The sequence below is a fragment of the Nocardiopsis sp. LOL_012 genome, assembly GCF_048060475.1.
Classification (GTDB): domain Bacteria; phylum Actinomycetota; class Actinomycetes; order Streptosporangiales; family Streptosporangiaceae; genus Nocardiopsis.
Genome location: NZ_JBHMIV010000044.1, coordinates 1 through 40,811 on the forward strand (window position 1 = coordinate 1; position 40,811 = coordinate 40,811).

General features: G+C 70.9%; 32 protein-coding genes and 1 pseudogene. 18 read left to right on the forward strand and 15 right to left on the reverse strand.

Annotation, left to right across the window (positions count from 1 at the left end; translation table 11 throughout):
- Positions 1-88: 88 nt before the first annotated feature.
- A complete protein-coding gene (locus tag ACFHWE_RS21405; RefSeq protein ID WP_416603587.1) occupies positions 89-1,369 on the reverse strand; it encodes an aspartate aminotransferase family protein in 1,281 nt (426 codons plus the stop codon).
- Positions 1,370-1,502: 133 nt separating this feature from the next.
- Here ACFHWE_RS21405 and ACFHWE_RS21410 point away from each other — a divergent pair, with 133 nt between their 5' ends.
- On the forward strand, positions 1,503-3,107 hold the full coding sequence (locus tag ACFHWE_RS21410) for a PucR family transcriptional regulator (protein WP_416603589.1): 1,605 nt from the start codon (positions 1,503-1,505) through the stop codon (positions 3,105-3,107).
- Between the two features lie 7 nt (positions 3,108-3,114).
- Here the strand turns inward: ACFHWE_RS21410 and ACFHWE_RS21415 are convergent, their stop codons facing one another.
- Entirely contained in the window at positions 3,115-4,029 is a 915-nt protein-coding gene (locus ACFHWE_RS21415; protein ID WP_416603590.1) for a LysR family transcriptional regulator, read from the reverse strand.
- A 72-nt stretch (positions 4,030-4,101) separates the two neighbouring features.
- Between ACFHWE_RS21415 and ACFHWE_RS21420 the strand changes: the two genes are divergently transcribed.
- From ACFHWE_RS21420 to ACFHWE_RS21470, 11 genes are all read left to right on the forward strand, one after another.
- On the forward strand, positions 4,102-5,037 hold the full coding sequence (locus tag ACFHWE_RS21420) for an EamA family transporter (RefSeq protein ID WP_416603592.1): 936 nt from the start codon (positions 4,102-4,104) through the stop codon (positions 5,035-5,037).
- A gap of 120 nt (positions 5,038-5,157) precedes the next feature.
- Positions 5,158-8,199 (forward strand): DNA helicase, encoded by a 3,042-nt coding sequence (locus ACFHWE_RS21425; protein WP_416603593.1) that lies wholly within the window; start codon positions 5,158-5,160, stop codon positions 8,197-8,199.
- Positions 8,200-8,528: 329 nt separating this feature from the next.
- Positions 8,529-9,407: an Fpg/Nei family DNA glycosylase gene (locus ACFHWE_RS21430; RefSeq protein ID WP_416603594.1), complete on the forward strand. Its 879-nt coding sequence runs from the start codon at positions 8,529-8,531 to the stop codon at positions 9,405-9,407.
- A gap of 99 nt (positions 9,408-9,506) precedes the next feature.
- Positions 9,507-10,526: a LacI family DNA-binding transcriptional regulator gene (locus ACFHWE_RS21435; protein WP_416603595.1), complete on the forward strand. Its 1,020-nt coding sequence runs from the start codon at positions 9,507-9,509 to the stop codon at positions 10,524-10,526.
- 217 nt (positions 10,527-10,743) lie between these two features.
- Entirely contained in the window at positions 10,744-12,459 is a 1,716-nt protein-coding gene (locus tag ACFHWE_RS21440) for an ABC transporter substrate-binding protein (RefSeq protein WP_416603596.1), read from the forward strand.
- A gap of 128 nt (positions 12,460-12,587) precedes the next feature.
- A complete protein-coding gene (locus ACFHWE_RS21445) occupies positions 12,588-13,583 on the forward strand; it encodes an ABC transporter permease (RefSeq protein ID WP_416603597.1) in 996 nt (331 codons plus the stop codon).
- On the forward strand, positions 13,580-14,485 hold the full coding sequence (locus ACFHWE_RS21450; RefSeq protein WP_416603599.1) for an ABC transporter permease: 906 nt from the start codon (positions 13,580-13,582) through the stop codon (positions 14,483-14,485). Before ACFHWE_RS21445 ends, ACFHWE_RS21450 begins: the two co-directional genes overlap by 4 nt.
- On the forward strand, positions 14,485-15,438 hold the full coding sequence (locus ACFHWE_RS21455) for an ABC transporter ATP-binding protein (RefSeq protein WP_416603600.1): 954 nt from the start codon (positions 14,485-14,487) through the stop codon (positions 15,436-15,438). Before ACFHWE_RS21450 ends, ACFHWE_RS21455 begins: the two co-directional genes overlap by 1 nt.
- A 14-nt stretch (positions 15,439-15,452) precedes the next feature.
- Positions 15,453-16,364, forward strand: a complete 912-nt coding sequence (locus ACFHWE_RS21460) for an ABC transporter ATP-binding protein (protein ID WP_028648389.1) — start codon at positions 15,453-15,455, stop codon at positions 16,362-16,364.
- Positions 16,361-18,853: a glycoside hydrolase family 2 protein gene (locus tag ACFHWE_RS21465; protein ID WP_416603602.1), complete on the forward strand. Its 2,493-nt coding sequence runs from the start codon at positions 16,361-16,363 to the stop codon at positions 18,851-18,853. The genes ACFHWE_RS21460 and ACFHWE_RS21465 overlap by 4 nt, the downstream gene beginning before the upstream one ends.
- Before the next feature lie 283 nt (positions 18,854-19,136).
- Positions 19,137-19,340 carry a cold-shock protein gene (locus tag ACFHWE_RS21470; RefSeq protein WP_028648387.1) on the forward strand — a complete coding sequence of 68 codons (204 nt, stop codon included), beginning with the start codon at positions 19,137-19,139 and terminating at the stop codon, positions 19,338-19,340.
- 71 nt (positions 19,341-19,411) lie between these two features.
- Here the strand turns inward: ACFHWE_RS21470 and glpK are convergent, their stop codons facing one another.
- The 3 genes from glpK to ACFHWE_RS21485 form a co-directional block, all read right to left on the reverse strand.
- On the reverse strand, positions 19,412-20,905 hold the full coding sequence (gene glpK / locus ACFHWE_RS21475) for a glycerol kinase GlpK (protein ID WP_416603603.1): 1,494 nt from the start codon (positions 20,903-20,905) through the stop codon (positions 19,412-19,414).
- Between the two features lie 92 nt (positions 20,906-20,997).
- Positions 20,998-21,447, reverse strand: a complete 450-nt coding sequence (locus ACFHWE_RS21480; protein ID WP_416603604.1) for a MarR family winged helix-turn-helix transcriptional regulator — start codon at positions 21,445-21,447, stop codon at positions 20,998-21,000.
- Positions 21,444-22,082, reverse strand: coding sequence for a type 1 glutamine amidotransferase family protein (locus tag ACFHWE_RS21485; RefSeq protein WP_416603605.1), 639 nt, complete (start codon positions 22,080-22,082; stop codon positions 21,444-21,446). The genes ACFHWE_RS21480 and ACFHWE_RS21485 overlap by 4 nt, the downstream gene beginning before the upstream one ends.
- A 156-nt stretch (positions 22,083-22,238) precedes the next feature.
- On the opposite strand from ACFHWE_RS21485, the gene ACFHWE_RS21490 reads away from it, so the two are divergent.
- Together ACFHWE_RS21490 and ACFHWE_RS21495 are read left to right on the forward strand one after the other, a co-directional pair.
- Positions 22,239-22,754: a gluconokinase gene (locus tag ACFHWE_RS21490; RefSeq protein WP_416603607.1), complete on the forward strand. Its 516-nt coding sequence runs from the start codon at positions 22,239-22,241 to the stop codon at positions 22,752-22,754.
- Between the two features lie 55 nt (positions 22,755-22,809).
- Positions 22,810-23,529: a hypothetical protein gene (locus tag ACFHWE_RS21495; RefSeq protein ID WP_416603608.1), complete on the forward strand. Its 720-nt coding sequence runs from the start codon at positions 22,810-22,812 to the stop codon at positions 23,527-23,529.
- A gap of 105 nt (positions 23,530-23,634) precedes the next feature.
- On the opposite strand, the gene ACFHWE_RS21500 is transcribed toward ACFHWE_RS21495, so the two are convergent.
- A complete protein-coding gene (locus ACFHWE_RS21500) occupies positions 23,635-24,030 on the reverse strand; it encodes a hypothetical protein (RefSeq protein ID WP_416603609.1) in 396 nt (131 codons plus the stop codon).
- A 198-nt stretch (positions 24,031-24,228) separates the two neighbouring features.
- Here ACFHWE_RS21500 and ACFHWE_RS21505 point away from each other — a divergent pair, with 198 nt between their 5' ends.
- On the forward strand, positions 24,229-24,999 hold the full coding sequence (locus ACFHWE_RS21505) for a hypothetical protein (RefSeq protein ID WP_416603610.1): 771 nt from the start codon (positions 24,229-24,231) through the stop codon (positions 24,997-24,999).
- A 77-nt stretch (positions 25,000-25,076) separates the two neighbouring features.
- On the opposite strand, the gene ACFHWE_RS21510 is transcribed toward ACFHWE_RS21505, so the two are convergent.
- The 3 genes from ACFHWE_RS21510 to ACFHWE_RS21520 form a co-directional block, all read right to left on the reverse strand.
- On the reverse strand, positions 25,077-25,958 hold the full coding sequence (locus ACFHWE_RS21510; protein WP_416603611.1) for a 3-methyladenine DNA glycosylase: 882 nt from the start codon (positions 25,956-25,958) through the stop codon (positions 25,077-25,079).
- A gap of 31 nt (positions 25,959-25,989) precedes the next feature.
- Positions 25,990-27,777 (reverse strand): hypothetical protein, encoded by a 1,788-nt coding sequence (locus tag ACFHWE_RS21515; RefSeq protein WP_416603612.1) that lies wholly within the window; start codon positions 27,775-27,777, stop codon positions 25,990-25,992.
- A 220-nt stretch (positions 27,778-27,997) separates the two neighbouring features.
- A complete protein-coding gene (locus tag ACFHWE_RS21520) occupies positions 27,998-29,035 on the reverse strand; it encodes a trypsin-like serine peptidase (protein ID WP_416603614.1) in 1,038 nt (345 codons plus the stop codon).
- A 636-nt stretch (positions 29,036-29,671) separates the two neighbouring features.
- On the opposite strand from ACFHWE_RS21520, the gene ACFHWE_RS21525 reads away from it, so the two are divergent.
- Positions 29,672-30,085, forward strand: a complete 414-nt coding sequence (locus ACFHWE_RS21525) for a hypothetical protein (protein WP_416603616.1) — start codon at positions 29,672-29,674, stop codon at positions 30,083-30,085.
- A gap of 162 nt (positions 30,086-30,247) precedes the next feature.
- Here ACFHWE_RS21525 and ACFHWE_RS21530 read toward each other — a convergent pair whose 3' ends face one another.
- The 4 genes from ACFHWE_RS21530 to ACFHWE_RS21545 form a co-directional block, all read right to left on the reverse strand.
- Positions 30,248-33,520: a type I restriction endonuclease subunit R gene (locus tag ACFHWE_RS21530; RefSeq protein ID WP_416603617.1), complete on the reverse strand. Its 3,273-nt coding sequence runs from the start codon at positions 33,518-33,520 to the stop codon at positions 30,248-30,250.
- Positions 33,517-34,716 carry a restriction endonuclease subunit S gene (locus ACFHWE_RS21535; RefSeq protein WP_416603618.1) on the reverse strand — a complete coding sequence of 400 codons (1,200 nt, stop codon included), beginning with the start codon at positions 34,714-34,716 and terminating at the stop codon, positions 33,517-33,519. The genes ACFHWE_RS21530 and ACFHWE_RS21535 overlap by 4 nt, the downstream gene beginning before the upstream one ends.
- A complete protein-coding gene (locus ACFHWE_RS21540) occupies positions 34,713-36,344 on the reverse strand; it encodes a type I restriction-modification system subunit M (RefSeq protein WP_416603619.1) in 1,632 nt (543 codons plus the stop codon). The genes ACFHWE_RS21535 and ACFHWE_RS21540 overlap by 4 nt, the downstream gene beginning before the upstream one ends.
- Positions 36,345-36,431: 87 nt before the next feature.
- Entirely contained in the window at positions 36,432-38,498 is a 2,067-nt protein-coding gene (locus ACFHWE_RS21545; protein ID WP_416603621.1) for a hypothetical protein, read from the reverse strand.
- A 234-nt stretch (positions 38,499-38,732) separates the two neighbouring features.
- Between ACFHWE_RS21545 and ACFHWE_RS21550 the strand changes: the two genes are divergently transcribed.
- On the forward strand, positions 38,733-39,257 hold the full coding sequence (locus ACFHWE_RS21550; RefSeq protein ID WP_416603623.1) for a hypothetical protein: 525 nt from the start codon (positions 38,733-38,735) through the stop codon (positions 39,255-39,257).
- A gap of 107 nt (positions 39,258-39,364) precedes the next feature.
- Here ACFHWE_RS21550 and ACFHWE_RS21555 read toward each other — a convergent pair whose 3' ends face one another.
- Both ACFHWE_RS21555 and ACFHWE_RS21560 read right to left on the reverse strand, forming a co-directional pair.
- Entirely contained in the window at positions 39,365-39,607 is a 243-nt protein-coding gene (locus ACFHWE_RS21555) for a DUF397 domain-containing protein (RefSeq protein ID WP_416603625.1), read from the reverse strand.
- Between the two features lie 3 nt (positions 39,608-39,610).
- On the reverse strand, positions 39,611-40,471 hold the full coding sequence (locus tag ACFHWE_RS21560) for a helix-turn-helix domain-containing protein (protein ID WP_416603626.1): 861 nt from the start codon (positions 40,469-40,471) through the stop codon (positions 39,611-39,613).
- A gap of 225 nt (positions 40,472-40,696) precedes the next feature.
- Here ACFHWE_RS21560 and ACFHWE_RS21565 point away from each other — a divergent pair.
- Positions 40,697-40,811, forward strand: a pseudogene (locus ACFHWE_RS21565) (ATP-binding protein); the annotation flags it as partial.

Below are 40,811 nucleotides of genomic sequence, written 5' to 3' on the forward strand. Positions count from 1 at the left end.
CCACCCTCAACGGACGCCTGGCGGCGTGGTCCTTCCCTGCCCGTCGCCCGCCACCACCCTCGGTCGTCCGTCGGCCGGACGGGTGCGATCAGGCGGCGACGGCGTGCACGGCCTCCAGCAGGAGGTCGCGGCCCTCGGCGGCGTCCTCGGTCGACAGCGTCAGCGGCGGCGCCATGCGCAGGACGTTGCCGTGCACACCGCCCTTGCCCACGAGCAGCCCGCGTTCCCGGGCCTCCTCCAGGGCCCGTCCGGCCAGGGCGGCCGAGGGCGCCCCGGTCACCGGGTCGGCCATCTCCACCGCGAACATCAAGCCACGGCCGCGCACGTCCTTCACGCTCGGCAGCGCGGTCAGCGCCCGCAGGCCGCTCATGATCAGCGAACCCTGGCGCAGCGCGTTGCCCTGGAGGTCGTGCTCCAGCACGTAGTCCAGGGCCGCCCCGGCCGCCGCCATCGACACCGGGTTTCCGCCGAAGGTGGCCACACCCAGCGCGGGCAGGCGGTCCATGAGGTCGCCGCGCGCCACCACGCCCCCCACCGCGAAACCGTTGCCCAGGCCCTTGGCGAAGGTCATGGCGTCCGGCGTGACCCCGTGGGCGCCGATCCCGAAGAAACTCGACCCCGTGCGGCCCCACCCGGTCTGGACCTCGTCGGAGACGAACAGGATCCCGTGCTCGTCCAGGACCTCCTTGTAGGCGGCGTACAGGCCGTCCGGGGGCATCTGGAAGCCGCCCACCCCCTGCACAGGCTCGGCGATCAGGCACGCCACGTCGGGGGCCGCCGTGTCCAGGACGTCGCGCAGGTCGGCGACACAGGCCTCGACGTACTCCTGGTCCGTCATACCGCGGAACGCCGGCGCCGCGTGGTCGGTGCCGTGCAGGTAGTGCACGTTCAGCGGCGACAGGGAGGAGTTCTTCCAGACCCGGTTCCCGGTCACCGCGACCGTGCCGAACGAGCGGCCGTGGTAGCTGCCGCGCAGGGCCAGGACCTCATCGCTGCCGCGCGCGTGGGTGGCCAGCAGCAGGGCGGTCTCGTTGGCCTCGGTCCCGGAGTTGGTGAAGAACACCTTGGCGTCCGGTATGCCCGACAGCCGGGCGATCCGCTCGGCCAGCTCGACCTGGCCGCGGATGAGATAGAGGGTGGAGGTGTGCACCACGCCCCTGGCGATCTGGCGCTCAACGGCCTCACGGACCTCGGCCACGTCGTAGCCGAGCATGTTGGTGGCGATGCCGGTGAAGAAGTCCAGGTACGTGCGGCCCTCGGCGTCGGTGACACGGGAGCCCGACCCGCTGACGATCTCCAGCGGGGACTCGTAGTACAGCGGCATCCACGAGGGCATGACCGCGCGGTGGCGTGTGAGAAGTTCCGACATGTCCTCAGTGTCCCTGTGCTCCGGCGGGATGGCCAGGACCGGCCGGACGGCTTCGGGACGAGCGGGTTCGGACCGTATGCGGGATGTAACGCACGGCGCCGCCCGGCGTCACACCCCGTCCTAGAATGAGGGGATGCTTCCGACCCTCGCCGAGGTCCTCCGGCTGCCGCCCCTCCAACGCGCCCGGCCCAGGGTCGTCGCGGGGGCCGACCGCCTGGACGTGCCCGTCCGGTGGGTCCACATCGCCGACGTCACCGACCTCGCCCACCTGCTGTACGGCGGCGAACTGGTGCTCAGCACCGGCATCGCGATGCCCGACGACCCCGAGGCCCTGCGTCGCTACATGGACGACCTCGCCGAGGCCGGGGTGAGCGGCGTCGCCGTCGAACTCGGGCGCAAGTACCACACCGAACTCCCGCCCGCCTTCCTCGACGCCGCCCGCGCCGCCGGGGTGCCCCTCGTCCAGCTCGACCACGGGGCCCGGTTCGTCGAGATCACCGAGGCGGTGCACGTCCGGGTGGTCAACGAGCAACTGGAGGAGCTGCGCGAGTCCGAACAACTGCACTCGGTGTTCACCCGCCTGTCGGTGGAGGGCGCCGGCGCCGCCCAGGTCCTGCGCGAGGTCGCCCGCATGTCCGGCCGCCCGGTCGTGCTGGAGAACCTCACCCACCAGGTCCTGGCCTGCGACCTCAACGGCGCGGACCCCGCGGCGGTCCTCTCCTCGTGGGAGAACCGCTCGCGCGCGGTCCGCTCCGGCAGCCGCACCGTCTACGACCCCGACACCGGATGGCTGGCCACCGGTGTCGGAGCGCCCGGCCAGGACTGGGGCCGCCTCGTCCTCGTCGCGGGCGCGGACCCCGCGCCCCGCCAGCGGATGCTCGTCGAACGCGCCGCCACCACCCTGGCCCTGGGACGGCTGATCGAGCACCAGCAGGAGAGCCTGGAGCGCCAGACGCACCGGACGATCATCTCCGGGATCATCGACCGCTCCTACACCGACCCCGAGGAGGCGCTGGTCCGGGCGCGGGCCGTCGGGGTACCCCTCCAGGGCCGCCCGCTCCTGGGCCTGGTGCTGCGCCTGAGGGAGAGCGGCGGCGGCCTGGCCGGGCAGGCCCTGCTCTCCGACACAGCCGAGGCCGCCGCGCGGGCCTGCCGCGAACTGCGCCTGCCCGCGCTCGTGGGATCGCTGGACGACCTCAGGGTGGGCGTCCTGCTCCCCGTGCCGGAGCAGCGGAGCGCGGACCCGGCGCTGCGCGGGCTCGCCGACCGGGTCGCCGCCACGGTCGGGGACGCCGCGGTCCTGGCCGTGGGGTCGTCGGCCGAGGGCGTCCGGGAGGTGCGCCGCTCGTTCCTGGAAGCCCGCCAGGTGGGGGACGCGGCCGTCCGCCAGAGCGAGCGCCGGCCGTTCTACCGGCTGACCGACCTGCACCTGCGCGGGCTGCTGCACCTGCTGCGCGACGACGAGCGGTTGCAGACCTACGTGGAGCGCGAACTGGGCGCCCTGCTCGACCACGACGCGCGCCACGGCGGCGACCTCACCGAGATGCTCCGCCACTACCTGGAGGCCGGGCGCAACAAGGCGCTGGCGGCCGGCCGCGCGCACCTGTCCCGCCCGGCGTTCTACGATCGGCTGCGCCGGATCTCGCGCATCCTCGACGCCGACCTCGACTCGGTGGAGGCGTGCCTGTCGCTGCACGTGGCCCTGCTCTCCCTCGACTCGGTGCGCGACGACCGCTGACCGCCGCTCACCCGCCGTTGCGGTGGAGCTCCTCCACCTCCGCCCCCACCCGCTCGAAGGAGCACAGGACCCGCCGCACGGCCAGCCGCTCGGCCCGGTCGGGCCGCAGGACGGCGGAGACGTGCCGCGTGGACGCCGTGCCCGTGAGCTCGCGCAGGACCAGCCCCGCGCCGGTCGGCGTGGTGAAGCGCGGCAGGACGGCGATCCGGCCGCTGGAGGCCACCAGCGACTCCACCAGCCGGTTGTCCCGGAGCCGCTGGGCGACCGCCAGCGGCCGTCCCACCGCCTGCTCGACCGACCACAGCACCGTGTCGAAGGGATAGCCCTCCGGTACGCCGATCCACTCCTGGCCCTCCAGGTCGGCGGGGGACACCCGGGGCAGTGCGGCCAGCGGGTGGTCGGCGGCCATCGCGATGTCCAGCGGCTCACGCGCCAGCGGGACGACGGTCAGCCCCTCGGTCCCGGCAGGGCGGGCGCCGGTGAGGCTGTGGGCGATGACCACGTCGTTGTCCGTGGCCAGGTGCGCGAACTCCGCCTCGGCGAGGTCGAAGTCGCCGCACCGCAGCGTGATCGCGGTGCCGGAGATCTCGCGCAGCACCCCGGGGAACAGGAACGCCGCCGCGCTCGGCAGGGCGGCGACGGAGACCGTGCCCGTCGGCTCGCCGTGGAAGGCGTCCCAGCGCGCCCGTACCCGCTCGACGGCGGTCGCCACGGCCGTGCCGCCGTCGGCGAGCAGGCGGCCCGCCTCGGTCAGGCGCAGGCCGCGCCCCGACGGCTCCACCAGCGCGGCCCCGAACTCTCGCTGCGCCGTCTTGAGCTGCTGCGACACCGCCGAGGGCGTCCGGTACGTCGCCCGCGCCACGGCGGTGACACTGCCGTACTCGGCGAGTTCGCGCAGGAGTTCCAGATGCCGGACGTTCATGCAGCCATTCTAAAGAGTCGATGTAGCAATTATTGATTGTGCTTAATAGAGAACTCTGCTGACCTGGGACGTATGCCGCTCAGACACCGCCTGCTCGCCCTCTCCGTCGCCCTCATGTGGGGGCTCAACTTCATCGCCATCGACGCCTCCCTCACACACTTCCCCCCGTTCTTCCTGGTGGCCCTGCGCTTCACGCTCATCGCCCTGCCGACGGTGCTGCTCGTCCCCCGGCCGGGGGTGCCGGTGCGCTGGCTGGTCGGCTACGGGATCGGCTTCGGAACCCTCCAGTTCCTCTTCCTGTACTGGGGCATGGCCGCCGGGATGCCCGCGGGCCTGGCCTCGCTGGTCCTCCAGGCCTCCGCGCCGTTCACCGTCCTGCTCGGCGCGGTGCTCCTGCGCGAACGCCTCAGCGCGCGCCAGGCGGTCGGCATCGCGGTGGCCGTGTGCGGGATGGCGATGGTGGGCTGGCAGCGCGCCGAGCACGCCGCCGTCCTCCCGTTCCTGCTCACCCTGGCGGGCGCGTTCGGATGGGCGATCGGCAACACCTGCAACCGGCTCGCCAGGCCCGCGAACCCGCTGCACCTGACCCTGTGGATGTCCGTGGTCCCGCCGCTGCCGATGCTCGCCCTGGCGCTCGCGGTCGAGGGACCCGGACCCATCGCGGCGTCCCTGGCCTCCGTCGGCACCGCCGCCGCGCTCCCAGCCGTGGCCGGACTCGCCTACACCGTGGTGATCGGCACCGTGCTCGGCTCCGGCGTGTGGACCTGGCTCATGGCACGCCACCCGGCGGGCGTCGTCGCCCCGTTCTCCATGCTGGTCCCGGTGGTGGGGATGGCGGCCGCCTGGGCGGTCCTGCGCGAGACCGCGACCCCCGGCGAACTGGTCGGCGGCGCCCTGGTCGTCGGCGGGGTCCTGCTGGGCTCCTCCCGGCCCCGCGCCCGGCCGACGCCGCACCCGGAGCCGCTGCCACGGGACCCCGGCCCGGAGGAGACCGCGGCCGCGCGGTGACCGGCCGCGGGGATCGCGACGGTTTCCCGCGTTCGGGGGGTCCGGTCCGGGTTCATCCACCACAATGGGCGTCGATGTCTTTGGGTAGCCGGTCGGTAACACTACGGGGGGCGGGGTGGCATGAGGTCACTGCACGAGGAGGAGCATGAGGTCGCGGGACCGGTCGGCCCCGTGACGGTGGCGGGTTCGCCCTCCACCGCGGCGGACCGGTCGGCGAAGGCCCCGCCGCACCGCGAACCCTCCCACGACCGCGACGGCGCCCGCTCCCTCCTGGCCTACCTGCGCGCCTGCCTGAGCCGGGAGGCCGTGCACACCCACGTCGTGCCCGCCGCGCGGGTCGGCACCGACACCTGCGCCTGTCTGCCCACCGGCCCCGAGATCCTGCTCAGCGGGGCCGGCGACACCCTCCGCCTGGACCCCGGAGCCGCCCGGGTCGTGCGCGTGTCCCGCCTCGGCGGCCAGGCCCTGCGCTACGGGTACCCGCTGGTCGTCCTCGGGGAGGGCGACGACCGTGCCGCCCTCCCCCTGCTGACCGTCGACGTCCGCGCCGCCGACGAGCCCGACGCCCTCACCGCGCGCCCCGGGTGCCCGGCCGTCCGCGCCGTCGGACCGCCCGACGTCAACCCCGCCCTCCTCACCCGGCTCGGCGTCACCGACGCCGACGACCTCTTCGAACTCCGCGCCCGCCTGCGCGCCGGCACCCCCGCCGGGGTCCACCGCCCGGCGGCCGTCGCCGACCTCGCGGCCAAGGTGCGCGCCCTGCTCAACCGGTTGGAGATCGAACGCGTCGACGACATCGACCCGCGTGCCGCCCGCGGCCGCCCGGCCGCACTCACCGCCGGAGCCCACAACACCGCCGTGCTCTTTCGGGCCGGACCCGAGGACCGCCCCGACACCGACGGCCCCGCCCCCGGCACCGTCGCCGCCGTCCTCGCCGACCTCGACCCCTCCGGCCGGGACGGACTGGACCCCGACCGCGTCGCCGGCACCGCCCTGGAACCCCTCCTGGACCGCTCCGCCCCGGGCCCCCGTACCGACACCCCCCGGAGCCCGGCCCGCCCGCGGAAACCGACACAGGCGCCGCCACCGACCGCCGTCCCCGTCTCCGCCACGGCACTCGACCAGTCCCAGTACGCCGTCCTCGACTCCGCCATGCGCGAGCGGCTCACCGTGGCCGCCACCCCTCCCGGAACCGGTGCGTTCGACCTCGTCGACGCCCTCGTCCGCACCGCCACCGCCCACGGACAGCGCACCCTCGTCTGCGCCCACGGCGAGGACGACCTCGCCGAGATCACCCGCCGCGCGGGAACCGCCCCCGAACACCACCCCGTGCGCGTCGGCGGCCCCGAGCACCGCGAAACGGAGATGCGCCGACTCGACGCCCTGCTCACCGAGCACACCGCCGACCGGCCCCGGCTCGCGGACGACGGTCCCGACACGCACTGGGCCGACCTGGCACGGGACTGGGAACGCGTCCGCGACGCCTGGCGGGCCATGGACACCATGGCCTCCGGCGGAGCCGCCCTCGCCTACCTGGCCGCCGAACGCGCCCGCAGCATCGCCCACGGCTGGGACCCCGACGCCCTCTTCACCCCGGAGCGGGGCGGGCCCGAGTACTGGCTGCGCCGGGCCGAGGCCGCCGGCGGCGGCGGCCTCTCCGGGCTCCGCCACCGCGGGGCCGTCCGCCGCGAACTGGGCGTGAGCACCGACCCGGAGAACCTGGCCCGGCTGTGCGCCGTGGCCTCGATGGAACGCGACTGGCGCCGCGCCGTCGACCAGCGCACCCGCTGCGCCCCGCTCGACGCACTGGTCCGCGACCTCGCCGACGCACTCGCCCGCCACCGCCGCTCCGGCGCCGCCTGCCTCACCGCGGCCACCGAACCCCGCCTGCGCCGGGGACGGGCGGCCATCGCCCACCGGCTGGAGGCCCTCAACTGGCACGACGGCCCCGGCTGGCCCGGGATGCCCGACCTGCTCGACACCCTTCCCACCTGGATGTGCCGCACCGGCCAGGTCCGGGCCCTGCCCCCGCAGCCCGGGTTCTTCGACCTGGTGGTCGTGGTGGGCGCCGAACGCACCCGGGCCGCCGAACTGCTGCCCGCCCTCTACCGCGCGACCAGGGCCGTCGTGCTCGGCGATCCCGCCCACCCGGGGCCCGCGAGCGTACTCGAACCCTCCGAGGAGCGCCGCGCCGTCGCCGCCGCCGGGGTGAGCGCCGACCGACTCGACGAACAGGGGCTGCGGTACGGCTCGGGTTCGGCGCTGTGGGCCGCGCGCCGGGCCGCACCCGAACTGCTCTGGCTGGACGAGCACACCGGCGGCGCCCCGCGGCTCGCCGAGGCCGCCGCGCGGCACTGCTACGGCGGGCGCGTCTCGGTGCGCACCGTCCCCGACCCCGACGGCGGGCCGGTCCTGCGGTGGTACGACGTCGCCGGGGCCTGCGAGGCGGCCCCCGGAGCCTCCTACGTCAACAGGGACGAGGCCTACCGCGCCGCCATCGCCGCAGTCGAGGCCGACGCCGAGGCCGAGGAGGGCGCGGTCATCGCGGTCGTGGCGCCCACCCAGCCCCAGATCGCGCTGATCCGCAGGCAGTTGCGCACCCGGCACCTCGACCACGAGGTGCGCGTCGGCGGCCCCGAGGTGCTCTCCTCGGACGCGCGCACGGCCGACGTCACCGTGCTGTCCCCGATGCTCGGGGCCGGGGCCCCGGCCATCGCCGAACGCAGGATCCGGCGCATGGACCACCTGTGGTCGGCCGTGCTCACCCGGACCCGCCGCAGACTCGTCGTGGTGGGCGACCGCGGGTACTGGTCCGGCGGCGACGGGCCGCTGGCCGACCTGGACACCACTGCGCGGGGCCGTGTCCCCGCAGAGACGGCCGACCCGCTCCGGGACGCCCTGGCCGACCGGTTGCGCGAGACCGGCGCGACGGTCGAGGCCGGACGGACCGTGCGCGGCTGGACGGCCGACCTGATCGTGGGCCGCGCGGACCGGCACCTGGTCGTCCTCCTCGACCGGGGCCCCGACGGCCGCGCCCTGCGCCACCTGGTGCGCCGCGGCGAGGCCCTCGGCCGGGCCACCGGGGACCCCGTGGTCCTGGTCCCCGCCTGGCGCTGCCTGGCCGACACCCGGGCCCTGGTCCAGGAGATCCTCGTGTTCTGATGGTCCCTCGCTGTGTTCATGCGTCCTCGTGGGCTCGGACGGTGCTCGGGTGCCAAGGAGGCCGCGTCTTCGTCGCCCGCCACCGCCCTCAACTGACGCCTGCGGCGCGGTCCCGCCCGGCTCGTTCCTCGCTGCGGTGGAGACTCCTCCTGCAGACATCCTGTAGACACCGGCGGCGCCCTCGCCCTGCTTCCGGCCGCGGCCTGTGGCCGGACGGGTGGGGGAGTGGGCTTTGGGCTGTTCGGAGACCACTACCCTGAGTCGAGCACGATGTCCGGGGTGCGGTGGTCCGTCCGCCCTCCCGGACGGACCGGGGAGAGGAGGCGCGCGTGCCCGAGGGCCACACGCTGCACCGGCTGGCGGCGCACTTCGCCACGGCCTTCGGCGGGGCCGCGGTGCGCGCCTCCAGCCCGCAGGGCCGCTTCTCCGAGGGTGCGGCCCGGGTGGACGGACACGTGCTCACGGAGAGCGAGGCGCACGGAAAGCACCTGTTCCTGGGCTTCGACTCAGGGGAGTGGCTGCGCGTGCACCTGGGGCTCTACGGCGCGTGGACCTTCGGCGGGGCCGACGGCGAGCGGCACCTGGGGGCACCCAGGGCCGAGGGCGCGCGGCGTCTGGACCTGGACCGCGACGGCGCGGGCTTCGTGGTGCCGCCCGCACCGGCGGGCGCCGTCCGCGTGCGGCTGGTCACCGCCTCTGGCTGGGCGGACCTGCGCGGCGCCTCGGCGTGCGAACTGGTCACCGGGGAGGGCAAGCGGGCCGTCCAGGAACGCCTGGGCCCCGACCCGCTGCGCCCCGACGCCGACCCCGAGGCGGCCTGGCGCAAGGTCTCCCGGACCCGTACCAGCGTGGCTGCGCTGCTCATGCGCCAGGACGTCATCGCGGGTGTGGGCAACATCTACCGCGCCGAGTCGCTGTTCCGGGCCAGGATCGACCCCCTGACGCCCGGGCGCGACCTCACCCGAGGCCGGTGGGAGGCGCTCTGGACCGACCTGGGCGGTCTGCTCAGCGACGGCGTGCGCGACGGCTCCATCATCACCACCCGCCCCGAGCACCGCCCCGACCCCGGAGCGCGCCCGGTGCCCCGTGAGGACGCGCTCTACGTCTGCTACCGGACGGGTGAGCCCTGCCGCGTGTGCGGCGTCCCCGTCGCCTCGCGGGAGCTGGCCGGGCGCACCCTCTACTGGTGTCCCGGCTGTCAGGGTTAGGCTCCCCTAAGCACTCTGCGACTGATCGAGTACAATCCCATCCCACTTGCTTAACCGGTTCAGCACCATCGACTCTGGAGAGACGCATTGGGAGCACTGATGCGGCGACCGACCATCGTGGACATCGCCAAGGCGGCAGGCGTGTCCAAGGGTTCGGTCTCCTACGCGCTCAACGGACGCCCAGGGGTCTCGGACGAGACCCGCAAGCGCATCCTGGCCATCGCCCACGACCTGGGGTGGGCCCCCAGCAGCCCGGCCCGGGCCCTGTCCTCGGGGGGGAGGGTGGGCGCGATCGGCCTGGTGATAGACCGCCCGGCGCACGTCCTGGGCGTGGAGCCCTTCTTCATGCAGCTCGTGTCGGGCATCGAGGCGGAGTTGACCGGCTCGGGGGTCGACCTGCTGCTCCAGGTCACAGAGGAGCATCAAGCCGAGGTGGCCGCCTACCGCCGGTGGGCGGCCGAGCAGCGCGTGGACGGGGTGATCATCGTCGACGTGCGCACCGAGGACCCCAGGTTCGAGGCGGTGCAGAAGACGTTCCTGCCCACCGTCGTCCTCGGCGGGCCGGAGGGGATCGGGTCCCTGCCCTGCCTGTACACCGACGAGAGCGCCCCGGTGCGCGAGGTGGTGCACTACCTGGGGGCACTGGGTCACCAGAGGATCGCCCGGATCGCCGGCCCGGAGTACTTCGTGCACACCGGAAAGCGCACACGCGCGTTCCTGGAGGCCGCCGAGGAGGCCGGGATTGCTGAAGTGTACACCGAACACGCCGACTACACGGGCGAGGCGGGGACGCGCATCACGCGCAGGTTACTGACCCGCACGGACCGGCCCACCGCCCTGGTCTACGACAACGACCTCATGGCGGTCGCCGGCCTGGGGGTGGCCCGGGAACTGGGGGTGGACGTGCCCTCGCAACTGTCCATCGTCGCGTGGGACGACTCGACGCTGTGCGGCCTGGTGCGTCCGGCGCTCACCGCGGTGGTGCGCGATGTCGTCTCCTACGGCCGCGAGGCCGCTCGCATGCTGGTCAAGGTGGTGTCGGGTGAACGGGTTCAGAACAAGGAGATCTCCGCGGGGGAGCTCCAGCCGCGTGCGAGCACGGGCCTCCTGCTGTCCTAGGCAGGCATCTGTGAGCTGTCTGACCTGTTACAAGCGGATAACGGGGTCATGTCGGGGATTGACGCACTTCCTGTGGACGTGTTGTTGTTGGGATCACTTACCCGGTTCAGCAACGGTCTTCTGCGCCCCTGATTGGGAGCGCTCCCACCTTCTAGCATCACGGATTCACGGAAGGCACCCCCATCCGAAGGCCGACCGGGACAGAGGAGGAGTCGAGATGAGAGCTCTGCGGATTCCAGCCGCTCTCGCAGCGGTGGCCCTGGTGGCCACTGCCTGTTCAAGCGGTGGCGAAGGCGGCGACGGCGGTAGTGGCGGTGGCGCCTACCCCCGCAACGAAACCCTGTACACTTCCGGAACGGCGTGGGGGCCGCCCGTCAGCTGGAACCCGTTCATGCGGGGCCAGTACGCGGTCGGCACGATCGGTCTCGTCTACGAGCCGCTCTTCCTGTTCGACTACGCCGAGAACGAGTACGTGCACTGGCTCGCCGAGAGCGACGAGTGGACCGCCGACAACGTCCACGAGATCACCCTCCGCGAGGGCATCCAGTGGACAGACGGAGAGACCCTGGACGCCCAGGACGTCGCCACCACGCTGGAGCTGGGACAGGTCGAGGCCTCCCCGTACAGCAACGTGTGGAACTACGTCGAGGGCGTCGAGGCCACCGACGACCTCACCGTGACCGTCACCTTCTCCGAGTCCCGTCCTCAGGAGTGGATGAACTGGCTCTACACCAACCCGATCGTCCCGGACCACCTCTGGGCCGACGCCGGTGAGACCGACCTGGTCGACAACCCCAACGAGGACCCGGTCGGCACCGGTCCCTACGTCTACGAGGACCACGCCGACGACCGGATGATCTGGGAGCGCAACGACGGCTGGTGGGCCATCGAGCAGCTCGACCTCGACATGGACGCCAAGTACATCGTCGACGTCGTCAACGCCTCCAACGAGGTGACGATGGGCATGCTCTCCCAGAACGAGCTCGACCTGTCGAACAACTTCCTGCCCGGCATCGACCAGACGCTGAACAGCGACGAGACGCTGACCAGCTTCTACGACGGCCCGCCCTACATGCAGAGCGCCAACACCGCGTGGCTGGTGCTCAACCACGACCGCGCGCCGATGAACGACGTGGACTTCCGCCAGGCGCTGGCCCGGGCCATCAACACGACCCAGATCGTCGAGGGCCCCTACGCCAACCTGGTCGAGGCGGCCAACCCGACCGGCCTGCTTCCGGCCTGGGAGGACTACGTCGACCACCAGTTGGTCAGCGAGGCCAACGTCACCTACAGCCAGGAAGAGGCCATCGCCTACCTGGAGGACGCCGGCTACCAGGACGAGGACGGCGACGGCTTCATCGAGACGCCCGACGGCGACCCGATCGAGCTCACCCTCATGGTGCCCTCCGGCTGGACCGACTGGATGGAGGCCGCGCGCCTCATCGCCGAGGACGCCCAGGCGATCGGCATCAACGTCACCGCCGAGTTCCCCGAGTTCGACCTGCTGGTCGACCAGCGCAACTCCGGTGAGTACGACCTGCTGATCAACAACGAGCGCCAGCAGAGCAACACCCCCTGGACCTACTACGACTACCTCTTCCAGCTCCCCGTCCAGGAGCAGCAGACCACCGTGAACTTCGGTCGGTACGAGAACGAGGAAGCGTGGGAGCTGGTCGAGGAGCTCGCCGCCGTGCCCGCCGACGACGTCGAGGGCGCTGCCGAGGTCACCTCGCAGATCCAGGAGATCCAGCTCGCGGAGATGCCCGCCATCCCGCTCTGGTACAACGGCCTCTGGGCGCAGCACAGCACCACCCACTGGACCAACTGGCCGAGCGAGGCCGGGGACACTCCGAACACCCCCGCGGCCCTGTGGAACGGTTGGCTGGAGCTGGGCGGCGTGCGGACGCTGGCCGAGATCGAGCCGGTCGAGTAGACCCGACACCCAGAGGGCGCGGGAGGCGCCACCACGCCTCCCGCGCCCTTTCCACACCCTCACCCGGTCGGCTCGGATGAACCCGGGCCGACCGGACCTACGTCCGACGCCGACACCCGGAGGAAAGTGTGTGGCGCTACATCGGCCGCAAGTCCGTCATCTACATGCTGACGTTCGTCATCGCGGTCACCATCAACTGGATGATCCCCCGCTTCATGCCGGGGGACCCCGTCCGCAGCATGCTCTCCAGAGCCTCGGTCAGCGACCCCGCCGCGCTGGAGCGGATGAACAACTACTACAACGAGGTCTTCGGCCTCGACACCCCGCTGTATGAGCAGTACCTCAGCTTCTGGGCCGGCCTGGTCCGGGGCGACCTGGGCGTCAGCATCATGCTGTACCCCAAGCCCGTCACCGACGTCATCATGGGGGCGATCCCCTACACCCTGGCCCTGCTGCTCCCCGCCATCCTGCTGAGCTGGATCGTCGGCAACCGCTTCGGCGCCTTCGCCGCGCGCAGCAAGGTCCTGGACAACACCATCCTGCCGGTGGGCTACATCCTCACCGCCACCCCGTACATGTGGCTGGCCCTGCTGCTGGCCTGGTCGATCGGGATCGTCGCCGACGTCCTGCCCGCCTCCGGCGGCTACAGTTTCTCGCTGCGCCCCGACTTCTCCTGGGTGTTCATCTCCGACCTGATCCTCCACTGGATCCTGCCGTTCCTGTCCATGTTCCTGGTGGCCCTGGGCGGCTGGGCGATCGGCATGCGCAACATGATCATCTACGAGCTGGAGGCGGACTACTCCAACTACCTCCAGGCCCTCGGCGCACCGCGCAAGCTCATCCGCCGCTACGCCTTCCGCAACGCGATGCTCCCGCAGATCACCGGCCTGGCGGTCCAGCTCGGCACGATCATCGCGGGCTCCCTGCTCACCGAGATCGTGTTCAACTACCCCGGCCTGGGCAGCCTCATCCTGGACTCCATCAACAACAACGACTTCTTCCTCCTGCAGGGCATCTTCCTGTTCGTGGTCGTCGGGGTCCTCATCGCCAACTTCATCATCGACATCGTCTACGTCCTGATCGACCCGCGCACCCGGGTCCAGATGACGGGAGGTGCGGCATGACCAACGTCGCTGGAGCCCCGGGCGCCGACAAGGCGGAGCCCACGGTCGGCGGCGAACGCAGGTTCGCCGAGACCCTGCACTTCGCCCGCCGCAACCCCAAGCTGCTCATCGGCCTCGGCATCGTCCTGGGCTTCTTCCTGCTCGGCCTCATCGGCCCGCTCTTCGTCGACCACGACCCCAACGAGTACGTCGGCCCGCAGAGCCAGCCGCCCAACGGCGAGTTCTGGCTGGGCACCACGAGCTTCGGCCAGGACATCTGGGCGCAGTTCGTCTACGGCGTGCGCTCGACCTTCCTCATCGGCTTCTTCGGCGGCGGCGTCGCCTTCCTCGTCGGCACCGCAGTCGGCTTCTTCGCCGGGTACAAGGGCGGATGGATCGACGACGTCCTCAACATGCTCACGAACGTGGTGCTGGTCCTGCCCGCCATGGTCGTCCTCATCGTCGCCATCGCCTACCTGGACGCCCGCGGCGTGCTCATCCAGGGCATCTTCATCGGCCTCACCACCTGGCCCTGGGCGGCGCGCGCGGTGCGCTCCCAGACCCTGTCCCTGGCCACCCGCGACTACGTGGACCTGGCCCGGCTCAGCGGACGGCGCACCTGGCGGATCATCACCTCGGAACTGGCGCCCAACATGAGCTCCTACCTGGTGATGACGTCCATCCTGCTCTTCGGCGGCGCCGTGCTCACAGCGGCCGGCCTGGACTTCATCGGCCTCGGCCCGACCAACGGCGTCTCCCTCGGCCTGATGCTGGAGAACGCGGTCCAGTGGAGCGCCCTCCAACTGGGGCTGTGGTGGTGGTTCATCCCGCCCGGCCTCGGAATCACCGTGATCGTGAGTTCGCTGTACATCCTCAACGTCGGGTTGGACGAAGTGTTCAACCCCAAGCTGCGGGAGCTGTGATGACTCTTCGCGTCAAGGACCTCAAGGTCTACTACCAGACCCTGCGCGGGGACGTCCACGCCCTCGACGGGGTGACGTTCGACCTCGAAGACGGGGAGATCATGGGCCTGGCCGGCGAGTCCGGCTGCGGCAAGAGCACCCTGGGCAAGAGCCTCATCAGGCTCGACTCCCGGATGCGCCACGTCGGGGGCTCGATCGAGCTGGACGGCAAGGACGTGCCCATCGCCGACGACGACGCGATGGTCCCCCTGCGCTACCACGAGATCTCGCTCATCCCGCAGTACGCGATGAGCGCGCTCAACCCCACCCGCAAGATCGGGCGGCTGGTCACCGAACTGCTGCGCGCCCGCGGCGTCCGCCCCGGGGACATCGAGGACGAGCTCAAGCGCCGCCTGGAACTGGTGGGCCTCTCCACCGACGTGCTCAACCGGTTCCCCATCGAGCTGTCGGGCGGCATGAAGCAGCGCGTGGTCATGGTGATCTCCACGCTGCTCAACCCGTCCCTGCTCATCGCCGACGAGGTCACCTCGGCGCTGGACGTGTCCACCCAGCGCTCGGTCGCCGAGTCGCTCGTGGAGTTCCGCGACCGCGAGTACGTGCGCAGCATGGTGTTCGTGACCCACGACATCTCGCTCGTGTACCAGATGGCCGACACCATCATGGTGATGTACGCGGGCCGCATCGCCGAGAAGGCGCCGGTCAAGACCATCATCGACGCCCCGAGGCACCCCTACACGCAGATGCTCATCTCGGCCCTGCCCGAGGTAGGCTCCACCTCCACGGAGGAACGCCTGGAGGGCATCCCGGGCAAGCCGCCCGGCCTGCTCAACCCCCCCACGGGGTGCCGTTTCAGGGACCGCTGCCCCATGGCGTTCGACAAGTGCGCCGAGCAGCCTCCCCTGCTGGAGATCGAACCCGGCCACTGGGCCGCGTGCTGGAAGACGGGTGAGTGACGGTGAGTGAGACCCTGCTCGAACTCGACCACGTGCACAAGGTGTACCGGACCGGAGCGTTCGGCGGTGGACGCAAGCGCGCGGTGCGCGACGTCAACCTGACCGTACGCGCGGGCGAGGTCGTGTCCCTCATCGGTGAGAGCGGCAGCGGCAAGAGCACGATCGGCAAGATGGTGCTCGGGCTGACGTCGGTCTCCGAGGGGCAGATCCGCTACGAGGGCACCGACGTCTCGACGATCAAGGGCTTCAAGGCCCGCAAGGAGTACTACCGCCACGTGCAGGGGGTCTTCCAGGACCCCTTCAGTTGCTTCAACCCCATCTTCAAGGCCGACCGAGTCTTCGAGATGGTGCGCCAGTCCTACGCGCCCGACACCTCCCAGGAGGAGTGGCGCGAGAAGGTCCTGTCGTCGCTGGACACGGTCCGCCTCGACCCGGGCAACGTGCTGAACAAGTACCCCCACCAGCTCAGCGGCGGGCAGTTGCAGCGCATGCTCATCGCCCGCGCCCTGCTGCTGGACATCAAGGTGCTGGTGGCCGACGAGATCATCAGCATGCTCGACGCCTCCACCCGGATCGACGTGCTCAACCTGCTCGTCGACCTCAAGGAGCGCGGCCTGGGCATCCTGTTCGTCACGCACGACCTGTCCCTGGGCAACTACGTCAGCGACACCTCGGTGATCCTGCACAAGGGCGCCGTCGCCGAGATGGGGCCCACCCAGCGCGTGTTCGAGAACCCGCTGCACCCCTACAGCCGCCACCTGCTCTCCTGTGTGCCGCAGTTGCACCAGACCTGGGCCGAGGTCGACGCCGAACTGGCGGCCAACCCGCCCGAGGACGTCACGCTGCCGACGGTGCCCGAGGGCGAGTACACGGCGCCGCTGCTGGAGGCCGAGGCCGGACACTTCGTCGGTATCGACCAGACATGAGCAAGGAAGACCACGTGAACACCCTGATCGATCTGACAAGCGGCTGGGCCCTGGAGCCTCGCGGGGACCGCCTCCAGGGCCCGGCCGCCGGGGTCGGGACGGTGTCGGCCCAGGTGCCGGGCTGTGTCCACACGGACCTGCTCCGGCACGGGCTGATCGACGAGCCCTATACCGACGACAACGAGACGCGTCTGGGGTGGATCGGCCGCACTGACTGGCGCTACTCCCGCTCCCTGGCGGAGGAGGCGGCCGCGCTGTCGTCCCACGACCGGGTGGACCTGGTGTGCGAGGGGCTGGACACGGTCTCCTCCATCCGGGTGGCCGGGCGCGAGGCGGGCCGGTCGGAGAACATGCACCGCACCCACCGGTTCGATGTCACCGAGGCCCTGGCCTCGGCCGGCGGCGACCCGGAGCTCGTCGTGGACTTCGCCTCCCCCTACGGGTACGCCGAGGCCCACCGGGAGCGAATGGGAGCGCTCCCGGCCGCCTACGACGAGCCCTACCAGTACATCCGCAAGATGGCGTGCAACTTCGGCTGGGACTGGGGCCCGACCCTGGTCACCTCCGGCATCTGGCGCCCCATCCGCCTGCACGCCTGGTCCACCGCGCGCATCGCCGCCGTCCGGCCCCTGGTCTCCGTCGAGGGCACCACCGGCCGGGTCGCGGTCCACGTCGGCCTGGAGCGCACCGACGCGGGCCGACAGAGGGAACTGACCCTCACCGCGACCGTCGGCGGTGCCGAGGCCAAGGCCACCGTCGCCCCCGGCGATGAGCGCGCCGTCCTGGAGTTGGAGGTGCCCCAGGCGGAACTGTGGTGGCCGCGCGGCCACGGCGGCCAGCCGCTGTACGACCTGGAGGTGGAACTGGCCGCCGACGGCGCCGCCCTGGAGGGGTGGTCCCGGCGGATCGGCTTCCGCGAGGTGGGCATCGCCAGCGAGCCCGACGCCGAGGGAGCCGCCTTCGCGGTCACCGTGAACGGACGCCGCATCCTGGTCAAGGGCGCCAACTGGATCCCCGACGACACCTTCCCCACCCGAGTGGGGGAGGCCCGCTACCGCGAGCGCGTCACGCAGGCCTGCGAAGCCGGCATGAACCTGCTGCGCGTGTGGGGCGGCGGGATCTACGAGTCCGACGACTTCTACGAGGTCTGCTCCGAACTGGGCGTGCTCGTGTGGCAGGACTTCCTGTTCGCGTGCGCCGCCTACCCCGAGGACGACCCGATCGCCGCCGAGGTGGAGGCCGAGGCACGGGAGGCGGTCGTCCGACTGTCCCCGCACGCCTCTCTCGCGGTGTGGTGCGGCAACAACGAGAACATCTGGGGCCACGAGGACTGGGGGTGGAAGGAGGAGCTCGACGGCCGCCCCTGGGGCGCCGGGTACTACCTGGACCTGCTGCCCCGCGTGGTCGCCGAACTCGACCCCACCCGGCCCTACTGGCCGGGCAGCCCCTACTCCGAGGGCGAGGGGGTGCACCCCAACGACGCCGCCCACGGCACCATGCACGTGTGGGACGTGTGGAACGACCTGGAGTACACGCACTACCGCGACCACCGGCCCCGGTTCGCGGCGGAGTTCGGCTACCAGGCACCGCCCAACCACGCCACCCTGCGCTCCGCGGTGTCCGATGACCCGCTGACCCCGTCCTCGCCCGGCGTGGCCCACCACCAGAAGGCCGAGGACGGCGACGCCAAGCTCGCCCGCGGCCTGCGGGAGCACTTCGGCGACCGCGCGTGGGACTACGACGCCTGGCACTACCTGACCCAGGTGGCGCAGGCGCGGGCGCTGGAGGTGGGGATCGGCTACTACCGCTCCCTGTGGCCGTACTGCACGGGCACGGTGGTGTGGCAGATCAACGACTGCTGGCCGGTGACCTCGTGGGCGCTGGTCGACGGCGCGGCGCGGCTCAAGCCCGCGTGGTACGCGGTGCGCTCGGTCTACGCCGACCGCGTCGCCACGGTGCAGCCCGCCGACGGCGGCCGCCTGTGCGTCGTCCTGGGCAACGACACCGACCAGGAGTGGACCACCGAGCTCACCCTGGCACGCCGCAGCGCCGGGGGAGAGGTGCTGGCCTCCTCGGTCCACCCGGTCCGGGTGGCGCCGCGCGGTGCGCTGCGGGTCTCCGTGGCCGCCGAGTTGGCCCGTCCGGAGCGCGCCGAGAGCGAGGTGCTCACCGTCGACGGTGCGGGGGAGCGGGCGTGGTGGTTCTTCGCACGTGACCGCGATTTCGCCTACGGGGCCCCGGAATTCGACACGGAAACCCGGGTCGAGGGCGCTGATCTGCTCGTGAGCGTGCGGGCCCGGGTGCTGTTGCGGGACCTGGTGCTCAACGCCGACCGGCTCGACCCGCAGGCGTCCGCGGACAGCGCCCTGGTGACGCTGCTCCCGGGCGAGGAGCACACGTTCCGGGTGCGGGGCGGCGCCGGGCTCGACCCGGAGGCCGTCGTGGCGGCGCCGGTGCTGACCTGCGTGAACGAAGTTCTGGCAAAGTGAGGGTGATCGCTTGGTAACGCTGGGGCGTCGGATGTCCGGTGTGCGGGGGATTGCCGCTGCCAGCAGCGAATATTCCCTCGCCGACGGTGCGTGTCCCCACACCGGAACCCTCCCCCGGGCGCTCCGGCTGTGATAAGTTCGTAGTGATTGTTAGTCGTTGAATTTCGCAGTTGGTGTTTTGCCCGCGGAGTTTGTGACCGGCGGGCGGTTTCTCAAAGATCGGCTCGCGGCAATTTGCGGATGTGAGTCTGCATCCGTGTACACCGAGCTGAAGGAGAGAAACATGGCTCAGGGAACTGTGAAGTGGTTCAACGGCGAGAAGGGCTTCGGCTTCATCTCCCCCGACGACGGCGGCCCGGACGCCTTCGTCCACTACAGCGCGATCCAGGGTTCCGGCTTCCGTAACCTGGAGGAGAACCAGCGCGTGGAGTTCGAGATCACGCAGGGCAACCGCGGCCCGCAGGCCGACAACGTCAAGGCCCTCTAAGGTCCTGATCGTTTGAGCCACGGCCCCGGCGAGGCACCGCCTCGCCGGGGCCGCCGGCGTTCCCGGGCCGTTCAGTCCCCGTCCTCGACCCAGTCGAGGGTGCGTCTCACGGCCTTGCGCCAGTTGCGGTACTCGCGCTCGCGCGCCTGCGGCGCCATCTTCGGCGTCCACGCGGTGTCCTCGCGCCAGTTGGCGCGCAGCGTCTCCAGGTCCGGCCAGTAACCCACCGCCAGCCCCGCCGCGTAGGCCGCGCCCAGGCACGTGGTCTCGGCGACCTCCGGCCGCACCACACCGGTGTCGAGCACGTCCGCGAGGATCTGCATGAGCAGGTCGTCCCCGGTCATGCCGCCGTCCACCTTCAGGGTGGTGAGCGTGTTGCCGGCGTCGGCGTTCATCGCGTCCACCACCTCGCGGGTCTGCCAGGCCGAGGCCTCCAGGGCGGCCCGCGCGATGTGGCCCCGGTTCACGTAGCCGGTCAGTCCGGCGATGACCCCGCGCGCGTCGCCGCGCCAGTGCGGGGCGAAGAGGCCGGAGAAGGCGGGGACGATGTAGCACCCGCCGTTGTCGTCCACGGTCCGGGCGAGCTCCTCCACCTCCGGCGCGGTGGAGATGAGCCCCAGGTTGTCGCGCAGCCACTGCACCAGGGAGCCGGTGACGGCGATCGACCCCTCTAGCGCGTACACCGCCCGCTCCTCGCCCAGCTTGTAGCCGAGCGTGGTGAGCAGGCCGTTCTCCGAGGTGACAGGCTCGGTTCCGGTGTTCATCACCAGGAAGGCCCCGGTGCCGTAGGTGCCCTTGACGTCGCCGGGGTCGAAGCAGGTCTGTCCGAAGAGCGCGGCGTGCTGGTCGCCGAGCGAGGCCGCCACCGGTACCCCTTCCAGGGGGCCGCTCGCGGTGCCGTAGACCTCGGAGGAGGAGCGGATCTCGGGGAGCAGGGCGGCGGGGACGCCCATCGCGTCCAGGACCTCCCGGTCCCATTCCAGGGTGTGGATGTTCATCAGCATGGTGCGGCTGGCGTTGGTCACGTCCGTGACGTGGCGTCCGGTCAGCTTCCAGATCAGCCAGGTGTCCATGGTGCCGAACAGGAGTTCGCCGCGCTCGGCGCGCTCGCGCAGCCCGTCCACGTGGTCGAGCAGCCACCGGATCTTGGGGCCGGAGAAGTAGGTGGCCAGGGGCAGCCCGCACCGGTCGCGGAAGCGGTCCTGGCCGGTGTCGCCGCCGAGTGCGCGGACCAGGGAGTCGGTGCGGGTGTCCTGCCAGACGATCGCGTTGTGCACGGGTTGGCCGGTCGCGCGGTCCCACAGCAGGGTGGTCTCGCGCTGGTTGGTGATGCCCACGGCGGCCACCTGTCCGGGGGCGGCGCCGGCCTCGTCGAGGGCCTGTGCGACGACCGCCTCCACGTTGGTCCAGATCTCCGCCGCGTCGTGCTCCACCCAGCCGGGCCGGGGGAAGATCTGCCGGTGCTCGCGCTGCCCGGTGGCGGCGGCGCGGCCGTCCCGGTCGAAGAGGATGCAGCGGCTGGACGTGGTGCCCTGGTCGATCGCGGCGACGTACTGCTGGCTCAACGGTGCCTCCTGCTTGTGGCCAAGACTGGGTGAGCCAATTGTGTCGCACGGGTCACACCCCCGTCGGGGCGGTGTGCCGGTGCGGTGGGGCCTCAGGTGTCGTCGATGCGGTCGAGGGCCTGCGCGAGCAGGCGTAACGACGCCACGGCGCGTTCGGTCTCCTCCTCGCCCAGGGCATCGACCAGTTTGCGGGCGAGCCGAGCGTGGGCGGGGCCGATACTGTGCAGGGCGTCCCGTCCCCGCACGGTGGGGGCGAGGAGTTTGGCGCGCCGGTGCGCGGGGTTGGGCCGGTACTCGGCCAGTTCCCGGCTCACCAGCAGGTCGGCGATGCGCTGTACGCTCTGGCGGCTGGTGCCCAAGCGCCGGGCGATCTCCGAGACCGTGCGCGGCTGGTCGGCGATGTCGCCGAGCACCTGCCAGCGGGCGGCGGTGAGCCCCGCGGGCCGGGCGAGTTCCTCGGCGGCGGCCAGGAGTCGTGCGTTGAGCCGGAACACCGTCGTCGCGGTCGCTGAGAGCAGTGCGGCGGGGTGTCGCGGTCTCACGGGCGGGACGCCTCCGCCAGCACGGTGTAGGCGTCGCGGTCGTGTCGGCCGAAGAGCCGGTACCAGGCGTCGAGCACGCGCGGGGAGTAGACGTCGAGGAGGCGGAAGATCTCGCGGGCGAACTCCACGGGGGCGATGGGGTTGGCGGTGATGAGGTCGCCGTCGGTGACGGCGAGGTCGTCCCTGTAGTGGCGGAATCCGGCGTAGCCGGTGGCCAGCAGGTACTCCGGGGCGGCGCTGGTGTGGGCGCGGTCGTCGAGCAGGCCCTCGCGGGCGAGTCCGGCGGTGGCGCCGCAGATCGCGGCGACCGGCACGCCGGTGTCGAGGAAGATCCCGGCGGCGGAGGAGAAGGGGGACATGGCCTCGGGGGCGCAGTCCCAGGTGTCGGCTCCGGGGAGGATGAGCATCGAGCTCTCGGAGGGCTTGAGCTGGGGGAGTGCGATGTCGGGCAGGACGGTGAGGCCGCCCATGGTGGTCACGGGGGCGTCGCCCATGCCGACCGTGGCGACGCGGACGCCGCCGGGACGGCGCTGGGCCTCTCCGCTGCGCAGGTGGGCGAGGACGTGTCCGATCTCCCAGTCCGCCATGTGGTCGTAGACGGCGACGTGGACGGTGCGTGTGCGCGATGAGCTCATGACAGAATCCTGTCATTTTGACAACATGATGTCAACGATTGAGGGGTGTCCCGACCCTGGTCAAGGTGGGGGGCGTACGTTGCGGACTGCGCGTGGCGCGTTCGGGAATAGTAACGGTCCACCGCCGGACGGCGGGGGGTTTCGGGAGAAGAGATCATGCACGTCGTCTTCATGGGTGTTTCCGGCAGTGGCAAGAGCACGGTGGCCGAACGCGTGGCCGAGCGCCTGGACCTGCCCTTCGCCGAGGCCGATGCCTTCCACCCCGAGTCCTCCGTCGCCAAGATGGCGGCGGGCGTACCGCTGACCGACGCGGACCGGTGGCCCTGGCTGGACGACCTCGCCGGATGGATCGCCGAGCACGAGGCCCGGGGCGAGTCCACCGTCATGGCCTGTTCCGCGCTGCGGCGCGCCTACCGCGACGTCCTGCGCGGGGGCGCCCCGAACGTGGCCTTCCTCCACCTGAGCGGGTCCTCCGCACTGCTCCAAGCGCGCCTCCGGTCGCGCCGGGGCCACTTCATGCCCGCCGGGCTGCTCCAGTCGCAGTTGCGGACCCTGGAGGAACTCGACTCACGTGAGCCGGGACACGTCCTTGACGTGGGAGAAGACGTGGACGCGCTGGTAGTGCGGGCTTTGGCGTATGTCGAGAGCTTGGTCCGTTCAGAGAGCGCTTGATCCAAAATCAGCGTTTTGTTGCGCTGTGACCTCTCTACAGGCGACCCTGTGCGGTATGCACAAGACCCTTTCCTCCCCCACGACCCCTGCCCAGCGGCCCGAGGACGCCGAGGCCCCCTCGTCATCCTCGCCCCCCGAACCCTCACCCGCGCCCCGCCCCTCGCCAGTCGCCAAGGCCGTCCAGAGCGTCGACTGGGCCCGCGCCGCCGAGTCCCTCAAGAAGGGCTCCGCCCGGACGGGCGGCCTGCTCAAGGTGCTCGGAGCCCGGACCGGCGCGTTCCTCGCGGCCGTCGGCGCCCGGATCGCCCTCCACCTCAAGGAGAGCGCGGTCCGGGTGGGCCGGCTCCTCAGGGGCCACCGGCCCGGCGAGCACCCGCCGCAGGACGTGCGCCACGCCTTCGCGCTGATGCTCGCCGCGGTCCCCGCGTTCGGCTTCCTGGCCTACACCGGCTACACGCAGTTGGACCCGGGGGTGCCGGGCACGGTCCGCACCGAGATGTGGACCCTCACCGTCACGGCTGGGCTGGCCGGCCTCGCCCTGGGCGCCCTGGCCGTCCCCGTGCGCCGGGCCGTGCCCCTGCTGCACCGGGCCGCCCAGGTCTGCGCGCTGGCGGGCATGGGCGTGGCCCTCATGGGGCTGCACCGGGCCGCGCAGCTCGCCGACACCGCGATCCTGGTGGCCTCCGCCGTGGCGGCGCTCTTCGCCGTCGTCGCCAACGTCGCCCTGTGGTCCACGTCGGTCCGCACCTGGTGCCGCGCCGCACCGCAGGGCTGAGCGGCCCGTTATCGCAGGTAGGGCCCTTGCCCCGGGCCCTTGGCCGTTTCGGCCGCACCCCCGCCGCGCTTCGGTGGGCACGGAGCGGTGTTCGGGGGCAGCCCCCTAACCCTCCCCGGCGGCCTCCCTGAGCCGGTCCAGGTGCTCGCCCCCGTCGTCTCCGTGGCGTGCCAGGTAGTCGGCGAGCGCCTCGGTGGCGATCCGCGCCGCCTCGTCCTCGAAGCCGTACTCGACCAGGTCGTCGAGCAGGTCGATCGCCCTGTGCAGTTCCTCGCCCTCGGCGGGGTCCTCCTCGGCCTCTTCGGGCAGGTGGTCGGCGACCAGGTCCAGGAGCGCGGTGCGGGCCTCGTCCGCGGCGGACTCGGCTCCGGCAGCCGCGCAGAGCCGGATTCGGGTGATGGGGTCGTCGTCGGCAGCCATGATGAGCTGTTCGGCGAGCCAGGAGGTCTCCTGGCCCTCAAGGAACGCGGTCAGCGCCGCGTCGTCCAGGGGAGTGGTCATCGCACGATCATAGGACGCCCCGCCGACGAACGGCAGGGCTGTACCGGGTACCGCGGCCCGGACCGCCATGGTCTCCATTCGGTATCCGTGACAGGTGTAACGGACGGTTCAAAAGGGAAGAAAGATACATTTATCGTGTCCTGTTCTCCATCTCCTGGGCCTGCTCCCTGGGAACGGACACGATGAGGAGAGACCCCTATGACCCCCGAACCCCGTCCGGGCGTGCTCGGCGCGCGTGTGCTCGCCGGTGTCGTGCTCGCCGCGGCTACCGTCTTCAGCGGCGGCGTCGCCGCAGCCGATCCCCCCGGTGACAACGGCACCGTGAAGATCCACGACCCCGAGACACCCGCTGATGACCCCAAGAACGAGCCCAAGGTGTGCACGTTCTACATCAAGGGTGACAACTTCGACTCCGGCCAGGAGGTCTCCTGGGAGATCGTCTACCAGAGCGGCCCCGACAAGGGCGACCTGGTGCTCGACGGCGAGCTGGTCCTGGACCAGGACGGACACGGCACCAGCGAGCTGATCGAGCTCGACGAGGGCCACTACAAGCTCATCTGGACCTTCGAGGGCGAGAACGGCAAGGCCAAGCACAAGGTCTTCAAGGTGGAGTGCGAGGACGAGCCCACGGACGAGCCGACCGAGCCGACCGATGAGCCGACCGAGCCGACCGATGAGCCGACCGAGCCGACCGATGAGCCGACCGAGCCCACGGACGAGCCGACCGAGCCGACCGATGAGCCGACCGAGCCCACGGACGAGCCGACCGACGGGCCCACGGACGGCCCCAGCACGGACCCGTCCACCGGACCCTCCGACGACCCGAGCGAGCCGGCCGACGAGGGCGGTCTGCCCGTGACCGGTTCCGCGCTGGCCGGCCTGGTGGCCGCCGGTGCCGTCGCCGTCGCCGGTGGTGGCGCGGCCCTCTACCTCGGACGCCGCAAGGGCACCGGGAACACGCAGGGCTAGGTCTCACGCGAGTGAGGGTCGGCGCCCCTGACGCCTGACCGGGAGGGGCGGTGCCGAAAGGCGCCGCCCCTCCTTCCTTACGCCCCGCGCAGTGCCGCGCACACCTCCAGCAGCCGCTCGCGCAGCACCGCGCCCCGCTCGGCGAACCCCTCCTGGGCGGCCATGTACTCCGCCTTGCCCTCGGCGGTCTCGATCCGCACCGGCGCGTACCCCCACGCCGCCAGGTCGTAGGGCGAGGCCCGCATGTCCAGGACGCGGATGTCGCGGGACAGCTCGAAACAGTCCGCCACCAGCTCGGACGGCACCGCCGGGGCCAGCTTGTAGGCCCACTTGTACAGGTCCATGTTGGCGTGCAGGCAGCCCGGCTGGTCCAGGTCCACCTGGCTCTCCCGGGTGGGCCGGAGGGTGTTGAGCGGCCGGGCCGGCCCGGTGAAGAACCGGAAGGCGTCGAAGTGCGAACAGCGGATACGGTGCGAGCGCACCACCCGGTCTGTGCCCTCCGCCCCCAGCCGCAGCGGCACCTGTTCGTGGCGCACCCGGTCGGCGCGGTACACCATCGCCCACTCGTGCAGCCCGAAACAGCCCAGGTGGGCGGGGCGGGAGGCGACCGCCGACAGCAGCCGCTCGACGAAGCCCGCCACCGGCCGCGCCGCCAGGAACGCGCGCGCGTCCAGACCCACACCCTCCCCGAGTTCGGTGTGGAAGCGCTCCGCCAGGTGCTCCCGGGCGCCCTCGCCCAGCAGCACCGTCCCCACCCCCGGGTGCCAGCGGCGCAGCCGCGACGGCTTGAGGCTGTAGTAGGTGAACAGGAAGTCCTCCACCGGGTGGCGCTCGCCCCGCTCGCGCCGCCGCAGGTGGTCGATGGTCAACGCGTCCACGCGCGCCTCGTGCGCACGAGTGCGCCCGCGCCACCGCGCTTCGGTGAGGGCGGTCACCGCCCCGGTCGCTGTCGCTTCCACGCGCCCCAGGGTAGGCGGTGGCGGGCCGCGCTCAGTTCGACTGCTGCACCGGCAGGTGCCGCCCCAGGTAGCCGACGTAGACCCGGTTGGTGGTGCCCGGCCCCAGGTGGGGATAGAAGTACAGCCGCGGACAGATCCCGTACTCGGTGTCGAGCTTGATGTGCGCGTACATCGGGACCCGACCGTCCGGGCTCACCTCCTCGGGCACCCGGAACATCCGCTTCTCGTTGAGCTTGCCGCGGTTGCGCACGTAGTCCGACTCCTGTGAGGCCAGCCGCTTGACCGGGATGACCTGGTAGCCGTCCGGGGTCTCCCGCAGGTAGGAGTGGAACCCCAGGCCGCTGCCGGGGTTGTCGAACTGGTAGCGCGCGTAGTCGTTGAGGGCGAGCAGCGCCTCCCAGGCGCGGGTGACCCACAGGCCCTCCTTTCGGCTGTCGGAGAGCTCGTACACCGAGTCGTGGTCCTCGATGGTGAAGAACAGGTGCGGCAGTGCGGAACCGTCGGTGATCTGCTCCAGCAGCCCGCTCACGCAGGTGGGCGGCGGCAGTTGTGTGTCGCGCGGAGCCGGTGCCGCGGCCAGACGGAACAGCCCAGCGTCGTGGGCCTTGGACCGCAGCCACCGCGCCTCGTGCCTGGAGGCGCGCAGTTGTTCGCGGGCGCTCGCCAGCTCCTCGGAGAGGTCGGTGCTCTCGGCGAGCAGTTCCTGGCGCTCCTCGCTGAGCTCGGTGACCCGCGCGCCCAGCCGGGTGACCTCCTCGCGCAGCCGCTGGTTCTGCTGTTCCAGCTCCTCCCGCGCCTGGGCGGCGGCCACGGCCGGATCGTGGTGCGGCTGCCCGATTCGGGGGGAGGGCAGCAGACGGGGCGCCGTCAGGGGGCGGGCACGGCGGGAGCGCACCTCCCGCGCCTCCTCCTCCAGGAAGGCGTCGATGGCGCGCAGCGGTTCGGGAAGCGCCGCCTCCAGGGCGTTCTCGCGGATCTCTCGGGACAGCGTGGCCCCCACCCAGGAGCGGATCCGCTCGCGCTCCCGGGCGGTGTCGAGCGTGGCCGGGCCCATGCGGGGGTGCCGTGAGGTGTCGGCCGCGCTGTCGGTGCGCACCCCGGGTAAGAACGTGCGCACCCCGCCCGCCGGGATATCGAGCCCCTCCGGGAGCTTTCCGCCCACCCGTTCGAGCGCCGCCCGGTCCAGCACGTACCCCGCACACATGCCGGTGCACCGGGACAGGGCCGAGGCCATGGCTGTGCGCCAGTCGGCCACGGTGACGTCCTCAGGGGGTGCGGTGGCCACCAGCGCCATCCTGCGTTCGGGGTCGTTGATCGCCGACACCAGCCCCTCGACCAGGGACGCGTCGCGCCCGCGCACGATCCGCGGTTCGGCGGGCATCGGGTGCCCCCCGTCGTGGGCGTCGACCGCCTCCAGGAGCATCCGGGCGGCCTCGGGCGGCATGACGTCCAGTTTCGGTGGGCGGGCGGTCTCCTCCCCGGGGCCGTGGGGGTCGGCGCGCATGTCGATCCACACGTGGTGGCGGGGCGAGAACTCGGGGTCGACGACCACCGTGGCCACGGTGCGCCACACGGCGTCTGGTTTGTCGGACTCGGTGGTCAGGCGGAGGAAGACCAGGCCCTCCTCGGGGTTGTCGTGGCGCACCACCAGCGCGCGCGACCGGTTGCTCAGCTCGTAGCGGCCGGAGACCGAGAAGTCCACCCGGCCGCCCGAGGTCCCCCGCTTGCTCAGCCACTCGGAGAGCACCCCCGACGTGGCGGCGACGAGGTCGCCACCGCCCCGGGGGACCGAGACGAGCGTGCGGTAGACGAGTGGCAATGAGCGCTCCCGGGCTTCTTCCGTCGGCGGCGGACGGTCCGCTCTGGTCGGTGGGTTGCCCCCCTCCCACCTCGGTGGGTTGCCCCCTCCCACCACTGTGGACGAAGCGTCGCGTCGGCGCTAGTCGGTTGACCGAAGATGCCAGCCGGGGTAATAGTGTGTGAATTCAGGGTATTTCACGGTATGCCGTGCCCCTTCCCGCATGTCACCCGGGTGGGGGTCAGAGCCGCTCGGCACTCTCGAAGAGCCGCCGGGCCTCGTCGCCGAAGCGCGGGCCGTACTGGGTCCGGGTGTCGTCGGCGTACTTGAAGCTCACCACCGACGCGACCGTGCCGCGCCCGGTCGCCGAGTCGAAGCCGGTGAACCACGGCCCGCCGCTGGAGCCCTGCGTCATCACGCACCGCATGCCGTGGGCGGTGGTGCCCCCCTTGTCGGGGGTGGTCCGGCCCGAGCAGTAGTGCAGGTACCGGCCCCGGTACGGCGAGGTCGCCGGGTAGCCGAAGGCGTAGACCTGCGGGCCGCGCGCGGTGCGCCCCTGCGGCCACCGGTCGAAGGCGATGCGCTGGGCGCCCACCCGGTTCTGCACCGGCGTGCCGCCGTCGGTGTTGAGGACCACCATCGCGAAGTCGTGGCTGTCGTCGGCGTCGCGCGCCCACGGGGAGGGGACCAGCATCTCGCGGGCGGTGTAGCGGCTGTAGGGGGACGTCCCCCGGTCGTAGCCGGGGACGAACGTCCAGTTGCGCGCCCAGGAGCCCCTGCCGTCCTTGGCGCAGTGCCCGGCCGTGACCACGGTGCTGCGGTTGGCCGAGTCCACGACCGAGGCCGAGCACGTGAAGTCGCGGCCGTTCATCGTCAGGTACACCTTGCCGGTGGTGCGCGTGACCGCGCCGCCCCCGGTCCAGACCTCGCCGGTGCTGTTGTCGTGCGGGGCGGCCTGCCGCTCGGTGGGCGCCTCGGGTGCGGCGACCTCCAGCGCGTCCCCGACCAAGCCGGTGATGGGCAGGGCCGCGGCCATGCGCTCACTCGTCCAGTAGTCCAGGACGGCCTGGCGCTGGACGGGGGTCACCGCGCCGCTCTGGTGGGCCACCCCCTCCATGCGTGCGAGGGGGGTGGTGGCGGTGGCCGCGTGGGGGGTGTGGACCGCCTGGGTGATGGCCGAGGCGGTCCCGTCCGGGACGCCGAGGAGGGCGAGTCCCCCGAGCGCGACCGCGACCGCGGCGGCGGGGGCGAGGATCTTGTGCGCGATGGGCGAGGTCATGCGCCGATCCTTGCACACTTTGAGTAATTAAGTAGCTACCTTGCGTTTGTGTCCTGTGGTTCGTGGGAAGAGGACCGCGCCCGGTGGGTGGGGCGGGGGTCGGCGTCGGGGGTGTGGGGCCCGGGTGGTGGGGTGGCCGGTACCGGCCACCCGAAAGGGCCGTTCTGATCTGGAATGGGTCCCTTGCGCACGGTAGCGCCCGGTTTCGCCCTCTGAAGTTTTGCCGGCAGGAGTCCCCTGTGCCCTATGAGATGTGAGCTGGGTCGGTTTCATGAGTGAAACCGGCCAGGCCGAGGAACTCACCATCCGGACCATTGCCGCCGCGCTCGCGCTCGAAGGGATCGCGGACGATCTCGGGGGAGTGTTTTCGACTCAGGCCGGGGCAGGGCGGATAGCGCGGGAATCAGGGAAACCACCGGTGTGGCCGAAAGTGGTCACACCGGTGTCGCTTCGTTGTGGGTCAAAGGCTTCGACACCCTTGATTGTCCCAGTTCAGAGGCGCCTTCCGTGTGTTCAGGGGTCTTGGTGGTCACGCCCCCGTGAAAGCCCGAGGTTAACGGCTGCTCCACGGAAGCGTCGACTGGCGAGGACATCCCCGAAATCCAGGTAACGGAGGAGAGGGCGACGGCTATCTGGGTGAGGATGACCGCCGATACATATGTCCTCCATGAGATGTTCGAAAGCTACGGAGACGGCTCCGTCATGGGGGACATCACCTCCTATTATGAGGAACGCCGGGAGGAAGAGGAGGCCGCAGGCCTGCCACACTTCGACGGTATCGACTTTCTGCTCCGTTCGGGTGTTCTCGTTGAAACCGACGGCGAGTACCGGGTCGTCGACGACGCATGGGAGACCGGCAACTCTGCTCCCGACGACAGCGAAGTCGCCCAGGCGATGCGGCACGCCTTGGAAGCAACCGAGGTGGGTTGGTGCGGTGAGATGAAGGGGTACGAGTTCGCCGACCAGTATTTCGATGCCTCCTGGGAGAGGTTCGACACCGAGGAGGAGTACCTGGAGAGCATCGAAACGTTTGTGGCGTGCGGCTCCTGAACGCTCCAGCCGGGAGAGGCGATCTGACGCGGATCGCTTGACCCGCTGTCTGGCCAGAGCGCCGGGGAGCCTGGACTACCGCGACCCCTGTGCTGGTGCAGGGGGCAGGTAGCCGACCCCTGCACCAGCACAGGGGTCGACCGGCCCAACGCCCGGACCCGCCTATCCCCGGGCGGCGGGCGCCCAGTCCTGGGCGAAGGCCTCCATCTGCTTGATGACGGAGTCGATCGCGCTCTTCTCCTGGTCCGGCGGGTAGTCGAACTTGGCCAGCAGGCGGCGCACCCGGTTGCGCAGCTTGGCCCGCACCGGCTCGCGCGAGAGCCAGTCGGTGCTCAGGTTCTTGCGGATGTCCTTGACCAGGGCGCGGGCGATGTCGGCCAGCACGTCGTCGCCCATCAGCTCCTGGGCGGTGCCGTGCGTGGCCACGGCGTCGTAGAAGGCAAGCTCGGCGTCGTTGAGCGGCGGGTCGAAGGTCTCCCCGCGCCGCGCCTCGGCCATCACCTCCTCGGCCAGGGAGAACAGCGCCGCCAGCGCCTCGGCGCTGGTGAGCTGCTCGCGCATGTAGCGCGTCATCAGCTTCTCCAGGCGCTCGGTGAAGCGCTCCCGGCTGATCGCGTTGTGCCGGGTCACCTCGCCCATCTTCCGCTGGACGAGGCGGCGCAGCGCCTCCGTGGCCAGGTGCGGGGTCTCCGACTGCTGCATGCGGCGCAGTTCGGCCTCGTTGAGGCGGGTGATGTCCAGCCGCCCCATCCCCGCCTCGGCGTACAGGTCGGTGATCTCCTCGGCATCCACCGCCGAGGCCGCCAACTGCGACAGGTACATGCTGATCTCGGCGGGCAGCGCCTCGCCCCGCGCCTCGCGTTCGGCGGCCTCGATCTTCACCACCCAGGCGCGCAGCTCCACGAAGAAGGCGATGTCGCGCCGCCAGTGCTCCAGGTCCCCGAACCGGGCGCTGATCTCCGAGCTCATCGAGCACAGCTGGTAGAACCGCTCCAGATTGGTGGCGCTCTCGCGGAAGCGCTCCGACAGCGATCTGCCGTCCCCGCCCTCGGGTCTGCGCCGGTTCTCCGGGGAGGTGAGGTGGTTGGCCACCATCCCCAGCGCGTGCTTGCGCGCGTCGTCGCGGGCGGCCCCCAGCAGCCGCCGCCAGTCGATCCCCGACAGCAGGCCGCAGATGGTGTCGTACTCGTTGCGGAGCTCGGTGATGGCGCGGTCGATGCCGCGGCCCAGGGTCTGGTCCTCCCGGTCGCGCGGCGAGTACTCCGCCAGCGCCTTCTGGAGGTTGTCGGTCAGCGGCGCGTAGCCCACCAGCAGGCCGTCCCGCTTGCCGCGGAAGCGCCGGTTGACCCGGGCCAGCGCCTGCATCAGGCCCGCCCCGCGCATCGGCCGGTCCATGTACATGGTGTGGATCGGCGGCGCGTCGTAGCCGGTGAGCAGCATCGAGTGGACGATGAGCAGCTGGAGTTCGTCGTCGGGGTCCTTGGCGCGCGCCTGCACGGTCCGGTGCCCCGAGGGGCGCAGCGCGTGCGCCTTGAGTTCGGCCGGGTCGGAGGGCTCGCTGTGGAAGACCACCTTCATCACGCCCCGGTCGGGACCCTCGCCCACCCACTCCGGGCGCAGCTCCGCCAGGGCGTCGAACACCCGCACGCACACCTCGCGGGTGGCGCACACCAGCATGGCCTTGCCGGGCCCGCCCAGGTGCGGGCGGACCCGCTTCGACCGCTCCTCCCAGTGGTCGACCAGGTCCCTGGCGAGCGCCGCCACCCGGTCGGGGGCGCCGTAGATGCTGTTCTTCATGTCCAGGGCGGCCCTGAGCGCCTTGCGGCGCTCGGCGTCGTCCATGGCGGCGGTGAGCGTGTCGGCGCGGTCGTCGATGTCGGCGGCGTCCACGCCCTCGGGCAGCGAGATCTCGATCAGCCGCGGCTCGTGGTAGACGCGCACGGTCGCCTCGTCCTCCACGGCCCGCCGCAGGTCGTAGACGTCGATGTAGTCCTTGCCCGCGCCGAACACCTCGCGGGTGTCGGCCTCGGCCTTGGAGATGGGGGTTCCGGTGAAGGCGATGAGCGTGGCGTGGGGCAGGGCGTCGCGCAGGTGGCGCGCATAGCCGTCCAGGCTGTCGTAGTGGCTGCGGTGCGCCTCGTCGACGATGACCACGATGTTGCGCCGGTCGGAGAGCAGGGGGTGGTCGGCCCCCGAATCGCGCTCCTCCCTGGTGCGCCCGAACTTCTGGAGGGTGGTGAAGACGATCCCGCCGGTGTTGGTGCGGGCGAGCGTCTCGCGCAGCTCCTGGCGGCTGTCCACCTGGACGGGGTCGGTGCCCAGCAGGTCCCGGCTGGCCTGGAAGGTGCCCATGAGCTGGTCGTCGAGGTCGGTACGGTCGGTGAGGACCACGGTGGTGGGGTTGTTCAGCGCCGGCTCGCGCGCCACCAGCCCGCTCAGACACACCATCTCCTCGGACTTGCCCGAACCCTGGGTGTGCCAGACCACGCCCGCCTGCCCGTTGGTCCGGGAGGCCGTCACCACGGCCTTGAGCGCCTTGGTGACGGCGAAGTACTGGTGGGCCTTGGCGACGCGCTTGCCCTGCTTCCCGCCGCCGCTGGTGAAGTTGGTGAAGTTGCGGGCCAGGTCCAGGAAGCGGGCCTGGTCGAACAGACCGCGCAGCGCCAGGGCGAGGGCGTCGGGGGTGTCGTCTGGGCCGTACTCGAACTCGGGGCTGTCCTTGGGGCGGCCGTCGCCGTCCACGTTCCACGGTGCGAAGTGCTCGAAGGGCGTGAACGGGGTGCCGTACTTGGCGGTGACCCCGTCCGAGACCAGGCACAGCACGTTGTAGCGGAACGCGGCCGGGAACTCGTCGGCGTAGGTGCCCAACTGGGCGTGGGCCCCGGCGAGGGTGGCGCTCTCGTCGGAGGCGTTCTTGAGCTCGACCACGGCCAGGGGCAGGCCGTTGACGTACAGGACGAGGTCGAACCGGCGCTCGTGGTCGCCGTCGAGCAGCCGCACCTGGTTGACGGCGCGGAAGGTGTTCGAGCGCGGGTCGCGGAAGTCCACCAGGCGGACGGTGGGGGAGTGCTCGGCGCCGTACTCGTCGGTGTAGGTGAGCCGGACCCCGGAGGTGAGGTAGGCGTGGGCGGTCCGGTTCTCCGGCAGCGGCTCGCGCGAGGCCGGGGTGGTGGCGATGGTCAGGGCCTGGTCCACCGCGGAGGGGGTCAGGCCGGGGTTGAGCCGCTCCACGGCCTCGCGCAGGTCGTGGTGGAGGGTGGGGTCGTCCCAGGCCCGGCGCTGGCCCTCGGGGTCGATCGGGAAGTCCTTGCCGGTGCCGGGCAGCCAGGCGAGCTCGCCGAGTTCGTCGAGGGCGTGCTGCTCCCAGTCGGCCTCGGTGACCCGTCGGAAGGGGGAACGGTCGGAGGTGGTGGTGCCGGGCCCGGGGGGTGTCATACGCGGTCCTCCACGATTGTCTCGGCGTCCTTGATCCGGAGCTTCCCCGACATCAGTTGGGGGAGCAGTGTGTCGCGCAACGAGGCGAGAGTGCGGGATTCGGCGGTGAGAGATCGGATGTGCGCAAATGCCTTCGAAGATTGTTCCCCGAAGGAGTTGAGCTCTTCCTTGGTCGGCTTGCGAATCAGGAAGTTCGATGCGTCCTTGGCGTTGACTCGTTGGCGTCCTGAAGTTCCGGCCATCTTCTGGATAGCGTGATTCCGGAACTTCTTGTTCCGAGCTAGGAAGTAGCTGAACTCCTGGGGGACTTCAGGGTGGGAGCGCAGGACGATGAACTCTGTCGACCCCATGCCGATCTGCCCGTCCTCCATGAAGTCGACATATCCAGTCTTTCCGTTCTCCAAGCATGGAGTGATACGAGCGAGAAGAGTGTCGCCGTTGATGAAACGGCTTCCCGACTTGGGTTTGCGGTGACTCCAGGAGGAGATCGGTGCACGGTCGGTCGGCAGTGCTGCCATGTCGACGTAGACAGCGTTCTCTTCTGAGGGCTTCCCTGTCTTCGGGTTGAAGTCGACAAGCTCTGTGGCTGGAAGGTCAGATACTTGACCTTGTTCGTCAGCGTTGATGATGCGGTCGAACTGGGTCTGGAGTATCTCCCCGTAGAGGGCAGTGATGCGCTCGTTGACGGCGATCTTGTCGTCCAGCGCGCCGAGTGCTTCAGCTATGGACTGCTGTTCGGTCATCGTAGGGAGGTGGATTGGCCAACCCGGCAGATCAACCAAAGGTATTCGGTCGACTGTGGCCCCTGGGACCTTGCGTGAGTTGATGGTCTCTTGGAATCGTGGGGACAGGTAAGCGAGAAGCAAGAAACGGGAATCTACGACTTCTTTTTTCGGTCGTAGTAGGCCCATGCGTCGCCCCAAGCAGGCTCGAATTCCTTGAGGCATGAGGGCGGCCTCGCCGAGCCTGGTTTCGTAGGAAAATAGGACGTCTCCTGGTTGGGGGGTTACGCGGCGAGTCCATTTGGTGAAGTCTTCCTCGTTCACATGCGCAGACTCCGAGAGAACAAGACGACCACTCCTCAAGCTGGAAATGCTGAGGAACCAAGGGCCATGATTGACTTTTTTCGGAGTCGCATGAGGGCCGTCGAAGACCTCCGCGATATCGCCGATCGTGAACTCTCGCCACTCGCTCATCCGATCCTCCCGAGCTGCTCGCGGACGGTCGCCTCAAGGCGCTTGGACTCGTCGAAGTGCTCGAAGAGCTCCTTCGTCAGGCGGGCGATCCTCTCCTCCACCGGTTCGGCGTTCGGGTCCTCCTCGACCTCGGCCGCTCCCACGTACCGCCCCGGCGTCAGCACGTACTCGTGCTTGGCGATCTCCTGGAGCTTGGCGGAGTAGGCGAACCCCGGCACGTCCTCGTACTCCAGCTTCCTCTTTCGCGCCGACGCCGTCCCCCGCCAGGCGTGGAAGGTGTCGGCGATCCGCTCGACCTCCTGCGCGGTGAACACCCGCTCGGTGCGGTTGACCATCTCGCCCAGTTCCCGGGCGTCGATGAACAGCACCTCTCCCCGCCGGTCGTTGGTCGCGTCCGCGCCCTGCGCCCCCTTGTTCCGGACCAGGAACCACAGGCACGCCGGGATCGCCGTCGTCCGGAACAGGTTGCCGGGCAGCGCCACCATGCACGCCACCAGGTCGGCGTCCACCATGGCCTTGCGGATCTCGCCCTCACCGGAGGACTGCGAGGACATCGACCCGTTGGCCAGCACCACGCCGGCCTTCCCCCGGTCGCCCAGCTTGGCGACGATGTGCTGCAACCACGCGAAGTTGGCGTTGTTGGCGGGCGGCACCCCGAACCGCCAGCGCCGGTCCTCGGTGCTGCGCTCCCACGGGTGCAGGTTGAACGGCGGGTTGGCCAGCACGTAGTCGGCCTTCAGGTCGGGCAGCTTGTCGTCGGCGAAGGTGTCCGCCCACCGCTTGCCCACGCCCTCGGGGTCCATGCCGTGGATGGCCAGGTTCATCTTGGCCAGCCGCCACGTGCGCTCGTTGGCCTCCTGGCCGTAGACCGCGATGTCGTGCGTGCGGTCGCGCCCGCCGTGGTGCTCCACGAACTTCTGCGCCTGCACGAACATGCCGCCCGAGCCGCAGCACGGGTCGTAGACCCGCCCCTGGTACGGCTCCAGGATCTCCACCAACAGCTCCACCACGCTCTTGGGCGTGTAGAACTCACCGGCCCGCTTGCCCTCGGCGCGCGCGAACTGCTCCAGGAAGTACTCGTAGGTCTCCCCGAGCACGTCCTGGGCGGTCTTCTCCTCTCCTCCCGCGAACCGGGCGTCGCTGATGAGGTCCACCAGGCCCTTCAACCGATTCTGGTCGACGTTGTCGCGGTTGAAGATCTGCGGCAGTACACCGGTCAGCGCCCGGTTCTCCCGCATCAGCTCGCCCATCGCGTCGTCGATGAGCTTGCCCACGCCCTCGTCAGCGCTGGCCGCGTTCTCCGAGATGTAGCCCCAGCGGGCCTTCTCCGGAACCCAGAACACGTTCTCCTCGCTGTAGGAGTCCTGGTCCTCCAGGAAGGCGCCCCGGCGGTGCTCGGGGACGCCGTCCTCCTCCAGTTCGGCCATGATCTCCCGCCTGCGCTCGGCGAAGGCGTCGGAGACGTACTTGAGGAAGACCAGCCCGAGCACGAACTCCTTGTACTGGGCGGCGTCCATGGACCCGCGCAACTGGTCGGCGGCCTTCCACAGGATCGCCCGGATCTGCTCGGGGCTGGAGGCGCTGAAGAGTTCGGCCTGCTGGCCCTTGGCGCGCTTGCGTGGCGGCATAGGTGTTCCTTCGGTGTCGTCGTGCCGTGCGCGGCCCCTCTGAAACAGCGAGGAGGGGGCGGGACGGCGGGGGTGTGCAGAAGTCTGTCAGTTGTCGGGGGCGGCGAGGGTCCCGTCCGCGAACCCGGCGGCGCTCAGGCGGCGGATGGTGTCGAGTTCGGCGTACTGCTCGTCCAGCAGCGCGCGTCTGCGCTCGGCTTCGGCGAGCACGGCGTCCAGCCGGGCCACCTCGCCGGGGTGCAGGTCGGGCAGGGCGACCTCCCCGATCCCCCGTGGCGACCGTGCGGACCCGGGCGGCCCCTGCACGGAGCGGACCCCCTCCAGCAGCAGCGCCAGAACCCGGGGCGTCAGCGCGCGGCGGGCCTGCGGGTTCACCCGCAGCACGCGGGCGGGGAAGGACACCACCGAGGAGCCCTCGTGGTCGACCAGCACCCCGAACTCCGCGCCGGCCGTGTACACCGCGTCTCCGGGCAAGGTCAGCGCCGCGTGCGGGTACTCTGCGGCGAGCACCAGCCGGTCGACCCGCCGACCGCCGCGCGGCGCCCGCCCCAGCACCTCGTCCGGCCCGAGCACGGGCAACTGCCCGTCCGGGTCGATGTGCTCGTCGGCGATCCGGTGCCCCTTGACCGAGGTGAGCCGGTTCTGCCTGATCAGGGCGTTCACGGTGACCCGCTCCGGCAGGGGGCCGGTGCGGCGCACCAGAGCGCCGCGCAGCGGTCCCTGCTCGTCGGCGTGCACGCGCGCCCGGCCCTCGGCCTCGGAGAGCCGGGTCTCCGCCTCGGCGATGAGGGCCGGGCGGTCGCGGACGGTCTGGGACACCACCCGCGACACCGGCGGCCCCGGCGGTACCAGCGGTTCCGTGCGCCGGTCCTTCATGTCCCTGACGGGCACGGGCAGCCCGTACCGGGCGTCGTGGCCGCCCAGGTGGTGGCCTTCGGCCCGCCAGAGCAGGATGTCCTCGGCCAGGCTGCGGACCGTGTCCCCGTCCAGCGCCCGGGAGCCGATGTCGTTGACGAGCACCCGGCCGCGCGCGTCGGTGACCGGGTCCCGGCGCAGGGTCCACAGGGCGCACCCGTACCAGGGCCGGTAGGGGTCGGCGCCGCCGGGGAGCGTGGTCACCGACTCCACCAGGCCGCTGCTCAACAGACGCCAGCGGATATTCGCGGTGCCCGGGTCCAGTTCGCCCACCAGGGTGTCGGCGGGGCCGACGACGACGGCGGTGCGCCCGGGGCGGAGCAGCACGCTCAACTCCTCGATCTCCTCCAGCGCCCGAACCCGGGAACGGCTCTCCCCGGCCTGGTAGGGCAGGGTGGTCACGATCAGGTCGAGGTCGGCCAGCCCCTCCTCCAGTTCGCCGCCCGCCTGTACGTCCAGGTCGATCTCGGGTACCCCGGCCAGCAGCAGGCGGCGGCGGGTGAGCCGGGCCAGTTCGGGGCTGCGCTCGGCGGCGATGACCGTACTGTCTTCGGGGTCGTCGAGCGCGGACACGATGTCGTGCAGCAGGTCGCCGCAGAGCGCGTGCGGGTCGGCGACGGTGAGGGTGTCGTCGCCGGAGGCGTGGCCCAGCGGATCGGCGACTGCGACCACCAGGTCCCGCAGCTCGGGGGAGAGCGAGCCGGTGTCCGGGCCGGTGAGTCCGAGCCGGTGCCGGTGGGACATGAGGTGCTCGTGGGCGCCGCCGGGGGAGTAAGCGGCCTCGATCAGGTCCTCGGCGACGGGGGCCAGACGGACGGAGAGGCCGGGGTCCTCCGCCAGCTCCCGCAAGAAGAACTCGTCGTCGGGGTCCATGCGCTCCACGCGGGCGAGCAGCGCGCCCGGCGTGGTGCCGGAGAGCGGTTTGTCGTCGGTGTGGTGTAGGCACAGCAGAGCGCCGATGACGGAGACGAGGCGCTGCGCGCCGATCTCCTCGGCGAGGCGGACGAGTCCGTGCGCTGCCAGTTCCGGGGCGATGTCGTCGGCGGAGGTGTTGCCCAGCCCGGTGGTGGTGAGCCAGTCGGCCACCGCGCGGCCGTCGAACCAGGTGCGGTTTCCCTCCTCGGCCACGGCCGCCGGGAAGTCCGGGTGGCGTCGCCGCCAGGTGGAGACGACCGGGCGCTGAACCCGGGCGAGGGCCGCGATGTCGGCCAGGGAGAGCCGTGGGGCTGCTGACGGCATCGGAGTGGTTCCTCGCTCTCGGTGCTGGGGGGTGTACGGCGGTGGAGCCACCCTAGAACAGAATCCGGGTTCATGTGGCCACTTCTCTGATAACAGGGGTTGTCAGTTCGCCACGCGCATTGATCCTCGCGTCCGGTTACCGTTGTTCCCACGGCGCGAGCGGACGGCCCGCTCGCCTTCCCCTACCCGGAACCCCCGGTGCCCGGCGGCACCGGCCGACGCGAAGGACCCCCGATGGGCCGACGCCGTCCCCGTCCTCGGAAGAAGACCCGTCCGCGCAGTTGCGGCAAGCGCTGGTTCAAGGACCGGATCAGCGCCGAACTCGCCCTCGTCGCCATCCGCAGCCGTGCGGAGACGACCGCGGACAAGCTGCCCCGCCGCGCCTACCGCTGCCCGGACTGCAAGGGCTGGCACCTGACCTCCAAGAGGGAGCGCCCCCATTCCGTCCGCTTGGCCGAGTCGGGACAGGCCCCCGGCGCGGGGCGCGTGCCCCGGAAGGCGGAGGGTGAGTGGACCCTGTCCACCGAACAAGGGCTGCGGGCGCGCCGGGCCGTCCACGGCATGGAGCCGTGGGTGGCGGCCTACACGGGCGACCACGCCGAGAAGTACGGGAACGGGCCGACCTGGCGCGAGCTGGAAGCGGTGTTCGGCTGGAGCCGGTGGGAGGGCGCGCTCATCATTCGGCACCTGGTGGACGAGGGGTGGCTCCGGGAGGTGGAGGGCAGTCCGCACCTGCTGCCCGGCGAGAGTGCCGGGTAGGGGTGAGGTGCCCTGAACCGCCGTGATCTTGCCACCAGCGCAGGATCAGGGCCATTTTCCTGCGCTGGTAGCAAGATCATCCCGAGTGGGAGCGGGGTTCGGGGCGGCTACCGGGAGAGGGCGGCGGAGAGGAAGCCCGCCCACTCGGCTGCGGGGAAGGGGAGGTGCCCGGTGTCGGGGTGCTTGGAGTCGCGGACGGCCGCACCGCAGGGGAGGTCGGCCACCTCGACACAGTCCTGGCCCCGGCCGCTGTAGCTGCTCTTGCGGAAGCCGGAGGGGATGTGCGCGACCTCGACGCAGTCCTGGTCATGGCCGCTGTAGCTACTCTTCCGGAACGTCAGATAAGTCAATGGTCACTCTCTCAGTGAGTCCGCGGTTTCCTGGATGAGAGCGGCGGACTGCTTGGTGCTCAGTGCGGACCCTTGCAGGTCTCCATAGTTCACGTTATAACGCTCTACTTCGTCTTCCTGTTCGAAGAAGACGGAACCGGCGATAGTCCCAACGTAGACGATGGAGCTATCCCGAGGATCTGGGAAGTCCAGGATCGTAAAGGGGGCGGTGAGCCCTGCGTGGGAGCCTGTGCGGAACGGGATGACTTGTACGTCGATGTTCGGCATCTCGGCCATGTGCAACAGATGTGCCATCTGTTCCTGCATGATGGCTGGTCCACCGATGACACGGCACAGGGCAGCTTCATCGAGGACCGCACGGAAGTGAGCAGGCCGCACTCGGGTCAGGATCTCCCGGCGAGCCATCCGGAAGGCAACTCTCCGCTCGATCGCGGGCAGGGAGGTGTACCGACCGCCTTCGAACAGCGCGTGGGCATACTCGGGTGTTTGCAGCAGGCCCGGGACACAGAGGCCAGCGAAGGTCCGGATGGTCGAAGCCTCAGCTTCGAAGTCCGGAAGCGCGCGGTCGTCATCGAAGAGGCCCTTGTACTTCGACCACCAGCCGCGCTGCTTGGCATCTCGCGCAAGAGCGTGCAAGGCGTCGCGGGCCTGGCAGTCGTGTACTTCGTACAGGTCCAAGAGCTTGTCCAGAGCTGGTGCGGGGACGGTCTTGGACTCGGCCTGTTCCATCTTGCCGAGATTTGATCGGCCCAGACCAGCCTGCTTGGCGGCTTCGGCGAGGGTGAGCCCTGCTTCGCCGCGAAGACGTCGGAGTTCGGACGAGAGACGTCGTCGTCGGATGCTGGGGCTGTATGGCGTTGGCATGTGGGCAGCCTAGCTGAGATTTTTTATGGAAACCACTTTTTCTCGTTGACAAGAGTGGATGCGCAAGTCACTATCGAATGCGTAGCCAGTGACCGGGGTCTCACTGAGAGTCTCCTGGTCAGGCTACGCCCTGCCCGTTCCGCGCATCACGGCAACCGTGAGACTCCTCCAACGGGCACCACGCAACCCCTGTTCACGCCGCTATGCGCAAGGAGTGTGTCCGCCATGTCCACAACCACACCGCTGGCCGCGCTGCCCGAGGTGACCGTCCCCCTCGGTGCGCTGGTGCCGCCGCGCTGTCGCCACTACTTCACCGGCCGCGCCGACCGCGCCCACTACC

Bases quoted from the DNA above. Each gene is read 5' to 3' on its own strand.
- ACFHWE_RS21405 (WP_416603587.1), bottom strand. From the start codon at position 1,369: ATGTCGGAACTTCTCACACGCCACCGCGCGGTCATGCCCTCGTGGATG.
- ACFHWE_RS21410 (WP_416603589.1), top strand. From the start codon at position 1,503: ATGCTTCCGACCCTCGCCGAGGTCCTCCGGCTGCCGCCCCTCCAACGC.
- ACFHWE_RS21415 (WP_416603590.1), bottom strand. From the start codon at position 4,029: ATGAACGTCCGGCATCTGGAACTCCTGCGCGAACTCGCCGAGTACGGC.
- ACFHWE_RS21420 (WP_416603592.1), top strand. From the start codon at position 4,102: ATGCCGCTCAGACACCGCCTGCTCGCCCTCTCCGTCGCCCTCATGTGG.
- ACFHWE_RS21425 (WP_416603593.1), top strand. From the start codon at position 5,158: ATGAGGTCACTGCACGAGGAGGAGCATGAGGTCGCGGGACCGGTCGGC.
- ACFHWE_RS21435 (WP_416603595.1), top strand. From the start codon at position 9,507: ATGCGGCGACCGACCATCGTGGACATCGCCAAGGCGGCAGGCGTGTCC.
- ACFHWE_RS21440 (WP_416603596.1), top strand. From the start codon at position 10,744: ATGAGAGCTCTGCGGATTCCAGCCGCTCTCGCAGCGGTGGCCCTGGTG.
- ACFHWE_RS21450 (WP_416603599.1), top strand. From the start codon at position 13,580: ATGACCAACGTCGCTGGAGCCCCGGGCGCCGACAAGGCGGAGCCCACG.
- ACFHWE_RS21455 (WP_416603600.1), top strand. From the start codon at position 14,485: ATGACTCTTCGCGTCAAGGACCTCAAGGTCTACTACCAGACCCTGCGC.
- ACFHWE_RS21465 (WP_416603602.1), top strand. From the start codon at position 16,361: ATGAGCAAGGAAGACCACGTGAACACCCTGATCGATCTGACAAGCGGC.
- ACFHWE_RS21470 (WP_028648387.1), top strand. From the start codon at position 19,137: ATGGCTCAGGGAACTGTGAAGTGGTTCAACGGCGAGAAGGGCTTCGGC.
- ACFHWE_RS21485 (WP_416603605.1), bottom strand. From the start codon at position 22,082: ATGAGCTCATCGCGCACACGCACCGTCCACGTCGCCGTCTACGACCAC.
- ACFHWE_RS21490 (WP_416603607.1), top strand. From the start codon at position 22,239: ATGCACGTCGTCTTCATGGGTGTTTCCGGCAGTGGCAAGAGCACGGTG.
- ACFHWE_RS21495 (WP_416603608.1), top strand. From the start codon at position 22,810: ATGCACAAGACCCTTTCCTCCCCCACGACCCCTGCCCAGCGGCCCGAG.
- ACFHWE_RS21500 (WP_416603609.1), bottom strand. From the start codon at position 24,030: ATGACCACTCCCCTGGACGACGCGGCGCTGACCGCGTTCCTTGAGGGC.
- ACFHWE_RS21505 (WP_416603610.1), top strand. From the start codon at position 24,229: ATGACCCCCGAACCCCGTCCGGGCGTGCTCGGCGCGCGTGTGCTCGCC.
- ACFHWE_RS21520 (WP_416603614.1), bottom strand. From the start codon at position 29,035: ATGACCTCGCCCATCGCGCACAAGATCCTCGCCCCCGCCGCCGCGGTC.
- ACFHWE_RS21530 (WP_416603617.1), bottom strand. From the start codon at position 33,520: ATGACACCCCCCGGGCCCGGCACCACCACCTCCGACCGTTCCCCCTTC.
- ACFHWE_RS21535 (WP_416603618.1), bottom strand. From the start codon at position 34,716: ATGAGCGAGTGGCGAGAGTTCACGATCGGCGATATCGCGGAGGTCTTC.
- ACFHWE_RS21540 (WP_416603619.1), bottom strand. From the start codon at position 36,344: ATGCCGCCACGCAAGCGCGCCAAGGGCCAGCAGGCCGAACTCTTCAGC.
- ACFHWE_RS21545 (WP_416603621.1), bottom strand. From the start codon at position 38,498: ATGCCGTCAGCAGCCCCACGGCTCTCCCTGGCCGACATCGCGGCCCTC.
- ACFHWE_RS21550 (WP_416603623.1), top strand. From the start codon at position 38,733: ATGGGCCGACGCCGTCCCCGTCCTCGGAAGAAGACCCGTCCGCGCAGT.
- ACFHWE_RS21560 (WP_416603626.1), bottom strand. From the start codon at position 40,471: ATGCCAACGCCATACAGCCCCAGCATCCGACGACGACGTCTCTCGTCC.